Origin of the sequence: Pseudomonas sp. SWRI92 (genome assembly GCF_014268685.1) — a bacterium.
GTDB lineage: Bacteria > Pseudomonadota > Gammaproteobacteria > Pseudomonadales > Pseudomonadaceae > Aquipseudomonas > Aquipseudomonas marvdashtae.
The window spans coordinates 1-56,293 of the sequence record NZ_JABWQY010000002.1 but is presented as its reverse complement, the minus strand read 5'-3'; the positions used below and the strand labels follow the sequence as shown (position 1 = coordinate 56,293).

Here is a 56,293-nt window from a genome sequence, read left to right as displayed (position 1 = left end):
CGTAATCCAGCACAATCCCGACGAAAATCGCCAATCCGGCCCAATGGTTGTGCAAAAAAGCCTTGAAGCAGCGCATCCGGTCCTTGCCACGGGTGTACCAGAACTCCCAGGCAAAGCAGGCGGCAGCGGCCACCAGGCCCAGATGGAACCAGCCGCCCAGCTTGAATTGAGACCCAGCCAGCAACAGACAGCCGAGCGCCAGGCCTTGCAGCGTCAGAATGATCGCCCGGTCGGCATCGCCAAACAGGATGGCCGTGGACTTCACGCCGATCTTCAGGTCATCGTCCCGGTCGGTCATTGCGTAGTACGTGTCGTAGCCCACCGTCCACAGCAGGTTGGCGATGTACAGCAACCACGCGGCGGCCGGCAGATGGCCGGTTTCGGCGGTGAACGCCATCGGCATGCCCCAGGAAAACGCCGCGCCCAAAACCACTTGCGGGTAATAGGTGTAGCGCTTCATGAACGGATAACTGAACGCCAGCGCCAAGCCGCCCAAGGACAGCAGAATCGTCGGCGCATTGGTGCACAGCACCAGCAGGAAGCTCACGCCCATCAGCACCGCGAAGAACACCAGCGCTTCTTTGGAACTGATCTTGCCGCTCACCAGCGGACGCTGTTCGGTGCGTTTGACGTGGCCGTCCACCTTGCGGTCGGCCCAGTCGTTGATCACGCAACCGCCGGCGCGGGTCAGCACCACGCCGAGCACGAAAATCACGATGTTGGCCAGGGAAGGGGAGCCTTCGCCGGCAATCCACAACGCCCACAACGTTGGCCACAGCAGCAGATAGATGCCGATGGGCTTGTCCATGCGGGTCAGTTGCACGAAGTCCCAGGCCCGCGGGTTCAGGCGGTTCAAGGATTTGAGCAATTGCACGTACATCAGCAGTTCTCCGAATAGGCGCGCGCAACGGTCCACAGGCGCGGCAGGAAAATTTCCGCCACCAGCACGCTCAGCGTACCGCGATCGAAACGCGAGCGACGGCCCCACAGCGCGCTGGCGCGAACCTCGGGCGGCAACCATTCGCTGGGGTAGTGACACACCTCGATAGCCCGGCGCTGAAACGCCTGGTCGCAAAACAGCAGCTCGCCGAGGGAGCGGCTACCGAGTTCGTCCATTTGCAAACCGTCGCCCTGCAAGGCGCTGCGCGCCGCCACGCTACGGGCGAATACCCAAGGCTCGCCGTGGCCGCGCAGGTACACCTCGCGCACCCAACCCTCGCTGCCCTCGGCCAGATCCAGCGCGGCACATTCGTCGGCGCGCAACGGCTGCCAGCCCTCGAACAACGGCGTCACGCTGAAATGCTCGTCCGACAGGCCGGTCAGGCGTCGGGTCAGGGATCCGTCGTCGAACAGCCAGTCCAGCACGCAGGCATCTGGACGGGGCGACAGCAGGTGCTGGGGCAGCCATTGGAGTGTAGGAAATATAGAATTCGTCGGCGGCACAGAGGTCTTGATTGGCAGCAAATGAGGCCGCGAGCTTACCATGTCGGTCGGTGATTTTGCCTGAGCGAACCCGCCGCCGCGCGGATCCTGCTTGCATCTGTTGCGAACGATCAGTACAAAACCGCCCTGAGCCGGAAAATACCGGCCAAGGCCTGACATCTTGAGGAAGTATTGGAATGAAGAAGTGGCAATGTATCGTCTGCGGCCTGATCTATAACGAAGCTGACGGCTGGCCGGACGATGGCATCGCGCCCGGCACTCTGTGGCAAGACGTACCAGAAGATTGGCTGTGCCCGGACTGCGGCGTCGGCAAAATGGATTTCGAAATGATCGAAATCAACTGATCGTTTCTCAAGTGGAGAGCAACATGAGCGCACCTGTCGTCATCGTCGGTACCGGCCTGGCTGGCTACAACCTGGCCCGTGAGTTTCGCAAGCTCGACAGCGAAACCCCGTTGCTGCTGATTACCGCGGACGATGGTCGTTCCTACTCCAAGCCGATGCTCTCCACGGGCTTTGGCAAGAACAAAGACGCCGACGGCCTGAGCATGGCCGAGCCAGGCGCCATGGCCGAGCAGCTCAAGGCTGAGGTTCGCACCCACACGCGCATCAGCGGCATCGACCCGGGCCACAAGCGCCTGTGGATCGGCGAAGAAGCGGTGAGTTATCGCGACCTGGTCCTGGCCTGGGGCGCCGAAACCGTGCGCGTGCCCGTACAGGGCGACGCGGCGGACTTGATCTTCCCCATCAACGACCTCGAAGACTACGCCCGCTTTCGGGCCGCCGCCGCTGGCAAGCGCCGGGTGCTACTGCTCGGCGCCGGCCTGATCGGCTGCGAATTCGCCAACGACCTGATCCTGGGCGGCTACGAAGTGCAGCTGGTAGCGCCATGCGAGCAAGTCATGCCGACGCTGTTGCACCCAGCCGCCGCCGCAGCGGTACAGGCCGGACTGGAAAGCCTTGGCGCGCGTTTCTACCTGGGGCCGGTGCTCAATCGCCTGCAACGGGTGGCCGACGGATTGGAGGCGCACCTGTCGGACGGCCAAGTGATCGCCTGCGATCTCGTGGTCTCGGCCATCGGCCTGCGCCCACGCATCGACCTGGCGGCGGCCGCCGGGCTGGTGATCAATCGCGGCGTGGTGGTTGATCGTCACCTGAAAACGTCTCACGCCAATATCTACGCCCTGGGCGACTGCGCCGAAGTCGATGGCCTGAACCTGCTCTACGTCATGCCCCTGATGAGCTGCGCTCGCGCCCTGGCCCAAACCCTGACCGGCAACCCGACGGCCGTCAGCTACGGCGCCATGCCGATTACCGTGAAGACGCCGGTGTGCCCGCTGGTGGTTTCTCCGCCGCCACGGGGCAGCGAAGGCGTGTGGAGCGTCGAAGGGCAGGGCGCCGACATCAAGGTCTTGTGCCGCGACGCCCAAGGCAACCTGCTGGGTTATGCCCTGACGGGCGCGGCAGTAATGGAGAAACTGGCGCTGAACAAGCAGCTTCCGGCCCTGCTGGCGTAAATGCCGGTCGTTCTGTCGGGTATACCCTGCTTTTGACGCGACAAAGGCCCGCCGGACACTGGCGCCGGTTGCGGCCCCGTGCCATCCTCACTCCCGTCTGCCGCAGAGTAGAGCCTGCGGCGCCTTAGGGGCTGTTCCGAAGAGAACAGCACGGACATAACAACAAAAAAACCGTCAAAGGGGCTTCATTCATGCGTAAACCAGAACTCGCTGCCGCTATCGCGGAAAAAGCGGACCTCACCAAAGAACAAGCCAACCGCGTCCTCAACGCCGTCCTCGAAGAAATCACCGGCGCCCTGCACCGCAAAGACAGCGTCACGCTCGTCGGCTTCGGCACCTTCCTGCAACGCCACCGCGGCGCCCGCACCGGCAAGAACCCACAAACCGGCGAGCCAGTGAAGATCAAGGCCAGCAACACCGTTGCGTTCAAGCCAGGCAAGTCGTTGAAGGACAGCGTTAACCCGTAATTGCGGCGAGTACCTCGGTCGAGGGAAGAAAGCGGCGACAAAAAAGAGCACATCGACGAGTCGGGGTGCTCTTTTTTTATGGCCAATGTCACGGTTCCGGCCAGTCATATTATTGCCCGATAGACTTTGAGGGTTTCGGCTGTTGATTTCCGAGCCCCCCGCACGAACTGTGCTGGTCTGCTAGGGCTGCTGCTCGTCAAGCAGTGATCGCGCTACTTCCTCGATGTAATCAAACACTTCTGTCGGAACCGAATACTGATACTGCTTGCGACGATTGTTTGAAACAGTGCCGTTATTAGTCAGACACATCATTATGAGGTTCGCGAGATCGCTTCCACGAACGTCATAAGCCGCGTTAACCGCATGAACGATTCGGTCGTAGTTTTCAAGGAAAACTGTCTCCTCGCGAAGCTCGACTTCGATGGCTCGCTTCGCCATCTCTAAGGTGAAACGGACACCGGGCGTGGCATCCCAGAAGCGGTAGATGGTCGAATCCCCGGTAAATTCGAATGTGAATCGACCATGGTCGATCCACCGAACATCCCAAAACTCTCGAGCCGGTCGGGAGAATTGCTCCAGCGTTTGCAGATACTGTCTTTCTTCACGTTTCATTGCCACAGAAACGGGTAGGAGTAGTCCGTTTTCCAGGGCGTCGGCGCGGCACAGCGTATGGTGAATCAGGAATCGAGAAAGGCGGCCGTTCCCGTCCATAAACGGATGGATGAAGACGAAGCCGAATGAAATGATGCCTGCGGCTACCAAGGGATCAATACGCGCGGGGGCGTCGTTACCCAACTCCATCAACTGTTCCATCAATTCCCTACAGAGATCGGGCCCAGGTGGGATGTAAGTGACTCCCGCCGCTCCTTGGAGTGGACCCGCCAGATGGTTCTGCGAGTGGCGAAATGCTGCTGCCATGTCGAACGGGTTCGAAATCGTCGCGTTTTGAAGGTGAACCAGATATTCCTCGCTCAGTGGAATACCTTCGTGGGCCTGTCGCAGCAGTTGAATGAACTTGCGCGCCTTGTCCTCGCTTGGCGACTCTTTCTCTATGGCAAAGGAATCCTTGGTTTCGTGTAGATACGCCCAGTTGATGGTTCGATCCATCATCTCAGACGGCAAGCTTTGGATGAACTTCTGAGCGCGAGCCAGGATGTCATGCTCCAAGAGGGCAACAATCTCTGGGGTACGCTCAACTGTAGCGCAATAGGCTAGCGTCCCAATACCGTTGAACTCCACCCGCCAGCGAGAGTTACGCTCCCCGGGCATCGTCACGTAAAGCTGCGGATCGAACAATGGAACGAATGTCCCGCGGACCGGCATATGTTGCCTCAGATCTTCACCCGTGAAGGCTTCACGCAGGAAGCAGGCTTTGCGGATGTAAATGCCATTTGGGGCTTTTTGGAGCTCAGCCTCCAGGGCCGCAGCGGGAATCTGGGGAAGAGTTTGGGCCAATATGGCGAGATTGATCCCCTCGTGCTTAAGCGCGAAAAGCAAATGGCCAAGGAGGTCATCTGGTAAGGGGGCTGTATTGGGTGGTATAGCCAATGTCTCTCCGATCCGTTTTATCCTGGTGACTGGCTGTACCTTTGCCGGTCGGCGCAGCGGGAAGACTGATAGCTTTAAAGATTCCCGAAGCCAGGCGTATCCAACAAAGTTCATGGCGCAAATCCTTTATTTGTAACCCCTGGGTTCAGAATTATTTGAGCAGGCTTAGAAAATCTTGATTTAGCGTAAGTATGCGGTTTTTTTCTTAACTCATCAGCATCCCGGATGGAAGGAATGTTGCGAGCCTTGAGAGACGGCATGAAAACAGCCATGGAGGCCTGTTTCCATGCCTCCAAGCCTCCAATCACTAGCGCGGATCGACGTTGTTCAACACTCGGTTCGCCAGTAACGAACTCAGCTCGATCAGTTGCTGGATGCCTAGGAGGAAGTGGCGGTGCGCGCCATCCAGGTCGAAGGCCAGGGTGCTGACCATCGCGTCAGCGGAGGCCAGGGTTTCGCTGAGGTTAGCCAGCAGGCATTCGTTGTCCATGTCTTTTACGACGGTGAACAGCTGGCCGGGTTGAGGGGGTCCTTCGGGCTTTTCCGGTTTGGGCGCCAGGTAATAATCCAGCGCGCGCTTGGCGGCTTCGTCGAGTTTCTTGGCGTTGAGGCCGTCGAGGTACGGAGAGTTGGGATCTGCTTCTGGAGGATTCGGAGTTATTTTGAACATCGTTACGCTACCTCTGATTTAGTAGGCCGCAACCGTCTCGCTACTAAACGAAAGGAGGCAGCTGTGCGCAAGTTAGTAGACCGGTAGAGGCAACGGAACCCGGCGCGCCCGAAGGCGCCTTGCGCACAACCACCATCGAGTGCAGGCAATGCCTGACTGATGAGACTCATGCAGCCGTTGCTATTACCGGGCTACTAAACCCGACCACTGATGGGCAGTGGCAGGAAGACGATAGGCCCCGGGGGCAAGGCGCACAAGCCGGCGGATTCTGGCGTAGTTGTAGGCAAAGGCGCAAGGATGCGTAGCTTGGCGGAATAGGGAGACTCAGGATGAATTTTGTTCTGACGGATGTCCCCGATTCGTGGCGAGGGAGCTTGCTCCCGCTCGGCGGCGCAGCCGTCGTAGGCCGGTTGATGCGGTTTGTCTGTAGGAACGCGCCGGGCCTTTTTGGGGCGGCTTTGCCACCCAGCGGGAGCAAGCTCCCTCGCCACGGATCGGGGGCGGCTGGTGGAACTCGGGCGGCAAAATTGAGACCGGCGTCATGGCCTCGAAAACGGCCTCTTCAGGCACCTTGATTGTTACCATCCATTGCTTGAAGATCTGCCGCTCGTTCAAGCCTCCCTCTTGCCTGGAAAACGACCCGGATCATGACGCTCTATCGCCTCCACGAAGCCGATCTCGACATCCCTGACACCTGGCAGGACCAGAGCATCAACATCTTCAAGTTGCCAGCCGTCGGCGGCGCCAAGGAAGCCAGTTTCGTCATCAGTCGCGACCCGAGCCGAGGCGATACGCCGTTCAACGATTATGTCGATCAACAACTGGCGAGTGCCGAGCAGCAACTGCCTGGGTTCAAGCTGATCAAGCGTTGGGATTTTTTCCTCCACGAACATGCCGCCGTGCTGCTCGATTACACCTGGCAGCGCGAAGGGCGCGAGTTGATGCTGCGCCAAGTGTTCATCGATCGCCAACCCATAGGGCTGATCACCACGTTGACCACGACGCCGGGTGATCTGGTGCACCACGAACCCGCCTGGAAAGCCGCCATGCATTCCTTCAAGGTTTTGTCCGCGACCGCCTGATCAATCTCCGGAAGACCCTAACGCAATGGATATGCTGGCCGCTGCGCGCCTCGGCGACGAAATAGCCCACGGTTTCGGTGTCGCCGCGATGGTGGCGGGCGCCGTTGCCGGTGCGTTGATCGGCGCGGCGGTGGTAGCGGCCACGGTCGCGACCGGGGGCGTGGCGCTGGCGATCATGGCGGGCTCGATTGCCGCCGGCGGCTTGTCGATGTTCCAGATACTCAAAGGCCTGAACACCATATTCAACTTGCCCGAGCCCACGACGGGCGCGTTGATAATGGGCAGCCTCAACGTCCACATCAACCGGCGCAACGCCATGCGCGCCGGTGTCGACGTGTCGGCGGGGTGTACGGGCCTGCCGATGAACCATCCGATCTGGCCGTTCCCGGTGCTGATCGCCGAGGGCAGCGCCACCGTCTATATCAACGGCAAGCCAGCGGCGCGCTTGCAGAGCAAAATGGTCTGCGGCGCTCACATCAAGACCGGCAGCCCCAATACGTTTATTGGCGGGCCGACGATCTCGGTTGCGTTTGTCCTCGACATCGAAGGGTGGCTGCACACCGGCCTCGAAGCCTTGGGGCTGGTGGCCATGGGCGCGGCGGCCGTACTGGCGGCGATGGCCGGCGCGGCGGCGTTTGCAGGCTTCGTGGTGATTGGCGGCGCCATGATGGGCGGCATGGCCTTGCTGGGCGATTTGGGTGATCGCCTCGGGCCGGGTTATCGCGACTTGCTCCAAGGCATCGCGGGTATGGCCCTGCTGGGGCTGGGGCCGAAGATGGCCCGCCTCGGCGCAGCGCCCAAACCTCGCGTCGCGGCGTACAAGCCGGGCACCACCGACGCCGATATCATGGCGATTCCCAAGGGCAGTCGGCCGCCGCCGAGCGACTACCTTGAAGGCCCGTATATCGACAAGCACCTCAAGACCTTCGAGGACGAGGGCGGCAGTTTCCTCTTCACCGCCGACGACATCGCCAACCCGAAATATGGTTCGTTCAACCCGAACAAATTCGTCATGGCAAAATCCGACCTCAGCGCCGTGGTGACCGAATACAAGAAAACCGGTGACGTTTCGGTGCTGGAGTCAGCCCTGGGGTACGATCCGGGGTCGCTGGTCGGCAAGGACATCTACATGATGAGCCTGGACAAACCCAAGGTGCTGATGCCTACCGGTAACGAAGGCGGCGTGAACTCGCTCTGGCGCCCCGGTGGCCTGACCCATCCGGGCGGCATGCGCGAAGCGGTGCTGGACAACGTACCGATCTTCCACGGCAATGACATCAACGCACTGATGAAGGCCCAAGACGTTGTGAGAATCCCATGAGTAATCCGCAAGACAACGTGCTGCTGTTGGCGCTGGCCAATGACGAGTTGGACAAATTCCTGGTGGGCGAGCCGTTCTACTTTCTCGAAGCCAAGACTGACAACGACGAGCCACAAAACGTCGTGGCCGCGTTCGACCAACTGATCATGCCGCACTGGCGCCAGACCCACGACGCGACGTTTCCCCCGCGTTTCGTGGCAGCCCTGCTGACGATGCTGGCGACGTACCCAGACCGCACGCGGGCGATCTACATCGCCGCCGACTGGGTCTGGTATTACCGTTTCTGCCAGGACAAACAGCGCCAGCAGCCGCTCGGCCCGTATGGCGATCTGTTCGACGTGGACATGGGCAGCGTCGCCGTAGCGCTCAAGCGACTGCTGGAAAACCACAAGGCTGAACTGGTCGCCGACACCCGCTGGGCCGGCGCGGCGTGGAACAGCCCGGACGGCATGTGGACGCCGCTGATGCGTTCGGCGGTGATGGTGCGGGACAAGTTGGGTGGGCCGGATTTTGTGCCGGGGAATATTTGACTCGTTGCGTTGCTGTGGTTTGGTTCGCGGTCAAATAATCGAATCAAGATCCAGCGTGTAGGGCTTGCCGATGACATACCCGTGGGCGCCGTTGATCAATTCAGTCTCGGCGTCCGCGGTGGGTGCGATGGCCAGTTGTTCGGCCACGCGGTTCTCAGGATGCGCTTGCCAGCGGGCCAGGTTCTGCGCCAACGGGTCGGGGTTTTCCGACAGGCTTCCGTAAACATCTTTTGGGTTGACCGGCAAGGTACTCAGTGCCGTCAGGCGCGCGTGCGTGGCTTGTACCTTGTCGACTTCGCGACTGAGCGCTTCGATGATCGGTTGGTGGGCGCGCACGTAGGCATCGGGGCGTGCCAATATATGGCGGCGTTCGTTGCGCAACTGCTGGGTCACCTGCGCCAGGGATTGTTCTATGCGCTCATACTCACGCGGTGTCACCAGAGAGCCGCCGGATTCTTGCGCTTCTTGCCAACGGCGCAAGGTCGCCCAGCATGCCGGGACATAGCTGGAAGTCATGAGGTGGTTGCCGGCCTGGAAAAGTTGGGCCAGGACACCCGGACGGTCCGGCAAGCCATGCCTGTGCTGCAAGGCAATCTCACAGGCGGCATGCTGCGTGAGGGTGTCGCATCCTGGCGTCCAAAGGATCGACGACCGCTCCCGACGACTGAACTCCACGGGCAGAAAATGCCGCAAGGTGCCGTGGTGTCCGTAGGGCTCGCCCGTCCAGTTGTAGATGCCCGCCACGAACACCGAGAAGCCGGCCGGTACGTTGACGAACGTCAGTGCCAGGCCTGTGCCATAGACGCTCGTCTTGGTGTCCATCCAACTGCCCGGTACGCTGGGTATCGGGTCGTTGTGATTGACCATGCGGTAGTGCACCAGGGGCTCGGCGTTCTTGACGAAGGAGGCATCGGCGGCGCGAGGGGCGCCGTAGGTGTAGAGCTGGATGTTGAAGCGTTCCGGTCTCAGCCGTAGCATTTCCGCGAGCAGCAAGGCCACTGCGCCGCCCAGGCTATGGCCGCAGATCAATAGCTTCTGGCCGGCATAGAACCGGTCCAGATAATCGGTTACAAAAGCCGTCGATTTTTTGGCTGCCCCATAAAACCCTCGGTGGACCTTACCGAGACCTTCTTCAAATGGGACCTGGAGCGCATCGGCGTCACGCAGGCCATCGGCGAGCATTTGTGCAGTGCCGCGCACCGCAATCAGGATCACTTCATCGTTGTGAGTGATGAAGGCCTGGGTGTCGGTGCTTTCTTCAGTTGCAGTGTCATCGAGAAAATGGATCTTGGCGGGGTGCTCCTGCTTCGTTCCCAATTCCGGATTGTTCACCGGGTAAAGAGCGGGATCGAACGGTACGATTTCCAACCGCTTGGAGTAGGGCACGTCTTCATACAGGGGGTAATAGGGTTTTGTTTGCCCCGGGTCGACCCTCCAGAGTTCCTCGCACTTGGCCAGCGCATCACCGAACCAGTTCCCCACGCTCGGTTGTTCAGGGAAGCTCACCGGCGTGTTTATCGGCGCCGCACCCGGCTGCTGGCCGAAGGGACAATAACTCAAGGTCGCCATGAGCGCCAACTGGTACAGGTTGAGCGCACAGAACTCCGGGTCGCTGGACAGCATGGGCCGCAAGGCCCGCAGCGGGCGTACTTCCAGCACGGTATGTCCTTGAGGCATCAACGCCACGCCAACCGTGCCAAACTCACCCATGAGCTGTGTCGGGCCTTGGTTGGGCGGGTAATGCCGGTAGACCTGCGGCGGCAGGTGGGTGACATGCTTGACCAGGTCGCGTACCTCCACCTGAAAGAACTGACCGGCGCAGGCTTGGGCGGGGCTTTCTCGGGTGCGGGTGGCGTTATCGTTCAGGTAGCGGGTTTTCTCGGCGCGGACTTGGAGTTCGGTGATTTTGAGTGGATAGCTGTCTCTGCCCTGGAGCCCTATGTATAACTGCTCCTGGCCTTGGTATTCATCATCCAAGGTCAAGGCGATCGGTCCGGCGAAGTGATTGTCAACTTTGCCCACGCCCGAGGCATCAAGATTGCCGCGGTACGTTTGCCCTTCCGAATCGGTGACGACATAGGCCAGCCATGCGTAAGGCTCGCCCGCGCCGGATTCATCTACCAATTGAAAGCTGGTCCATTTGCCTGCAACGGGGCAAGCGAAAATACGACTGCTCAGGCGGGACTCCAATTCCGTTTTAGACAGTGTCATGCAATAACTTCCTTATTCGGTACAGCCTGGGTAAATGGTGCATTGCCGTCCATCCGGCATTTGAAAACCGCTGAAGTCCTTGTGATTGCCGAAACAGAAGGCGTACTGATCCTCAAAGTTGTCGCCCATGCAGCGTTTCCAGCCGTTGGGAAACTTGACCCAGGTATCCTTCATGTAGGGTCTTTCATCGTCTGCCAACCTGATCTTCATCCGCACCGTTTTTCCCGGCAGTTGGTCAAGGGTGTACGCCGAAAAAGGCCGATCGTTTCCAACGTCGCCCTGTGGGTTGGTTTTTTTGCAGTCGAGGATCTTTCTGAGGACGCGGGGCCTGCCCGAAGTGCGAAACAGCCACTGGCATTGGCCGCGGAAAGTGCTCTCACCCGCTTCGTTGAAAGAGCCCTTGTATTGCTCTTCCAACTGATCCCGGATCACCACGTTGGCGGAATCTCGACTGGAGTCGAGCCAATGCGGACCATAGATGGAGCTGAGTTCGAGCTCGATACGGCTGACCACCAACGGACAGCCTTTGCGAGTTCTGCGGATAAGGATTTCGGCAGCGGGCGAGTCTTTGCTCTTGAACACCGGTGCTAAGTTGTCCTTCTTCCCGACGGTGCAGGTTTCCCCCGGAGCGGGTACGTAACGCACCGCTGCCTCATAGGCAAAGCCAGGCGGAAGGTCAGCTGTAAACGTAAAAGTATCGGGCGTTCTCTCCGCGCATCCACCCGCCATCGCCAGGCAAAAGCCCAGGCTTGCCATCCGTAAGGTCAGTTTCATAACGGCGCGTTTCCTTGCCAGAAATCCGCCATCAGCCGCACCCGTTCAAAATGCTCCTCGGGGCTTTCTCCGGCGCATACTTGCCATTGCGGCGTCAGGGTTTGAGCTGGCACCTGCAGGCTCTTGACCAATAGAAATGCCAGTTGCTCAGGCGCCAGCCAGTTCCAGGCTTCTGCCTGGTCGAGTGTGGCGCGCAGCCAGGCGTCCGGATCCTGGTGCTCAGCCAGTTTGACGTAGGCGTCCAGGTGCTCTGCCAGCAGGAAACGTCGAGCGTTGACCCGGCGGATTTCACGGGCTTGCTGTTCGGGTGCTGGCACCTGCAACCAAAGCGGCGCCGCCGGCACCGGGTGTATTCCGGGACCCGGGTTATCGACGCGCTCCCAACGAGCACCTTGCCAGTAGCACACGCTGGCCGCCGGCCCGAGATAGGCGGCATGCATCTCGACGGGCAAGTGTTTGAGCGCCCGGGCCAACACGCGAGCGTCCTGGAATCGATACACCGCCTGATCAGGGCGTTGACCAATGATCAACCGCTCACGCCAGTGCTCGACCAGCTTCGGTAGGTGGCCTTTGGGAAGGCTGGCCAGCCACCCCCAATGAGTGGCCGGCCGGCCAAACAGTTCGTTGATGTTTTTATCGTGGGGGTTATCGAAGGTGAAGACGAAGGGCCCGACCTCGCTGAGGTCGGCAAGCGGGGTTTGGCTATAAACGCTCAGGTAACAGTCGAACTGGCTGTTTTTGAGCAGCGCTTGGCGCATCGGCTGTTCGTTCTCTGAATCCAGGACCACACACAAGGCGTGCCCGAGGCGTTGTTGTTCGAACAACCATTGCTGCGGCAGTGAGTCGCTCATACGGTAGTGGTCTCCGTTGTGCAGACGCCCTCGCGACAGGCTTCACACAGGGGGCAAAAATCTGATCCTGCAGCCTTGCTGGCTGTCATGAGGGCGCGTTGAGTGGGGGCGAAGGTGGGTGGCAGGTTCAGCAACGTGGACAAGGGGGCGATCCCCTCCGGGTTGAGCGACGCGGCACGTGCACCCGACAACGGGGCGCCGCCCAACTGGATTTCGCTGCTGCTAAAGATGCCGCCATGACCAATGACGATATGCTCACCCCCGGCACTCAAACTGAGGGTTGCGCCTGCTTCGAGGACCACATGGGCACCCGCCTTGATATGCACTTGCTGGCCGGCCTCAATGGCCAGCGTCTGGTCGGAGTAACTGCGGCGGTTAGTGGTGTGCAGCTGGTCGTTGCCCTTGATCTGGATGATGCGATCAGCAGCGATGGTTCGATGTTCGCTGGCGTGCAGCTCGGAGATGCTGTTTCCCTTGATCGTTTCCCGACGTTCGTTGCCGATCTCCAGTCGGCTGTCATGCTCGATTCTTTGCTCCATGTCGCGCTGGGCTCGGAGGTAAATAAGCTCTTGTCCGGCCCGGTCCTCCAGGTGCAGCTCATTGAAGCCCTTGCCACCAGGGGAACTGCGCGAACGAAACACTGTTCGAGTCTTGTGGGCGGGCAGCGGGTAAGGCGCAGGATTGGCGCTGTTGGTCAGGCATCCGCTGATCAAGGGTTTGTCTGGGTCGCCTTCCATGAACGTCACCAGGACTTCCATGCCCACCCTCGGGATCGTGACCGCGCCGTAGCTGTTACCGGCCCAGTTGGAAGCAACCCGCAGCCAGCAACTGCTGCGGTCATTAACCTGTCCTGCGCGATCCCAAAAGAACCTGACCTTCACGCGACCATACGGGTCGCAATGAATCTCTTCGCCTTCCGGGCCGGTGACGATCGCCGTCTGGCTGCCGGATATCCGTGGCTTTTCATGAAGTCGACGTGGACGAAAAATCGCATCCCATGGCGTGGCGACGAAGCGGTTCCGGTAGCCTTGGTTGCGCGCCCCTGGAGGTTCGGCATCGCCGCCCATGCCTTCCTCAAGCATTTGTGGCTGCCTGCCTTGATGGTGCACTGCAGTCAGCAACCACAGGTCATTCCATTCCTGGCGTGGGTGTTCACTCAGCGTCAGGAAGTGACCGGTCACCAATTCCGGCTGGTCACTCGTGCCCTCGACTTGGCAATAATCGGAGCGATGGCGTTCCAGCGCTCGCCGACTCAGCAACTTGCCGCGCTCTTCCTGGTTAAAGCCGCCGGGGTAATCGTAGGCCTCCAGGTCCGGAAGGATTTTTTCAATGGCTGGCTGGTATTTCTGTTCGAGGGCAATTGTCGCTTTCTGAAAATCGTAATCGCGGCGAGTGACCCGACTGGTTCGGGTTTCCAGCCGTACATTGAAGTGCTGGATCACTGGCTCTTCGCCGACCAAACCGCTGCCTTGCTTATAGGGGGTAGGGCGGCCGAGCCTTGGAAACACGGTCTGGTCATCGCCAAACACCAACTGATGGCCAGACTCACTGTGCTGGAAATGGTAGTGAAGGCCTTCTTCTTCACATAGCCGCGCGATGAAACCCAAGTCTGACTCGTTGTACTGTGCGCAGTACTCGCGTGGTGGATAACTGGAGTTCAACAGGAAGCGGTGTGCATCGCCAAGGATGCCGTGCTCTTTGAGAATCGACGCAATGATCTGCGGAACGCTGGTTTGCTGGAAGATGCGTTGATTGGTGCGGTATTGCAGATAAGCCAACCTGGGAACCAACTGCACGCTGTAGTGGGACAGGCGCTTGCCAGAGTCGCATTGAACTACCCGATGGATCTGCCCATGTATGCCGTGACCCTGATGATCAAAAACAAGGAAGGCTTGTTTATGTAACAGGTGCTCAAGCGTGATGTTTTTTTGTTCACTGACGAGGTCCACATCGAATTGATAAGGGGCGCTGATCGCTTCGTTGCCTTCAAACTTCAATACCTGAAGATCATGCCCAAGGTCCGGTATCTTCAGATGTAAACGCGGTAAATCATTCAGAGGGGGCATGTTTTGTACCTTGCTTCTGCTGGGCTCCTGATCTATTGAAGCAAGCCGCGGGAGGCTTGATGCGCCTCCAGGTGAAAAAAAGAAGGGTATGTAAGAGCGTTCTTTATCGTTGATAGGAAGAAACGATTTGAATCAATTCTATGTTGTGAAGGTATATGCAGGGTTGGCAAAAAATAGTAGCGGTTCTGTGTAAGTTAAAAATTTTTATGACTTTGGCTGTTTTCCAAGTTGGCTTCGTATTTAGAGAAAAGTCCTACATTTTTATTTTCTCAAACGCGGCATGCTTTCCGTCGGACGAAAAGCTGTGGGTAGACGCCTCGTCTGAAAGCGTTGTGGGTGTATTGAGCGAAACTTCCTACAAGTCACAGCGAATTCTACTTCTGGTTCTCGCAATCAACTGAGTCATAACACCCAAGCACCTATTGAAGGCTGTAAATGTCGTACTCCGAAAAACTCTCCGCACGTTATCTGGCGCTCGCCAGGTCTCCGGTCTCTGGCAAGAACTTTGCGGGTGCGGACGTGCGTTTTTCGGATGAATACGAAGCCTTGGAGAGCGAGCTCGGCAAAGCCCAATCGATACATGAAAACAGCCAAGTCGATTGGTTGAAGGTCCTTGAGCAAAGTGAAGCCTTGTTGCGCACCCAGTCGAAAGATTTGCGAGTGGCGGCATGGCTGACGTGGGCGTTATATCAGCGTGAGTCCTTTCTTGGGCTGCTCGCTGGGCTGGGTCTCTTGCGGTATCTCTGTAAGAGCCACTGGCTCGAGCTCCACCCGGTCAAGGTTCGTACCCGCGCAGCCAGCCTCCATTGGCTCGTGCCGCGACTGGAGGCGGCGTTGGGCAATGATGTCGCGATACCAAAGCAGTTGACTTTGTTCCGGGATCTGGCGGAACACCTCGAAGAACTGGACGCTGCCTGCACCGCTCATCTGGGCGATGACGCACCTCTGTTACTGCCACTGTGCCGGCGCCTCAGGAAACAGGTGCAGCTCGCCAACGACAATCAGCCGCAGTCCGGCGCTGTCGGAACGGTAGTCGCTCAGGTCAGACAAGCCGCGACCCAGCTGCTCAATCCGGGCGCCCCGATCGAAAATGAAAAGGATGCCCACAAGGCGCTACGGGCCCAGCAGGAAAATGCTCGTCCGTTGTGCGCGTGGTGGCTCAAGCAAAAAGCAACCGACCCCCGAGCGCTGCGCCTGAGCCGGACCTTGCTATGGCTGGGGGTCGACGCTGTGCCCGAGCGCAACGCCGAGCAGGTCACCCTGTTGCGTGGGCTTCCTGGGGACAGGCTCAAGGCTTATCAGGAAGGCCTCCAGCGAGGCAACTACGCGGATCTGCTGGTAGAAATCGAGGCCAGCCTGGCAAAGGCACCTTTCTGGTTCGACGGTCAAAGGCTTGCCTGGGAGTGCCTGCAAGGGCTGGGTGCAGAACTGGCCATGCGCGAAGTGGAAACGCACTTTGCATTGTTCATCCAACGCCTACCGAGTGTGATCGAACTGCGTTGGCATGACGGCGAGCCGTTCGCCGATCCGTCCACCCGGGCGTGGATCGCTGCCCAGGTCATGCCTCGTCTGGGAGCCCCCGACCCTGCGCCCCGTGCCGACGTCATCGATAGCCATGCGCCATGGGAGCGGGCTTTGGAAGAAGCTCAATTGAGCGTGCGCAGGGACGGCCTCAAGCCTGCGGTCCGGTTTCTCAAGCAAGAAATGCGCAACACCGACGGTGGGCGCGATCGCTTCCTTTGGCGGTTCGCGATGGCACGTTTGTGCTTCTCAGCCAAGAAATACGAAGTCGCCAAAGTTCAGCTCGAAGTGCTCGATCAAACGCTACAGGACGCGGGCTTGAATGCATGGGAACCCGACCTCGCATTGCAGGTGCTGCATCTGTTGTATCGCTGTTGCGAATTATTGCCCCAGAACCACGTCGTGCGCGAGTGCAAGGATGAAACCTACCGCAGGTTGTGTCATCTCGATCTCGAACGGGTAATCGAATAGGCCTGTAGGCCACCATTGTAAGGAAGGAAAATCATGGCCAAAGAAGGCTCTGTTGCCCCAAAAGAACGCATTAACGTCACCTTCAAACCCGCTACAGGCGGTGTTCAGGAAGAGATTGAGCTGCCGCTCAAACTGATGGCGATCGGGGACTACCTACACCGTCAGGACGAACGCAAGTTCGAAGATCGCAAACCTATCAGCATCGACAAGATGACCTTCGACGAGGTGCTGGCCAAGCAAGAACTTAGCTTGGTCCTCAGTGTCCCGAACCGTCTTCAGGAAGGAGGCGACACCGAGGAGCTCTCCGTGCAATTGCGGTTGAACTCGATGAAAGATTTCAACCCCGCAAGCCTGGTCGAGCAAGTGCCTGAACTTAGAAAACTGATGGAGCTGCGCGACGCGTTAGTCGCTCTCAAAGGGCCGTTGGGCAATGCACCGGCGTTTCGTAAAGCTATCGAAAGCGTGCTTGCCAACGATGAATCCCGCAGTCGCGTACTGGAAGAGCTGGGCCTGACGGCTCCAACCCCGGCCGTTTGACTCTCTAAGCCAAGGAAGACAGTGCATGAATACCCTAGCAGCGCATCAACAGAGCCGGGAGAACGGCGAGCATGGCATTCTGGAAAGCATCATCGCTCAAACGCGCCTGACGCCTGAGGACGACGCTTACGACATTGCCAGGCGTGGCGTGTCAGCCTTTATCGAAGAGCTTCTCAAGCCGCAAAACAGCGGCGAGCCAGTAAAAAAGGCCATGGTCGATCGCATGATCGCCGAGATCGACGTCAAGCTCAGTCGTCAGGTTGACGAGATCCTTCACCATTCAGACTTCCAGGCGTTGGAATCAGCGTGGCGCGGTCTGCAGTTGCTGGTCGATCGCACCGATTTTCGCGAGAACATCAAGGTTGAGATGCTCAACATTTCCAAAGGCGATTTGCTGGATGACTTCGAAGATTCGCCAGAAATCATGCAGTCCGGCCTATACAAACATATCTATTCCGCCGAATACGGTCAGTTCGGCGGGCAGCCGGTGGGTGCGATTGTCGCGAACTACTTCATGTCCCCAAGCTCGCCTGACGTGAAGCTGATGCGGTACGTATCCAGCGTGGCCTGCATGTCTCACGCGCCATTCATTGCCGCAGCCGGCCCGGAATTCTTTGGTCTGGAAAGTTTCGCGGGCTTGCCGGATCTCAAGGACCTGAAGGACCACTTCGAAGGCCCGCACTTCGCCAAATGGCAGAGCTTCCGGCAATCGGAAGACGCTCGTTATATCGGTCTGACCGTGCCGCGATTCCTCTTGCGAAGTCCTTATGATCCGCAAGAGAACCCGGTCAAGTCGTTCGTCTATAAAGAGACCGTCGCCAACAGTCACGAACATTACCTATGGGGCAACACCGCGTATGCGTTCGGTACCCGCCTTACCGATAGCTTTGCCAAGTTTCGCTGGTGTCCGAACATCGTCGGCCCCCAGAGCGGAGGCGCAGTTGAAGATTTGCCGCTGCACCACTTCGAGAGCATGGGTGAAATCGAAACCAAGATTCCAACCGAAGTATTGATTTCCGACCGGCGTGAGTACGAGTTGGCCGAAGAAGGCTTCATCTCGTTGACCATGCGCAAAGGCAGCGATAACGCGGCGTTTTTTTCCGCCAGTTCTGTGCAGAAGCCGAAGTTCTTCGGCATCAGTGCTGAAGGCAAGATGAACGAGCTGAACTACAAGCTCGGAACCCAACTGCCGTACATGATGATCGTTAACCGCTTGGCCCATTACGTGAAGGTGCTACAGCGCGAACAGCTCGGTTCGTGGAAAGAACGTACGGATCTGGAACTGCAACTTAACAAGTGGATTCGCCAGTACGTTGCCGACCAGGAGAATCCAAGTGCCGAGGTCCGCGGCCGCCGGCCCCTGCGTGCTGCCCAAATCGTTGTCACTGATGTGGAGGGGGAGCCTGGCTGGTACCGCGTCAGCCTGAACGTGCGCCCGCACTTCAAATACATGGGTGCCGATTTCACTTTATCGCTGGTTGGCAAGCTGGACAAGGTGTGAGCGGAGCCTGACCCATGACTGGCTATGGCAGCCTTTTCGAGCGTTTGAATGGCGCTATCGAAACACGTGCGGGCATGAGTCGAGAGGCCTGTGGGATGGCTTCCGTGGCTGCCCATCTGGCGAAGATGCTTAGCACCCGTGCAGGTAGCGTGCAGACGGCGTCCGATTACGGATTGCCAGACCTGAACGATATGCGCCTGAGTTTGCACGACGCCCGTAGCCAGGCCCGTTATGCAATCCAGATGTTTATCGAGGCTTACGAGCCGCGTTTGAGCAATGTGTGCGTCACCGTAATGCCGAATCGTGCCGATCCGCTTCGTCTGTCCTTCAGCGTCGACGCCTTGCTGAAGATAGAAGGTTTCAAGCGGCAGGTAAGTTTTTCCGCATGCCTGGATGGCAGCGGGCAAGTCAAGGTCAGTCAGGGATAGCCGTCATGTCGTTCAATCATTACTACCAGAGCGAACTCACCGCGCTTCGCCAGTTGGGCCAGCGTTTTGCCGAGCGCAATCCCGCCCTGGCACCGTATCTTGGGCAGGCAGGGCGTGATCCCGATGTGGAGCGCTTGTTGGAAGGGGTGGCTTTCCTGACGGGGCGTTTACGCCAGAAGCTAGATGACGAATTGCCGGAGCTTAGCCATTCCTTGATGCAACTGCTGTGGCCGAACTATATGCGGCCGTTACCGGCTTTCAGCATCCTCCAGTTCGAACCGCTGCAGCGAACGGGGCCCGCACTGCGGGTAGAGCGTGATACGCCGGTCGAGAGTAAGCCGATCCAGGAGGTGCGCTGCAAATTCCGTACGTGTTATCCGACCGAGGTGATGTCACTGGTTCTGACCGGGCTCAGTCATTCGGTAAAGGGCGACGGTTCTCTGCTAAGCCTGCGTTTGCAGATGCAATGCGACGGCCATCTTGGTGAACTCCAGCTGAGCCGTTTGCGGCTGCACTTCGCCGGAGAGCGTTACATCAGCCAGATGTTGTATCTGAATTTGATACGCAATCTGGACAGTATCGAGCTAGTACCACTGGATGGCGACGGTCGGCCCGTGAGTACCTCGGACGGTAGTCCCATGACGTTCAGGATCGCAGCCAAGCAAGTCGAGCCGGTTGGGTTTGCCGAAGAGGAGGCTTTGGTTCCGTATCCGCTGAATACCTTTCGTGGCTATCGCTATCTGCAAGAGTACTTTGCTTTTCAGGACAAGTTCCTCTTCGTCGACGTCAACGGCCTGGACGTGCTCAATGTTGTGCCACAAGACACCCTGAAACAAATGCGCGGGTTTGAGCTGCGCTTTGATATTCGCAAGGGCGGCGCCCAGCGGCTGCGTCCCACGTTGGATAACGTGAAGCTCTACTGCACGCCTATAGTCAATCTGTTCAAGCATGACGCCCAGCCGATTCGCCTGGATGGAAAGCAGGATGAATATCTGCTGCTGCCCGCTCAATACGAACCGGCGCACTGCGGCGTGTTTTCGGTTGAAAGTGTCACCGGCTGGAACCCCGGTGGCCTGGGGTACCGAGCCTATGTGCCATTCGAGTCTTTCGAACACGACTCCAGTTTCGACGTGCCGGGTAATCAAGCCTATTACAGCGTTCGACAGCGCCCATCGCTTCTTCACGGAGGGCTGGATACTTGCCTGGGCTTTGGCGTCCGGAACAACCCGGCGCACGAAACTCTGTCGATCGAACTGGTGTGCACCAACCGAAACTTGCCGAGCCTGCTTAAGCCGGGTGATATCAACCAGCAAGGCGAAAAAAGCGCGGAATCGCTCGGCTTTCGCAACATCGGGGTAGTCACCCCAAGCTTTGCGCCTCCATTGGATCGAGATTTCCTCTGGAAGCTCGTCAGCAACATGTCGCTCAACTACCTGTCCCTGGCTGACGTCAACGCGCTGAAGGTGATACTCGAAACCTACGATTTTCCGCGCTACTACGACGAACAGACCGAGAAGGTCAGCAAGCGTCTGCTGGATAGCCTCAAGTCGATCAGACATCGCCATGTCGATCGGCTCTATCGTGGCCTGCCGGTTCGGGGTTTATGTACGGAGCTGACAATCGACCCGCAGGGATATATCGGCGAAGGCGACCTGTTCGTCTTCGCTTCCGTTCTCAACGAGTTTTTTTCGCTCTATGCCAGTCTCAATTCGTACCACGAGTTGCGGGTGAACAGCACACAGGGAGAGGTGTACCTATGGTTACCCCGCATGGGACAGCAGCCGCTTCTTTAAGCGCGCTGACGAAGGGTATCCGCGAATACTCGTTATTTCAGGCGGTGCTGCTGATTATAGATCGGCTGCGCGAGGCCCACCCCCAGCTGGACGACGAAGCACTCTACGACCTGTTGGAGTTCCAGGCTAACCCGGGTCTTGGATTTCCTGCCAGCGATATCGAGCGGGTGGTTTTTTTTGAGGAACATGGGCAGACGCGAGCTCGTCTGAGCCTGAATCTGATCAGCCTGGTAGGCACGGGATCACCATTACCGGCGTTCTACGGTGAGCAAGCGTTGAGCGAGGGGGATGATAATCCGACTCGCCAATTCCTTGATCTTCTTCATGACCGGCTGCAACGGCTGATGCTACCGATCTGGCGCAAATATCGTTATTGCGCCAGTTTTCAAAATGGCGCCCAGGACCCGTTTTCCGAGCAACTGTTCGCCCTGATAGGCCTGCGGGGCGAAGAGATACGCAAGGCCACTCAACTGAACTGGAAGCGCCTGCTGCCCTACCTCGGCCTGTTGAGCCTGCGGGCTCACTCGGCGGCCTTGATAGAAGCGGTACTGCGTTATTACTTCAAGCACCCGGAGCTCAACCTCGAACAGTGCGTCGAGCGCCGGGTGAACATTCTGGGCGAGCAGCGCAGTTGTTTGGGACGCGCCAACAGTTTGTTGAGCGAAGACTTGGTGCTGGGCGAGCGGGTTCGTGACCGCAGCGGCAAATTCAGGATTCACATCGGTGCGCTGGATTGGCAGCGTTTTCACGAGTTTCTGCCGATCGGCGTGGGTTACCAGCCATTGTGCGCATTAGTGCGATTTATCCTGCGCGACCCCCTCGAATATGACATTCGCCTGGTCTTGCGACAGGAGGAAATACGGGAGCTAAGCATCGGGGAACGAAACTCCTGCCGCTTGGGATGGACCAGTTGGCTGGGGCATGAACACGCCGATGGCGTGGTGATCCTTGGCAGTAACATCATCAGGAACGAATGACATGATCAACATAGACCTCCAGCAGCTTATCCAGACGCTTGATGCCGATACCCGAAGCGACTTGGAGCGCTCGGCCGAGCGATGCGTGGATCGTGGTGCAAACAAGATCCTGATTGAAGACCTGTTGCTGAGCCTACTCGAGCGTGACCAGGGCCTGCTTGGACGCGCCTTGCAAGATGCAGGAGTAAGCGCAAGTGAGCTGATCGCCACGCTGCAGCCACGGACGGAACATGAAACTTCACGTAATCCGGTATTTGCCCCTGAGCTGATCCAATGGCTGCAGGATGCGCTTTTGTCGGCCAACCTCGAACTGGCCCAGAGCATAGTCACTGAGGCTGCTTTGATTCTGGCGCTGCTGAGTAACCCGGTGCGCCATGCAGGCACTCGTTACCAGTCCGTGCTTGCCCGTTTGAACATAGAACGATTGAAAGAATTCGCCTTGTCACGACAGGTTCAGCCGGGGGCAGGACATCTCGCTGTCCCGGCCGAGTCGCTTTTGGAACGCTTCACCCACAACCTTACCCAGCAGGCCCGTGACGGCAAGCTGGACCCGGTGCTTTGTCGGGACGGGGAAATCAGGCAGATGATCGATATCCTCTCTCGACGCCGCAAAAACAATCCGATAGTGGTCGGTGAAGCGGGGGTCGGCAAGACGGCCATCGTAGAGGGGCTGGCCTTGCGCATCGCCTCCGGAGAAGTCCCGTCCGGGCTCGAGGGGGTGGAGATCCTGTCGTTGGACATGGGCCTCCTGCAGGCCGGCGCCAGTATCAAAGGGGAATTCGAACGTCGTCTCAAAGGAGTAATCGATGGGGTCGGGACGGCGCCCAATAGCACTATTCTATTCATCGACGAAGCCCACACGTTGATCGGTGCGGGTGGCGCCGCCGGCGGTTCTGATGCGGCTAACCTGCTCAAGCCAGCTTTGGCGAGGGGCGAACTGCGCACTATCGCAGCTACCACTTGGACCGAGTACAAGAAATATTTCGAGAAGGACCCTGCTCTTGCCCGCCGTTTCCAGCCGGTGCAATTGCACGAACCGACTGTCAGTGAAGCGGTGACCATCCTGCGTGGTCTGGCCCAGACCTATGAGGCGAGCCACGGTATCTATCTGCGTGACGATGCCGTGGTCGCGGCGGCGCAGCTATCGGCTCGCTATTTGGCCGGTCGCCAGCTGCCAGACAAGGCTATCGATGTGCTTGATACCGCCTGTGCTCGCGTGCGTATCAGCCTCACCGTCGCTCCGCAACGCCTTGAGCGCATGCGCGCAGAGCTGGTCGAAGGTGAGCGGCAGTGTCAGGCGTTGCGTCGTGATGCGACAGCGGGCTTGTCGATTGATCTCCAGGCTTTGCAGGCGCTGCAGGTGCAATTGGCAACCACTGAGGAGGAGCGCCTCGCGCTGGAAGCTCAATGGACTGAACAACGAATTCTGGTCGAGCGCCTGCTATCGCTGCGTCGGCAAGTGGCTGCGGCGCGGGAAAACAGGACGGAGTTCCCTCAGGAGGTCGAAACGCTGGACGCGGCGTTGCACGAAACCTACGACGCATTAGTGATTGCACAGGCCAAGGAGCGCCTGGTCAGCTTTGAGGTGTGCCCGCGTCTGGTGGCCGAAGTGATCAATGCCTGGACGGGCATACCATTGGCTCAGCTGGCTTGCGAGCACAACATTAACATCACGCGTTTCGCGGCTGATTTGCGCACTCGCATCAGGGGCCAGGAACCGGCCGTGCAGGCGCTTGATCGAGCGATGCGTGCGGCTGCAGCTGGCTTGAACAAACCCGAGGCTCCCGCGGGCGTGTTTCTGCTGGTAGGGCCTAGCGGCGTCGGCAAGACCGAAACGGCGTTGGCCCTGGCTGACCTGCTTTATGGGGGTGACCGCTTCATCACAACGCTCAACATGGCCGAGTTTCAGGAGAAACATACCGTTTCGCGGCTGATAGGCGCGCCGCCAGGCTATGTTGGCTTTGGCGAGGGCGGCATGCTCACCGAAGCTGTTCGACAGCGACCCTATTCAGTCATCTTGCTCGATGAGGTCGAAAAGGCCGACCCGGATGTGCTGAATCTGTTCTACCAGATTTTTGATAAGGGCCTGGCCAATGACGGCGAAGGGCGGGAGATCAATTTTCGCAACACGCTGATTCTGATGACGTCGAATCTGGGCAGCGAATGCATCAGCAAATTGTGCCAGAACGACGCACGACCGAGTGCCGAGCGCCTTGAAGAGGCTATTCGGCCCCTGCTCTCCAGGCATTTCAAGCCTGCACTCCTGGCGCGTATGTGTGTGGTGCCGTACTACCCCGTAAGCGGCGCGGTATTGCGCGAGCTGGTGGAGCTGAAGTTGGGTCGTTTGGGCGAACGGTTGAAGCGTCGGCAGTTGGGCTTCAGTTTCTGCGTGCGACTTGTGGACCACTTGGTCGAGCGCTGCACTCGAAGTGAAAGTGGCGCGCGGTTCATTGACCACTTGCTCGATTTGCATTTGATGCCTTGGCTGGCTGATGGCTTGCTCGCCGCCATGGAGGCCGGCGAAAAACCGCGGCATGTACACGCCACTCTGGATGACCAGGCTCGCGTAGCCTGTGAGTTCGCTTGATGAGCATGCTTTTGGCTCATGTGTCGCAACCGCTGGCGTATGCCGAAGCCTTGTTGGGACAGCTTTCCAATCTTTCGAGATCAGTTGACGATGCGACGTTGCTCGGAGACTTCGTCCAGGGTGCGGCGCGGCTAAGCGGTTGTGAACTGGCTCAGTTGTATTTGCTGGACGCCACGGGGCCTAGCCTCGAAATCAACAGTGAGTGCCTTGACGGTCGGTTGCAATTTCGTGAGAGCCTGCCTTGCAATTATTACGATGAACAGTTGCTGCAGTTTTCGCTATGCCAGAATCGTGTGGTATGCCTTGATGCGTTGAGCGGTAGCGTGCACAACACGCGTTTCCTACCGGTCCGCGCCGCGCCGTGGCAGTCGCTGCTGTGCGTGCCGCTTGTCACGGCACCGGGCGTTATCAAAGGTCTGTTGCTCTGTGCCAGCGTCAAGCACATCGACCTCTGCGGATTTGCTGAATCCTTGGGGCTACTAGGGGCGTTTGCGCTCAGTCAGGTTCATCTGTTGCAACGTCAGTATCGCCCTGCCAGCGAAACCCTGCCCATTGCAAACAACGTCCCGAGTGCTTCCGGTTACGGACTGATTGGTAGGAGCGCGGCGATGCGCCAGACCTGCCTGTTGATCAGTAAGGTCATCAACAGTCCTTACACCGTCCTGCTGTGTGGCGAGACGGGCACTGGCAAGGAAGTGGTGGCCCGTGCTGTCCATGATTACGGTCCACGTCGCTCCGAGGCATTTATCGTCCAGAACTGCGCGGCGCTCCCGGAGCATCTGCTCGAAAGCGAACTGTTCGGTTATCGCAAAGGGGCATTCACTGGTGCGGATCGAGACCGCATCGGATTATTCGATGCGGCGGACAAGGGCACGTTGTTGCTCGATGAAATCGGCGACATGCCCTTATCTCTCCAGGCAAAGCTGCTACGAGTTTTGCAGGAAGGTGAAGTCCGTCCGTTGGGATCCAACCACACGCATAAAATTGACGTTCGCATCATTGCCGCCACCCATCGGGACCTGAAGCTCTTGATGAGTGAGGGTAAGTTCCGCGAAGACCTTTACTACCGCCTTGCACAGTTTCCGATCCAGTTGCCGGCGCTACGCCAGCGCGGCCCCGACATCACTGAATTGGCACGACACTTTGCCGAAAAGGCTTGTGCACTCTTGCAACGAGATCGTTTGCGTTGGTCCGACGCGGCACTGGCTCATCTGACTGATTACGGTTTTCCAGGAAACATACGTGAACTCAAAGGCATCGTGGAACGAGCCGTGCTTTTGTGCGAGGGCGGCGAGCTGCAGGTAGAGCATTTTGCACTGCACAACAAAAACCCACCCGACCAGGGATCTTTAAGCCTTCGCGAACAGATGGAGCAAATCGAACGCAACCTGGTGATTGATTGCCTGCGCAAGAACGACGGCAACCAGACCATTGCTGCCCGCCAACTTGGTCTGCCGCGCCGCACGCTGCAGTACCGAATGAGCCGTCTGAAAATACGCCGAAAGGATGCCAAGGATTGATCCTGTTCATCGCCATCCGTACCGATTTCATCATCCATCTTCCGAGGGCCTTCGAATGCCTGCTCGTTCATGTCCAACCGTCCTGCTGGCCTTCGTCGTGTTGTTCGGCCTCGGAGGTTGTAGCAGCAACTTCAAATTTTCCGACAGCGATTATCGCCCCCTGGGTGATCCGCAAGCGGTCAATCGCGGCAAGTGACCGCAAGGAGCGCCATCGATGGAAATAGTTTTTGAACTGCTGAAGGCCAAGCAATTCATTCCCCCTGATTTATGCCGTCAGACTTTCGGACCGGCTGGTGGCGTCATTGGACGGGGTGAGGATTGCGATTGGGTCATTCCAGACAGTGAGCGCCTCCTGTCCAAGCGTCATGCACAGGTGAGTTTCCGGGAAGGCATGTTTTTCCTGACCGACACCAGCGGTAATGGCATCTCCAACCGTGAAAGTGGGGTGCGCCTTTCCAGAGGGGAGTCGATACGGATCAAGGACGGTGATGTCTACATCATGGGCCGATTTGAGCTACGAGCACGGCTGGTCGTAGATATGACGATCGGTGCCGGGACCAGCAGTCCGGAACCGGCAGGTCACCACATTCCGGACGATGCATTCCTCGATCTCGACCCGCTGAGGGCGCTGGACCAGCAGGAGAGTGTTTTCTGTGAAATAGATGAGTTGATTGATCCCTTTGCGATGCCCTTGCATGCCTTGGGACGTTCTGACCGGGCGCGGGTCGACATGGAAAATCTGCTATTGCCGGAACTGGTCGAAGCTGTGGCCGAGCCAGCCCCATTCCCGCTGTCGGACACAGCCAAGCCAATAGACGAAGAGTTCTGGCAGCGCTTCGGTATGTCATTGGATATGGATCTCAGTGGCCTGGATGAGCAGGACCGTAAAGCATTGGCAATCAACGTCGCGCTGTTGTTCAAGCAAAGCGTCAAAGGCCTGCAGCAAAGTCTGCGTACCCGCTCGGACCTGAAGTGCGAACTACACCTCGCCCAGACCCCCATTCAAGGTAATCAGAGAAATCCGTTGAAGTACCGCGACGACGCTTTGGAGGCGTTGTTGCAGCCGAGTGCGGCTGGCCAGTTGACGGCCAGCGAGGCCATTAGCTGTGCATTTCGTGACCTCCAGGCCCATCAGTTGGCCCTGCTTAGCGCCAGCCGCGTCACGTTGCGCGCAACGTTGGAGCATTTTTCCCCCCGGCAAGTAGTTCTGCGCATGGAGCGAGAGAGGCGGTGGTTACTCAACACTTCTGGTCGGTACTGGCGAGCCTATAGCCGTCATCATCAGGCGTTGTGTCAAGACGATGACTGGACCGAGCGCCTGCTGGCCCGGGATTTCGCTAAGGCTTATGAAGAACAGGTTCGCCTGATTTCCGCCCTGCAACATGACCCTCATGGATGACGTATATGTATCGCATCACCGTGCTTTTACTCAAGATTCTGGCGCTTGTTTCAATGACTCCAATGGTTGGTTGCGTCACGTTGTCGCCATTCTCGACGATGACCAAGCTCGACCTCACGCTGATTGCCAGCGATCAACTCAATCTGGATTTGAATGGGCGGCCATCTCCCGTAGTGGTGCGTTTGTTTGAGCTAAAGCATCCGGTGGCCTTTGAAAACGCGAACTTCTTCAGCCTTTATGAACGTGCTGGCGAATCCCTGTCACTGGATTTGCTCGCCAGCGAAGAGTTGGAGTTGCGTCCAGGAGAAACCGTCAGGCTCAGGCTCGACATTGCAGGCGGCGGTCGTTACGTGGGTGTACTCGCAGCGTATCGTGACCTGCCGCAGACACAGTGGCGCTACACGCTGCCAGTCGCCGCGGCTCGAGTGACTGAAGTGAGTCTGATCCTTGATCAGGACGGCATCGGAAACTTTCCCGTAAGCCTCGCCAGGGCAGCCGATCTATGAGTCACGATAAAGTCATCTGGCAGGAAGGGATGTTACTGCGACCCCAGCATCTGCAGCACAACGATCGATATTTCGATCACCAACTGAAGGTTCGCACCCAACTGCTGAGCGCTTACGTCTGGGGCTTCCTGGCGCTGGAGATAGATGTGCAGTTCCTCAACATGAGCCGGCTGGTAATCAGCAAAGCTTCGGGCGTCCTGCCAGACGGCAGCTTGTTCGAACTGGACGGTAATACCGAACCGCTAGTTTTGGAGGTGCCTCCCAATACCTGCAACACGCCGGTCTATCTAGCGCTGCCACTGATGACCGGCAATCACATCGAGTCCCGGCGTCCAGAGCAGACAGAAGTGTTGGCGCGCTATACCAGCTATGAAATGCAGGTGACTGACTCCAATGCCGAAGATGCTTTTAGCAGCCAGGTCAGCTGCGGCCGTCTGAACTTTTGTCTTCTACTGGGTGAACAGAAGAGTGACCAGGTTTTCGTGAAGCTCAAGCTCTGCGAGGTGCTTGATACGACACCCGATGGCGTGATCAGGCTCAATACGGATTTTGTTCCTACGTTTATCCAGATCAAATCCTCCAGCTATCTGTCGTCGTGTCTCAAGGAAGTCATAGCCATGCTCGGCCACCGGGGCGAGAGCCTCGCTGAGCGGATTCGCTCCAACGGGAAAATGGGCGGTGCGCAAGTCGGTGATTTCATGATGCTGCAGATGATCAACCGCACTGAATTGTTGCTGCGCCATTATCAGGACCTGGAGCAAGTTCACCCCGAAACGCTATATCGGACGCTGTTGGCTGTGTTGGGCGACTTGGCGGCTTTTTCCACGGATAGCAAGCGCCCGTCGTTTGACAACCGCTACCAGCACAGTGACCAAGGCGTATGCTTTCGGGGCCTGATGCAGTCAATTCGCCAAGTCTTGTCGATGGTGCTCGAACAGCATGCCATCGAATTGCAATTGCAGGTTCGCCAGTACGGCATCAGCGTTGCGCCGATGCATGATTTTTCTCTACTGGACTCGGCGTCGTTCGTACTGGCAGCGAGCGCCAGTTGTGACAGTGAGGAGTTGCGCCGTCGCTTGCCATCGCATCTGAAGATTGGTCCGGTGGAACGCATTCGCGAACTGGTGAACTTGCATTTGCCGGGTATTAAGATCAGACCTTTGCCGGTGGCGCCGCGGCAGATCGCGTTCCATGCCAACAAAACCTACTTCATCCTCGAACCCACTGCCGAAGACCTTGTTCAGGTAAAGCGCTCAGCAGGCTTTGCATTTCATCTTTCCGGCGAGTTCGGTGAGCTTGAGCTGAATTTTTGGGCCATCAGGAATTGACCGAAATGGATAAGGAAAATCCTCAGGACGAAACAACCGTTCTGCTCGATCATCACGGGCGCCTTCCTGCTTCGGGGCCACTGACCGATGCTGTTGCGCCGCCGCTCATTAAACAGCTGGAAGAGCGGATGATTTATGCCGCGTGCCAGCCTCGATCTCGAATTTTCATCGCCAGCCTCAATCCGTTGGTCGCGGCCGCCTCCGGGTTGTTGGCCCAAGTAGTATTGCTCAAGCAGGGGCGCGATCGCGCCGAGCTGAACACGCTCAAGCAAGAGCTTTCCCTGGAATTGAAGCAGTTCGAAGCCCTGGCGTTGAGGGGAGGCGTTGAGGAAAGTCAGTTGGTTGCCGCCCGCTATGTGCTGTGCACCGTGCTTGATGAAACGGTGGTGGCCTCGTCGTGGGGGCATGGAAGTGGCTGGTCGCAGATTAGCTTGCTGAGCAGTTTTCACAACGAAACTTTTGGTGGCGAGAAGGTCTTCCAACTGATTGATCGCCTGTCAAAAGATCCCGTCAAGCATTTGCACATGCTGGAGTTGTTATATCTGTGCCTGTCCCTTGGCTTTGAAGGCATGTACCGGATCAAGTCCCGCGGAGCACTTGAGCTCGAAGGGATCCGTGATGCCCTTTACCGTTCCATTCGGCAGGTACGTGGCGACATCTCTCAACAATTTTCGCCTCGTTTGGAGAGCTTTGTTGGCGTGCGGCATAGGCCCGTGCGCATTGTTCCTGCCTGGGCAGTGACGATTTTCACGTTGGTCTTTCTCGGAGCGATGTACTCGGGTTTCGCCTGGGTATTGGAAGAACAACGCGCAAACATACTGCAACTCTATCAATTGCCAGAGCCGGTTATTGTTCAACCGCTGCCTTAAGACAGGGACGTGTCATGAAAATGTTTTTCAGGGAAATCGAGGCCTGGTTGCGTCGGACTTGGGTCTGGACACTGTCATGCGTACTTTGCGTGGGGTTGTTGGTGTGGTTCTTCGGACCGCTGCTGGCAGTAGACGATTACAAATTCTGGGCGAGCCCGACGGCACGTCTCTTGACGATCTGCGTATTGTTCCTGGGGTGGGGCCTGGGCATGGTTTTGTTCAATGAGCGTACTGATTCGAATAAGAAACCCCAACAAACCGACGCGCAATCTCCTCGCATTTTCGACCAGACCCGATCTGACGATGAGCGACGCGAACTGCGCTCGCGCTTCAAGCAAGCCCTGAGAGTATTAAAGACCTCGAGTCTTTACCACGACGAACGCGAGCGCAATGACTTGCCGTGGTATTTGCTAGTGGGACCACTCGCCAGCGGCAAGACCAGTTTGCTGCGAAGCGCCGGTCTGGATTTTCCACTTAACAGGCTTGATAAAAAAACGTTGGCCGATGTGTCGGGCACGCGCAATTGCGACTGGTATTTCGCCCAACAGGCGGTACTGATCGATACCGCCGGACGTTATTTGAATCAGGCAGATACGGACGTCGACGCTAGCGCATGGAATGTACTGCTTCAACTGTTGCGCAAGTACCGTCGTGGTCGGCCGTTGAGCGGCGTATTGGTAACGGTGCCTGTCGAATTTCTATGGACGGGAAGTGAAGACGAAGTTGCCACGCTGGCCTGTCAGATACGTGGCCGTTTGCAGGAAGTTCAACGGCAACTGCGTGTCGATGTACCTATTTATCTGGTGCTGAGCAAGGCGGACAGTTTGCCTGGCTTCAGCGAGTTCTTCGATACTTTGTCACGGGAAGAGAGCGACCAAGTGCTGGGAATGAGTTTTAGCCGGGACCAGCGCGGTAGCGACTTGGATGTGTTGCGAGCCGAGTTCGAGGCGCTGCTGCATAGACTCAACAGCCAGTTACTCATGCGATTGCACCTGGAGCGCGATATCAGACGTCGCGGGCTGATTCTGGATTTTCCACAACGGCTGGCACAGGTAGGTCCTAATCTGTGCTTGCTGGTCGATCTGGCTTTTAATGGCGACGTCTGTCCGCTCCGCGGTGTTTACCTGACCTGCGCGTCGCCGACGCCCCGTCATGTGGCATCGACTGGTCCTGACCATGCAAGACCTCGAGTTTCCAGCGATGCGCTGCCGTCGCGTGAAGGCCACAACGGCCGATTTATTCACCACCTCTTCACCAGGATCATTTTTCCGGAGGCCGGGCTGGCGAGCCCTGATCGGCGCGATAGAAGGCGTCTTTATTGGGGTCAACGCGCACTGTATATCGGAGCGCTGACAACCCTAGGCCTTTTTGGGCTGTTATGGGCGAACGGTTTCTCAGCCAACCACCAACGTCTGGAGTCCCTGCGTACGATGGCACAACGCTGGGATCAGCAGCGTTCGGCCCAAACCGCCATTGATGATTCGATGGCGATGCTCGAGGCGCTTGATATCCGTTTCGAGGCCACAAAGGTTTTCCCTCCTGCGAAAGCGGTGCCTTTGTACGAGCGCATCGGTCTCTATCAAGGTGAGGCGAGCAGGTCGACGGTGCTCGGCGCATATGAGCATGAATTGCTGTCACAGCTATTGCCACGCGTTGCCAAGATGCTGGAGGGGCATATTCATGACAACCTGAATGAACGCGAGCAACTGCTCAACAGCCTGCGCGCATATCTGATGCTTGCCCAGCCCGAGCGCCGCGACAATGCATGGCTCAAGACACGGGTGGCCCGTGAATGGTCACAGAGATACCCCGGTAATACGGGATTACAGAGCGGATTGCTTGCCCATTTCGAGCGTCTATTGGAGCAACCGTTCATTCATAGCCTCAACGATTCGTTGGTGGTCCAGTCTCGGGAGATGCTGCGCAGTGAGTCGTTGGCGACTGTCGTCTATCGAATGCTTCGCGAGCAGGCCAGCCATCTACCGCAATATAGACTCAGCCAGCACCTGGGTCCGCAAGGATCGTTGCTGGTTGGTGCTGATCATCTCATTCCCGGGTTCTACACCCGTCAAGGGTACGAGCAATACTTCTCCGTTCAGGGCATGACGCTGGTCACCGGACTGCTGCGTGACAACTGGGTCCTGGGTGGGGACGGAAGCCTTAGCGGCATGGATTTGCGTCGTCTGCGGATCGAGTTGGAGCAGTTGTATTTTCATGACTACGCCGACGTCTGGGGCGAAGCGATCGGTCAGGTAGGGTTGCAACCGGTCCGAGGCGCAGGCGATGCTGCCGAGCAACTGGTGGGGTTGACCTCAGCTCATTCACCCATCCTGCAACTGCTGGTACAGGTGCGTGAAAACACTCGGATTCCGAGCGTTTCCGAGCGCATCGAGGATGCTGCGCAAGTGGCTGGGAACACTATTCAACTTGCAACAATCGCCAGTAAGGTCTCCGATTCGGTGGTGAGAGATGTGCCGGATACTGGCCAGAAAGCCTTGCAGCGGCGCTTTGAGCCGTTGCACCGTCTGTTGGACGCTGATAACGGTCCTGCAGCTGACCTGACCCTGGCCCTGCGTGCCCTGGAGGATACCCAATTGCAGATGGCAAGCCTGGCACGTGCTAGCGCACCGGAGCAGGCCGCATTTGAACTGGCTAAACATCGAATGGGTGGCCAGCGCGATGCCTTGAGCAATCTGCGTAGCGCGTCGGCACGTTTGCCACGCCCGATCAGTGGTTGGTTTAACGGGTTGGCCGAGGATAGCTGGCGCTTGGTGCTCAGCGATTCATACCGCTACCTGAACCAGCGTTATCAAAACGAGCTGTACAGTTTTTACGGTAAGGCAATCAATAAGCGATATCCCTTCAGCGCCCTCAGTGTCAGCGATGTAGCGATTAGCGATTTCCGGGAGTTTTTCAAGGATCAAGGCGTTGTCGACCGATTCTTCGAGAGCTATATGCGTCCTTTCGTAAGCGGCCAGGCGGGGCACTACCGACTGCTTAGCGTTGACGGCCAGAGCTTGCCCATGTCCAAGGCTTATTTAGATCAGATGGCGACTGTGCATACCATTCGCCAGAGCTTTTTTGTGGATAATCCTGCTGAGCCACAAGTTCAGTTCAAATTGGAACCCTACACACTTGACCCGGCAGTGAGCCGATCCGAATTTCGCTTTGGCGACAAAATACTGGAGTACCGCCACGGTCCTATACAGCCCATGACCTTCACATGGCCGATCGAGGCGCAGGATGGTCGGGCATCTCTTTTGCTGGAGAGAATGGCCGGAGGGCGCGGTATCGGCATCGAGAAAAACACCGGGCCGTGGTCGCTGTTTCGTTTGCTCGACATTATGCAAACCGAATACCTGACGGGTCGCGACGTACGCGTGCTCAAGGCCGACCTCGGTGGCCTGCGAGCCAACTACTTATTGATGAGCCAGCGCACGCCGAACCCTTTTGACATGGCCGTGTTACGGACATTCAGAATGCCGGTACAGCTCTGATGCATGACGCCAGCCGCTGGCGTAGCGCCGCGCGTACGGACCCTGGAAAGGTCCGCCCAAGGAACGAGGATACTTTCCTGGACTGCCCGGAGCGGGGATTATGGGCGGTTGCCGACGGGATGGGCGGTTATCCGGGCGGCGATATTGCCAGTCAGTTGATTGTAGCCAACCTGGCCGAGCTACCTCTTTGCCCAGATATCGGGCAGCGCTCGAGAGCCGTGCGCCAATGTCTGCACTGGACCAATCGGCGCTTGAGCCAGGAACTGACCGTCACGGCTGAAAATCCACTCGGTACCACAGGGAGCACAGCCGTGGTGCTGCTGTTGGAAGGCAATCGTGCCGTTTGTATCTGGGCAGGCGATAGTCGTTGTTACCTATGGCGCGGACAACGGCTCTATCAATTATCCAGAGACCACTCACTGCGCCAACGACTGATCGATGAACAACACATCAGCCTCGACGAGGCAGATGCCCATCCTGCGGCCAAGGCGTTGACCCGTGCGGTGGGCGCCTCTCCAGAGTTGAAGTTGGAAGTGCTGGAACTGGAAGTCCAGCGCGGCGATACGTTCTTGCTTTGCAGCGACGGCTTGTATCAGGAAGTCAGCAGCGCAGCGCTCGGTGACGCAATGGGTTTGAGTTCGCCGTACAAGATAGTGGAGCGTCTCTTTGAAGGCGCTCTGATTGGTTTGGCACGGGATAATCTGACGGCAGTGGTGATCTGCAGTTGAATAATCCTACCGTGACTCCAGATATCCCAAGTGTTGGCCAGGACCGTCCCATTTGTTTTGCCCTTGCATCATCCGCTACGGCCCCTGGCCAGCAACGTATCGGCGACGTACCGAAAATATTATCGGGACGTTATTGTCTTGAGCGCATGCTCGGGGCGGGCGGTATGGGAGTCGTGTATCGCACCCGAGATTTGCTGTACGAACAATTCGGAGACCCAGATCCGTACATTGCGCTGAAAATGCTCAGGGAGGACTTTGACGAGTCGCCCGACGCAAGCGCGCTGCTCTATAGCGAGTTTGCCCTGACCCGTCGCCTGTTTCACCCCAACGTATTGCGTCCATACACTTTCGAAGTGGACGCCGTTCACAAGCAGGCGTTTATCACCATGGAGTTGATGCGCGGCTTGACCCTGGACAAATTGCTTTGTGAACGTCCACTCGGTTTGCCTTGGCCTGAGCTGAAAGCGATTGCGCTGCCACTGCTCGATGCCATGGCGTATGCGCACCACCGAGGCGTACGGCACGGCGACGTCAAGCCTAGCAACATCATGTTGGGCGAAGAAGGGGTGCGACTTTTTGATTTTGGCCTGGGCCTGGCCGAAGAAGGCCCTCTGAAAGACTTGCCCTCCTTGAACCGGCAATGTCTCAATGCCTGGACCCCAGGCTACGCCGCCCCCGAGTTGCTTGAAGGATCTCCCCTGTCCGCCCGCGCCGATCTCTATAGCCTGGCTTGCGTACTTTATGAACTGGCATGCGGCAAACATCCCTACCGGCGTTTACCTTCAAACCAGGCGCGCGATACCGGGCTGGAGCGCCAGCTCAAGGCACCGCGCAACCTGCCCAGGCGCTGTTGGCCGTCGTTGCGTACGACGTTGGCCTTCGATCCCGAACGGCGCAGCCTCAATGCGGCGCAACTGCGTGAGGTTTGGGCGGGTGGTTCATTATGGTGGTAGGGGCTTGCTTGCACTGAGCGCTTTCAAGGCTGCCTTGCGCTCATCCACCGGCAACCGGCCAAGGTTTTCCACCGCCGCATAAAACGCAACCCAATCTCCACCCTCACGCTCGAACAACGCCGCAAACGCCGGCACCCATTGGTCATACAGGCCGAAGGGCAGTAGCCGTGCGTTGTTCAGTGGCGTGTAGACCCAGGCGTCGTAGCGCTTGTCACCTGCCCATTGGGTATCACGCATTTGCGCGTAGTCGGCGCGCAGTCGTTCAAATTCCGCAGCCTTGCGCTGGCGCATTTGTTCGTCCGGCAGCGGTTGGGCGTAGAGGGTTTCCAGCCGCTGGCGGGTGTCGAGGATCAGTTGGATGAATTGGTCACGTTGGCGCACCTTGTTGCCGTTGTCCGGCGCCAGTCCGCGATCGGCGCGCCATTGCCGGGTGCCTTCCTGCTCGACGAAGGTGGCAAAGGATTCGTTGAACTCCGTGTCGTCCTTTACATAGACCCGCTGGTGCGCCAGTTCATGAAAGATCAGCGTCGCCAGGCGCTCGTCGCCCCAGTGCAGCATCGAACTGAGGATCGGGTCGTTGAACCAGCCCAGGGTCGAATAAGCCTCCACGCCGCCAATCGATACATCCATACCCCGCAAGCGCTGCAACGCGGCCTCGCCTCGGGCGGCGCTTTGGCTGTAGTAGCCGCGATACGCGACGCAACCGGCGATGGGGAAGCAATGGTTTTGCGGTGCCAGGGAGAATTCCGGCGTGGCGAAGACATTCCAGACGACGAAGGGGCGATCAATGTCCGCGTACAGGCGATAGCTTTTGTTGTCGGGCAGGTGCAGGCGGGCGCTGGCGAACGCCCGGGCCTCGCGCGCCTGGGCCAGATGGGCGCGCAACGTTGGGTCGCGGGCGGGGTCGGCGATGACCCGGTCGATCGGCTCCCGGGCTTGCAGCAGTCGCAGTTGTCCGCTGGCGAGCTGGCTGTAGTAGCTGACGCTGGAGCAACCGTTGAGTAACAAAAGCACGAGGGCGGGAAACAAAATCCGGAAAACACGGTCGAGTAACCGATGGCGTGAACGCTGCCTGATCAATTGGAATCACCCTGGGAAAGTCTGCCCCAAGACTATCCCGCTTGCCCGGAGCTTCGCTATGCGCGTGTTGATGTTGACGAGTGGCCTGTTGCTGCTGACCGGTTGTGCCGGTTTGCCCGATCCTGATCCGTCCCAAGCGTGGATCGATCTTGCAGACCATCAGAACACGGCGTTGCAAGCGTTGGAGGTCGACGACAAGGAATCCATCGACCGGCGTTATTTCGAAGTGCAACCCGGCAGCCATGAGCTGACGGTGCGTTATCAATTTGCCGTGGAGCCGGGCAACATCGGCCCGGATGCCGAGCCGCTGTGGCGTGATTGCCGGTTGAATGTGAAATTCAAGGACTTCAACGCGGGCCAGCGTTATCAACTGCAGGCCGGCAGTATCGGTTTCCGTCCGTGGGCCAAGCTGTATGACCAGCAGCGCAAAGTGGTGGGCCAAGGCACGCCAGCGGGCTGCCAACAAACGTGATTGGCGCTATGCTCAGTGCCTGATCCTCGGGAAACTCACCATGCGCTTACCCCTGCTGTTACTGGCCCTGGTCTCCATGAGCGGTTGCGCAACGAGCCCGCTGCCCCAGATCGACCCGAACATGGCGTGGATCGATTTCGCCACACCCATGCCGGGCGGCAAAATGTTGATGGCTGAAAGCCTGGATGGACAGCGGTTGCGAGACGGAAGGTTCTTTCAGGTTTCGCCGGGCAGCCACGAACTGAGAGTTCGCTTCGACTTCGAGGTGTTCAGCGGTGGCGGGTTGGGCATGCAAGCCGAACCGCAAGAGCGGCTGTGCTACATGCTCGTGCGTTACGACCATTTCGAGGCTGGCCAGCGCTATCGACTGGAGGGACGCAACCTGGCGTTCACCCCCAGCGCCCGGCTCTATGACGCCAAGCGTCAAATCGTGGCCGAAGAGCGACAAGTCAATTGCGTTCCGTAGGGCGCTCTAGCGGTCGTTCTTCTGGTAGATGATCTTCTTCGTGCCGTTTTCGCAACTGCCCACCACCATGTTCTGATCGTGTGCTTCGTCATTGCTGACGATTTCCAAGGTGTACGACGACACGTTATTAGCCTGGATCTTCGCTTCGATTTCCGCTTTTAGTTCGTCGCAGGATTTAGGTGCCGCGAGGGTCGAAGTGGCCAAGGTGCAACCGATGACTGCCAGGGCAAAACGTTTCATGCTGGAATTCCTCAATACAGCGCGCACTGCCTGTGCGCTGAAACTGCAGGCCTGCATTCGATCATAATTGTCTTCGGGTAAATAGATGCCCATAAAGAAGACCGCAGCCTGGAGGCTGCGATCTTTTCATTTCATCAACTCACCAGCGTGGCATCCAGGGTGATCTTGGCATTGAGGACCTTGGAAACCGGGCAACCTTCCTTGGCTTTATTGCTCAGCTCTTCGAATTGCTGCTGGCTGGCGCCGGGGATTTTAGCCTTGAGAATCAGCTTCACCGCCGTAATCGCAAAGCCGCCGTCAACCTGGTCCAGCGTGACTTCGGCATTGGTGTCGATGCTGTCGGCCTTGAGCCCGGCGTCGCCGAGGATCATCGAAAATGCCATGGAGAAGCAGCCCGCGTGGGCCGCGCCGATCAATTCCTCGGGGTTGGTGCCCTTGCCGCCTTCAAAACGGGCCTTGAAGCCATAGGGCGCTTCACGCAACACGCCGGTTTCCGTGGAGATCGAGCCGATTCCGGTCTTCAGGTCACCTTCCCAGTGAGCCGATGCTTTCTTGACGATAGCCATGTGTGCCTCCTCATGATCCGGCGCGAGGGTTCGCGCCTGGGTATTTTTCAGTGCCAGGATTGTGAGGATAGACCGACCGATAAAGTTCATCCGGTCGATTAGCCGACTAATTTGGTAGGAAAATTCTTCACTACTATTGAAACTCGGGTATATGCCCACATTGCATGTAGCACACCTATAGAAACGGCAGGCTTTCGTCCGTAAGAAAGCTCATACGCCGTTGGAGATGCCGGCCCATGAAACAGCTGTCCGAAGTTAAATTTTCTACCCTTGACCTTGTGCCCGTTCGTGCTGACGGCAACGCCGCCCAGTCCTTGCGAAACTCGCTGGACCTGGCGCAGCACGTGGAAAAATTCGGCTATACCCGATTCTGGGTGGCGGAACACCACAACATGGACGGCATCGCCAGCTCCGCGACCGCTGTTCTGCTGGGCTATCTGGCAGGGGGCACTTCGACCATTCGCGTTGGCTCCGGCGGGGTAATGCTGCCGAATCACGCGCCGTTGGTGATCGCCGAGCAGTTCGGCACGCTTGAGAGCCTCTTTCCTGGCCGGATCGACCTTGGGCTGGGACGCGCGCCCGGTTCCGACCAGATGACCGCCCGGGCCCTGCGCCGTGAACGTTCCGGCAGCGCCGATGATTTCCCGGAAGACGTGACCGAATTGATGCGCTACCTCGGCCCGCGGACGCCGGACCAACGCATCATCGCCATGCCCGGCACCGGGACCAACGTGCCGGTGTGGTTGTTGGGTTCAAGTTTGTTCAGCGCGCAGCTGGCCGGTGAGCGCGGCTTGCCCTACGCCTTCGCCTCGCATTTCGCACCGCGTTTCATGCACGAGGCGATCCGCATCTACCGCAGCCACTTCAAACCGTCGGCGGTGCTCGACAAGCCCTATGTCATGCTCGGCGTGCCGCTGGTGGCGGCGGACACCGACGAACAGGCCGATTACCTGGCAACGTCGGTGTACCAGCGGATCCTCGCACTGATGCGCGGCCAGAGCTTGGTGCAACGTCCACCTGTTGAAACCATGAACGGCCTCTGGCTGCCCCATGAGAAAGAAGCGGTGGGCGACTTCCTCGGCCTGGCCATGATCGGCGGTCCGCAGAAGATCCGCGCCAAGTTGGAAGTGCTGATCGAGCAAACCCAGGCCGATGAGCTGATTTTCACCAGTGATCTCTATGAGCACGCTGACCGCCTGCATTCGTACGAACTGCTGGCGCAGGTGATGAAGGGCTGAGTCACACGCATAAAAAAGCCGACGCACGCGTCGGCTTTGGGCGTTCGAAAGGATCAACCCCTCTTGTAGACGATTTCCTTCGCACCGCCCTCACAGGTGCCGACGACTTTTGCGTCAGCCGCTGCGCCTTTATCGACGATTTCCAGCGAATAACCTGACACGCCCTTGGCGTCCAGCTTCGCTGCGATTTCGCCTTTCAACTCTTCACAGGGCTTACCAGCCGCAAACGCACCGCTCGCAAGGCTCAGCAAACCCAGGGCCACCATCAACTTTTTCATCGCTCGCACTCCTTGGTCGGATCATAGGACAGCTATGAGACAGGACGACGCGCTCGTTCGATAGCGCATCGCCATTCCCTATGGCACTCCGCCAGTGTGCAAAGTTCACCGAGCATCAGCTATTGGCGATCCGGAATCCGACTTTGATGGTCACCTGGAAATGCGCGGCCCGGCCGTTTTCGATGTGGCCGCGGGTTTCCGTGACTTCAAACCACTCCAGATGCTTGAGGCTTTTGCTGGCCTCGGCCAAGGCATTGTTGATGGCGTCTTCAATGCTGGTGGGAGACGAGCCGACCAGCTCGACTTTTTTGTACGTGTGATGATCACTCATGACGTTCTCCTTGGTTGTTTTCTACAGCCTAGCAGCGATTTTTCGCCTTACTTGTGTCGCCGTTTACGCTGTGAAAGTTCAGATTTACTGCACTTTCCCAAACGGTCGGAGTCCCAACTCTCACACGCTACTCAACCACTGCAGGAGAGAGCCACTATGGCCAGCACTTCGTTACGCAAAGCCTCGTTGCAAAGCATGGAAGCGGAGATCGAGAGTCTGCTCAAGTCGTTGGAAAGCCTGAAGGACGACGCCTCGGACGAGTCGCGTAAGACCCTCAAGTCGCTGAAGGCAAATGCCGAAAGCGCGCTGAAACATTCTCGGCATCTGCTGAGCGATGCCTATGAAGAGGTCAAGGTGAAAACCCGCGAAACCGGGATCGCCACGCGCGACTACGCTCAAGAACACCCTTGGACCACCGCCGGTGTCGCGGTTGGAGCACTGGGTTTGTTGGCCGCCTACTTGCTGTGCAAACGCGGCGACTGAATCGATGGGTTCAGCTCTTGCCTGAGCCATTGCGCCAATTGCCGGGCGCGCCCATCGGCGGCGCGCTTGGGCAGCCATAACGCCAACCGCGCCGAAGTTTCACTGAAACCCCACGGCGCGGCCAGGCGACCGGCACGCAGGTCTTCGGCGACCAGCGGTTCGGGGGCGATTGCCACTCCGAGCCCGGCGACGGCAGCCTCCAGCAAATAATACAAATGCTCAAAACCTTGCCCGAACTTCAACGCCTGGGGTTCAAGGGCATTTTGGCGTGCCCAGGTCGGCCAGGCCTGGGGACGCGAAGTGGTGTGCAACAGCGGTTCGCCCAGCAGCGCGCTGGCCGGTGCATCTTGCAAGTGAACGAATCCGGCGTAACGAGGGCTGATGACCGGGCCGATTCGCTCGCTGACCAGTTCATACACCTGCATGTCGGCCGGCCAGGGCGGTTCGGCGAACACCAGCAATGCGTCTAGCCCCGGCCGCCTGGGGTCCAGGTCGCCCTCGCCAGCTGACAAGTGCAAGCGCAAGTCCGGCAGGTCGGCATTGAGCCTGCCCAGGCGAGGGATGAACCAGCGCGCCAGCAAGCTTCCCGAGCAGCCCAACACGAACGGAGCGTCCGCCGTGCTTTGCGTCAGCTCTGCGCAAATGGTGCGCAGGCGCTCGAACGCGTCGGCACTGGCGTCACGTAGGCGCAACCCTGCATCTGTGAGTTTAAGGCCACGTCCATCCTTGACGAACAGGCTGACGCCCAAGTGCTCTTCGAGCACCTTCAGTTGCCGGCTGACGGCGCCATGGGTCACATGCAGCTGTTCTGCCGCTTGGCTTACGCTGTTCAGGCGGGCGGTAGCCTCGAAGGCACGCAGGGCGTTAAGCGGCGGTAAGTCGTGGCTCATGATATCTGTGAGTTTTCCTGACAGGTTGCGGCGATCTTATCGGTTTTCAGCACGAGATGTCAGGGGTAGAGTGAGCCTCATTGTCTTTCTACGCCTTCGCCTGGAGCGCCCGATGACCCAGTCTACGACCCCTTTCAACCTCAGTAGCGGCCCTGATGCGAACGGTATGTTCGGCGCCTTCGGTGGCCGCTATGTGGCCGAAACCTTGATGCCGCTGATTCTTGATCTGGCCCGTGAATACGAAGTGGCGAAGGAAGATCCTGCGTTCATCGAGGAATTGGCCTACTTCCAGCGCGACTACGTCGGTCGTCCGAGCCCGCTGTATTTCGCCGAACGCCTGACCGAGTATTGCGGCGGCGCGAAAATCTATCTCAAGCGTGAAGAGCTGAACCATACCGGCGCGCACAAGATCAACAACTGCATCGGCCAGATCCTGCTGGCGCGGCGCATGGGTAAAAAACGCATCATTGCCGAGACCGGCGCTGGCATGCACGGCGTGGCCACTGCCACCGTCGCCGCGCGTTTCGGCCTGGACTGCGTTATCTACATGGGCACCACTGACATTGAGCGCCAGCAGGCCAACGTGTTCCGCATGAAGCTGCTCGGTGCCGAAGTCATCCCGGTGGTCGCTGGTACTGGCACCTTGAAGGATGCGATGAACGAGGCACTGCGCGACTGGGTGACCAACGTTGACAGCACGTTCTATTTGATCGGCACTGTGGCAGGTCCGCATCCGTACCCGGCAATGGTCCGCGACTTCCAGGCCGTGATCGGCAAAGAGACCCGCGATCAACTGCAAGCCCAGGAAGGCCGCTTGCCGGACAGCTTGGTGGCGTGCATCGGCGGTGGCTCCAATGCCATGGGCCTGTTCCATCCGTTCCTGGATGACAAAAGTGTCGAGATCATTGGTGTCGAAGCTGCCGGCTACGGCATCGAGACCGGTAAGCACGCGGCGAGCCTGAACGGCGGCGTGCCGGGCGTACTGCACGGCAACCGTACCTTCCTGTTGCAGGATGACGACGGGCAGATCATCGACGCCCATTCGATTTCCGCTGGTCTCGACTATCCCGGTATCGGCCCGGAACACGCCTGGTTGCACGACATTGGTCGCGTCCAATACACCTCGGTCACTGACGCCGAAGCCCTGGAAGCTTTCCACAAATGCTGCCGCCTGGAAGGGATTATCCCTGCGCTGGAAAGCGCCCATGCCCTGGCTGAAGTGTTCAAGCGCGCACCGAACTTGCCGAAGGACCACCTGATGGTGGTCAACCTGTCCGGTCGTGGCGATAAAGACATGCAAACCGTGATGCACCACATGGAACAGTCCCAGCAGGAGAAACACTGATGAGCCGCCTGCAAACCCGTTTTGCCGAACTCAAGGAACAGAACCGCGCGGCCCTGGTGACGTTTGTCACGGGCGGCGACCCGGACTACGACACCTCGCTGGCGATTCTCAAGGGACTTCCTGCCGCTGGCGCCGATGTGATCGAGTTGGGCATGCCATTCACCGATCCGATGGCCGACGGCCCGGCGATCCAGTTGGCTAACATCCGGGCCTTGGGCGCCCAGCAAAACCTGGCGAAAACCCTGCAGATGGTTCGCGAGTTCCGCAAGGACAACGCTGATACGCCGTTGGTGCTGATGGGTTATTACAACCCGATCCATCGTTATGGCGTGCAGCGTTTCATTGGCGAGGCGCTGGACTCCGGAGTCGACGGCCTGATCGTCGTGGACATGCCGCCCGAGCACAACAGTGAACTGTGCGAACCGGCCCAGGCGGCAGGGCTGGACTTCATCCGCCTGACCACGCCGACCACCGATGACGTGCGCTTGCCGACTGTGCTCAACGGCAGTTCGGGTTTCGTGTACTACGTGTCGGTGGCGGGCGTAACCGGCGCCGGTGCTGCGACGCTGGAGCATGTCGAAGAGGCCGTCGCACGCCTGCGCCGCCATACCGATTTGCCGATCAGCATCGGTTTCGGCATCCGCACGCCAGAGCAGGCGGCGGCCATCGCACGACTGGCTGACGGGGTGGTGGTTGGTTCGGCGCTGATCGACCATATCGCCAGCGCCGATACGCCGGAGCAAGCGATTGATGGGGTGTTGAGCCTATGTGCTGCCTTGGCTGATGGCGTGCGCAAAGCGCGTATCGACTGATTCGGACCAGGCATCAAAAAGGGGTTCAGAACTTGGTTCTGAACCCCTTTTTGTTACTGCTTCAGGAGTGTTTCGTCAGGGTAGCTCCAATCCGCCTCCGGCCTTGTGCAGCTTGCGCAAATGCTCGCCGATCACTTTTACATTGGCCTCGCTTGCAGCAATTTCAGCGGCGCGGCTCGGTTCCAGGAGCGCCCGGACTTCCTTGTCCAGATCACCGGTCAGTGTTTGCAGCTGTTTCTGACGCAAGCTGCTTTCTGATTCCAGGCGCTGCCACTCGCTGGGTTGCGGTAATCCGTAGCCGCTGGTGCCTAGCAGTTCAGCCGGACGGCTCAGGAAGCCGCTGTTGGCTAGAATCTGTTGCAACGTCGCGTTAGCCCGTTCCATGCCGCCGTTCTGCAGCTCACGGGCTCCGAGGTAACGTTGTTTGACTTCATCCTGCGCCAACAACAATTGTCGACGATAGCTGGCCTGTTCCAGCAGCAACAATGCTGCGCTGGTGCGTAGGTCGGCCTGTTCGAACCAGACGCGGCGTTCGGCGGCATCCAAGGCCAGCCAGTCCTCCACCGTTTGTTGCTTGACGGGCAGATGCTTCTTCAGCACATCGAACATCGCCTGGTACCGCTCACGGAATGAGTCGAAGCGGTAGCCCAGGCGCAAGGCTTCCTTGGGATCATCCAACACGCTGGTATCCGCCAGGCCCCGGCCCTTTAGCACTTCCAGCAGGCCGTTGGGCATGATGCTGTCCAGGCCCTTGAGCTGTTCGTTGTTGGTGCCGCTGCGCAGTAGCTTCAAGCTTTCCACGGCGCAGTTATTGGACAGGAAGTAATAGCTGCCGTCGTAGCTCCAGTGCATTTCGGCGGCGTGTTCGACCGTTTCCTCTATCTCAGTGCGCGACAGGTTCAGTGGTACAGACGCCAGGCTGCGCAATTCGGTCTTGGTGTATTCATCGATCACTTGGGCGAGCGGTAGCACGAACAGGCGCGACGGGTATTTGCCCACCAGCCCGTCCCAACTCGACAACTGCACGTCGCCCACAAAGGCGCGGTATGACAGCACCAGGTGTTGGTCCAGGTCCAGGCGGCAGTCCGGGCCACGCGGCCGGTCCGGTGCGCAAATCACCAGGCGGAGCATGCTGTGGCCCCAGCGGCTGACCCAGTTCTGGTTGGCTTCGGCCAACAGGTAGTCAATGGCATAGACCCGTTCCGGATCGACCTTGCCCAGTGGCGTCTTGGCGAAGTCGTTACCGGCGTTGAGGAAGGCGAACGATTTTGCACAGGTGTCCTTGGCGGCGGGGGCCCAACCAAAGTGTTCCTGATAATAGCGATACAGCGCGGGACGTCGGCAGGCATAGCTGGAGTCCAGGAGAAAGTACTCCATGTTGACCGCGACGAACTCCTTGGGGCTGCTGGTCTCGTAAAGGTCCGGGCTGCGGACGACTTGACGATTGTGCTGCTCCCGTTCACCGCGACGGCCGACGTATTGCGGCCAGCCCGCCAGGTCGAGCAAGCGAGGATCGTCGCTCAGTGTAAAGCGGCGATCGTTCTGGCCTCGGCATTCATCGGGCAGGCCAATCAACCCGGCGCTGCTGTTGCGTCGAGTGCAACGCTGGATCAGCGCACGCTCGGCATCCGGCCATAGACGCGAGCGGTCATAAATGTGAGTCAGTTCGTGGAGGACTGTGGCGAGCATTTCCCGCCGTACCGTGCCGTGGGGGCGCAGGGTCTTCTGTGTGGCGGCGCTGCCGTCGGTGAGGCTATCCAGCAGGTTTCGGTTCAGGTCCAGCTGTGACACCAGCGAGGCCTGGCCGTAGGCGTTGGCGGGCATTTGGTCGGTCCAGCCAACATCGATGCGGCGGTCCAGTCGCTCGATGACGCGTGGCGGCAATGCCTGCATGGCTTCATTGAGCAGTGCCTGGCTGGCCTGCTGCTGTGCCGGCGTCAAGCCGTCGGCATTAAGGTGTAGCTGCAGGCCGGCCTGGGCGGTGCTGCCGATAAGCAGCACGACCCCGGCCGTCAGCCAGGCGGCGGGCCGCCTCACAATGCGAGGATGGCTTCGGCGAGAACCTGGTCACTGGCGTCGCGCGCTTCCGGCACGCGTGTACGCAAGGTATCGAAGGCGGCCTCGAGATGAGCGCCACGAATTTCGCCATTGCTGGCGACGAAGCTGGCCGCGTCGTCGTGGGCTTCGCGAACGATCTTCGAATCGCGGATGGATGTGGTGGTGTCGGAGGTGAAATCGATCGTGCGCTGTGAAGCGCGAACGATGATGTTACTGGTGGCTACCAGGGTATGTGCCTGGGCCACATCGGCCAACACCAGCAGGCCTAGGGCGGCAGCAATCAGCGGGCTACGCATGGAACGACTCCGGAAAATGAAGATAACTATTGGACGAGAATTGCCTGTGCCAGTTCAAGGTCGCTGGCGTGAAGTTTTGGCTGGGTCCGGCGCATGTAGTCCAGGGCCGATTCCAACCGTGCACCTCTCAGCTGTCCGTCGCTGGCAATGAATACCGCAGCGTCATCACGGGCGGCGACGATAAGTTTATTGTCGAAGGGCGCAGAGGTCACCAAGGATGTGGCGTAGCCGCTAGCCACCACTTGCTGGGTGGTCACATCGAAGGCGTGGGCCGGAACAGACCAGCAAAAAACAACTAGGCAAGACGCGATAGACGGATTTGGATAAAAACGCATGGGACTCGACGGTTGATGGCGAGCCTGAAGGCTAGCGCAAACCTGCGGGCCAGAGCCAGTGCTGAAACATCGGAACACCATTGCGCGCCCGATGTTTCATGTTGCCTCAGATCGCCAGAATGGCCTGGGCCAGTTGGGCGTCGGTGGCATTGATCTGGGGTGCCTGCTGGCGAATATAGTCCAGCGCACTTTCCAGCTTCACACCACGGATGGCGCCTTCGCTGGCCACGAAGCTGGCGGCGTCATCTCGGGCGGCCTGGACGATCTTGTTGTCCCGCAGTGATGAGGTTGCATCGGAGGTGACGTCGGATGTGGCCTTGAGCGCGCCGACGATGGAGTCTGTGGTAACGATGACGCTGCTGGCGTTGGAGTGGGCGGCCACGGCCAGCAGGGCAACGGCGCTGAGCAGGCGAAGACGGATCATGGTGAACTCCTTGGGAATTGAGGTTATGCGGTGCAGGTAGCTGGAAGAAGAGACGCAGGATCGACTCGCTTCGCCACGTTCGTATCGATATTAGGACAGAACGCGTTGGCCTGGCAGTCCAGATTAACCCCTTATACCGCATGCGACTCGCATCGGCTGCGGGGTAAACAAACTGTACCTAACAATTAATAAAACTATCTAACTGTAATGGTTTAGTGGATTTACCCGAAATTTGCCCCATAAACGACAAGACCCGTCGCGGTTTCCCGCGACGGGTCTTGTTTGTTCAATTCGGTGCTGGCGGTGGACCCGGTGGGTCAGGGCCAGCGACGCTGAGTTAGCGCCAGAACGGCTTGCTCAGCTCTTCGTAACGTTGGGCTTCGCTGATACCGGCGTCAGCCAGCAGGCGCGAATCCAGGCGAGCCAGTTGATGGCGGCTGGCAATGCGGCGCTGCCACAACATCAGGTTGGCGATAACGCGAAGAGGCAGGGAAGCCTGGTTTTTTTCAGCTTTGTCTTCGAAAAACAGCTCGGAACTGAGTGTACGTTCCATGGTTGACATCCTTCCGCTTGTGGCGGGATTAGGTAGTGGTTTAACTGGTGCCCATGATCTGCTCGTTTGGCCAGCGACTGTAGATACAGTTCATTTGTATTGTGAGAGACCAGTTAACTGTTAAAGAGTGGTGTACTGGTCGATAACGAGGCAACTGTACTTGTCTGCACTGCTATGGTGCATTTATGCAGTTCATCCGGAGTTTTTTGGGAAGAGACTGTAGGAAAGCACCGGTACAGCAGTACAGTTTTTGTCGAGTTGCGCGCGAGCGGTGGGCTCCAGTCAAAACTGTATTTGCGCTAGCTGTGTTCCAGCTGTATCAGACCGCCAACATGCGCCCAGTTTCTTCGAGGTTCAGGTGCCAACTCAGTGCATCGCGCAGGATATGCGGCGTATGCCCACCCAATGCGCACGCGGCGTCGAAATAGTCGTTCAAGGCCTGGCGGTAGGAAGGGTGCACGCAATTGTCGATGATCACGCGTGCCCGCTCCCGTGGCGCCAGGCCCCGCAGGTCGGCCAGGCCGATCTCGGTCACCAGGATGTCGACGTCGTGTTCGGTATGGTCCACATGGCTGACCATCGGCACGACACTGGAAATGGAACCGCCCTTGGCGATCGACTTGGTAACGAAAATCGCCAGGTGAGCATTGCGAGCGAAGTCCCCCGAGCCGCCGATGCCGTTCATCATCCGCGTGCCGCATACATGGGTTGAGTTCACATTGCCGTATAGGTCGAATTCCAGCGCGGTGTTGATGCCGATAATGCCCAGGCGGCGCACAACCTCGGGATGATTGGAGATTTCCTGCGGACGCAGCACCAGTTTGTCCCTGTACCTTTCCAGGTTTCCGAACACATCGGCATTGCGTCGACCCGACAGCGTGATCGAGCTGCCGGAGGCGAAACTCAGCTTGCCGGCGTCAATCAAGTCAAACGTCGAGTCCTGCAGAACCTCGGAATACATGGTCAAGTCCTCGAACGGCGAATCGATCAGGCCGCACATCACGGCGTTGGCGATGTTGCCAATCCCGGCCTGCAGCGGCCCGAGCTTGTTGGTCATGCGCCCGGCCGAAACCTCCTGTTTGAAGAAGTCGATCAGGTGATCGGCGATGGCCTGGGTGTCGCTGTCTGGCGGGGCGACGGTAGAAGGCGAGTCCCCTTGGTTGGTTATGACAATGGCGGCAATTTTTTCCGGCGGGATCGGGATCGCGGTGCTGCCAATACGGTCGTCAACTTTCACCAAGGGGATCGGCGTGCGAGTGGGGCGATAAGTCGGGATATAAATGTCGTGCAACCCCTCAAGATTCGGGTTGTGAGCCAGGTTGATCTCGATGATCACTTGCCGGGCGAAGATGGCGAAGCTGGCTGAGTTACCCACCGATGTGGTCGGTACGATATGCCCTTGCTCGGTGATGGCCACTGCTTCGATCACGGCAATATCGGGCAGTTTGAGCTGGCCGTTGCGCAGTTGCTCGACGGTTTCCGAGAGATGCTGGTCGATGAACATCACCTCGCCTGCGTTGATTGCCTTACGCAACGTGCTGTCGACCTGGAACGGCATGCGTCGCGCCAGCACACCGGCTTCGGTGAGCTCCTTGTCGAGGTCGTTGCCCAGGCTCGCACCGGTCATCAAACTGATTTTAAGCGGGGTGACCTTGGCACGCTCAGCCAGGGCGTGGGGCACTGCCTTGGCTTCTCCGGCGCGGGTAAAGCCACTCATGCCGACGGTCATGCCGTCCTCGATCAACAAGGCGGCTTCGGCAGCGCTCATCACTTTATTCAACAACGAAGGCAGGCGGATGCGATCACGGTACATGGAGGGTCGTCTCGGGCTGGAAGCTGGATGCGCAGTCTAGAGAATTCGCGCTTTGCCCGACCCGCTACAAAAGTCGCATTTGAGGCGTCTATTACGGGGGTTTCAGGCAAAACATTGTTACCGAATCGGTAATGCTTTGCCTTGATACAAATCAAAACGCCCCGAAAAGGCGGGGCGTTTTTGACGAAACGGGAAAGTTATTCCACCGCTTTGACCATGTCTTCGATCACCTTCTTGGCGTCACCGAACACCATCATGGTCTTGTCCAGATAGAACAGCTCGTTGTCCAGGCCGGCATAGCCGCTGGCCATCGAGCGCTTGTTGACGATGATGGTCTTGGCCTTGAAGGCTTCGAGGATCGGCATGCCGGCAATCGGCGACTTCGGATCGTTCTTCGCCGCCGGGTTGACCACGTCGTTAGCGCCCAGCACCAACACCACATCGGCTTGGCCGAACTCGGAGTTGATGTCCTCCATCTCGAACACCTGGTCGTAAGGCACCTCGGCCTCGGCCAGCAGGACATTCATATGCCCGGGCATACGACCGGCCACTGGGTGAATCGCGTATTTGACGGTCACGCCGCGATGGGTCAGCTTCTCGGTCAGCTCTTTCAGCGCATGTTGCGCCCGCGCTACCGCCAAGCCATAGCCCGGCACGATGATCACAGTGTCGGCGTTGGTCAGTAGGAAGGTGGCGTCGTCAGCCGAGCCGGATTTCACCGGACGGGCTTCTTTCGAGCCTGCTGGGCCAGCCGCATCTGCGGTGTTGCCGAAACCGCCGAGCAATACGTTGAAGAACGAACGGTTCATCGCCTTGCACATGATGTACGACAGGATCGCGCCGCTCGAACCCACCAACGAACCGGCGATGATCAGCATCGAGTTGTTCAGCGAGAAGCCGATACCCGCCGCGGCCCAGCCGGAGTAGCTGTTGAGCATCGAGACCACCACCGGCATGTCCGCCCCGCCAATCGGGATGATGATCAGCACACCCAGGACAAAGGCCAGGGCCAGCATCAAGGCGAACGCGCCGAGGTTGCCGGTGAACATGAAGGTCAGGCCCAGGCCCAGCGTTGCCAGGCCCAGGATCAGGTTGAGCTTGTGCTGGCCGCCGAACTGTACCGGTGCGCCCTGGAACAGGCGGAACTTGTACTTGCCCGAGAGCTTGCCGAACGCGATCACCGAACCGGAGAAGGTGATTGCACCGATGGCAGCGCCGAGGAACAGCTCCAGGCGGTTACCGGCCGGAATCGAATCGCCCAGTTGCTTGACGATGCCCAGGGACTGCGGCTCGACGACCGCCGCGATGGCAATGAACACTGCCGCTAGGCCGATCATGCTGTGCATGAACGCCACCAGCTCCGGCATCTTGGTCATCTCGACGCGCTTGGCCATGATCGAGCCAGCAGTACCGCCAACCAGCAGGCCGACGATGACATAGCCGATGCCGGCGGTCGCTAGCTCAGTGCCTAGCTTATAGATGAGACCCACGGTAGTGAGCACCGCCAACGCCATGCCGAGCATGCCGAACAGGTTGCCACGGCGGGAGGTGGTGGGGTGAGACAGGCCTTTAAGGGCCTGGATGAAGCAGATGGACGCGATCAGGTAGAGCGTCGTTACCAGGTTCATGCTCATTACTTGGGCGCCTCTTCTTTTACGGCTTTCGGGGCTTTTTTCTTGAACATCTCAAGCATGCGGCGCGTCACCAGGAAGCCACCGAATACGTTCACCGCGGCCAGGGCCACGGCGAGGGTGCCCATGGTCTTGCCCAGAGGTGTTACGGTCAGCGCGGCGGCGAGCATGGCGCCGACGATCACGATCGCCGAAATGGCGTTGGTCACCGCCATCAACGGCGTGTGCAAAGCAGGTGTAACGTTCCAGACCACGTGGTAACCGACGTAAATCGCCAGCACGAAGATGATCAGGTTGTAGATACCGGGGGAGATAAGCTCTTCCATTGTCTGAATCCCTGCTTAGGCGTTTTTGCGGATGACTTGGCCGTCGCGGCACATCAGGCACGCGGCGACGATGTCGTCTTCCAGGTTCACGTCGAACTGACCTTCCTTGGTGAAGACCAGCTTCAGGAAGTCCAGCAGGTTACGGGCGTACAACGCCGAAGCATCGGCCGCGACTTCACCGGCCAGGTTGGTCGGACCGCAAATGGTCACGCCATTCTCGATCACGACCTGATCGGCCACGGTCAGCGGGCAGTTACCGCCCTGGGCTGCCGCGAGGTCGATGACCACCGAGCCGGGCTTCATCTGCGCGACGGTTTCGGCGCTCAGCAACGTCGGTGCCTTGCGGCCCGGAATCAGCGCGGTGGTGATGACGATATCGGCCTGTTTGGCGCGCTCGTGCACAGCCTGGGCCTGGCGCTGCATCCAGCTGGCAGGCATGGGTCGGGCGTAACCGCCGACACCGACTGCGCATTCACGCTCTTCGTCGGTCTCGTAAGGCACGTCGACGAACTTGGCGCCAAGGGATTCGATTTGTTCCTTGACCGCCGGCCGCACATCCGAAGCCTCGATCACAGCGCCCAGACGCTTGGCCGTGGCAATCGCCTGCAGCCCCGCCACACCCGCGCCGAGAATTAGCACGCGCGCCGCTTTCACGGTACCAGCGGCGGTCATCAGCATCGGCATGAAGCGCGGATAGTGGTGAGCGGCCAGCAGCACCGCTTTGTAGCCGGCAATGTTCGCTTGAGACGACAGCACGTCCAGGCTTTGGGCTCGAGAAGTCCGTGGCGCGGCCTCAAGGGCAAAAGCGGTAATGCCGCGTTCGGCCAGCTTGGCAATGGTTTCGTTGTTGAATGGATTGAGCATGCCCACCAGAACGGTGCCGCTCTTGATCAGCGTCAGTTCGCTGTCGCTAGGGGCAACCACTTTGAGAATCAGCTCGGCGCCAAACGCATCACCGGCGCTGCCAATGGTTGCACCCGCCGCCTCATAGGCACTGTCGATAACGCTGGTCTTGATGCCGGCGCCGCTTTGGACAGTGACCTTATGGCCTTGGCCGATCAACTTCTTGATGGTTTCCGGGGTAGCAGCAACCCGTGTTTCACCCGTTTGGGTTTCGAGGGGAACACCAATGTGCACGTCAAATCTCCTGCGTGATCTTATTGAGTAAACCCAGGCACTTCGGATGGTGCGGCTGGGGCGGCCGATCAGCACGATCCCGCTGGAAGGCGGGGCGCGGCATTTTGCAGGCGAAAATACAGCCCTTCAAGGGATTATGACGGGTGACGGAAAATTAACTACAAGTCACCCTGTGACCGAATGTCGCAACCCCTAGGGTTTATCCCTTGAAGGGCCTGTGGATATTGGGTTTTCTGCAAAAAAGTCATACTTTTCCATTGGCAAGCTGAATAAGCGGTCATGAGGTGCGCAATATGGCTCAAAGCCACGTATCTAAACGCTTGTGGGACGATTGTTCCTATTTGATAACAGTTTGGCTTTTTGCGACATAAACGTATATCTGTAGCGCCTTGATTTTGCTGACTACGAGGTCAGCATCTAAGTTTATCTTTAATTTTCAGTTAGATAGTTGTTCGCTTGTTGGACTAGCCAGTCGCGGAAAGCCTGGAGAGATGCGGATTCCACTTTTCGTTCCGGGATCATCAGGTAATAAGCCTTGATGCTCGACAATCCGTTGCGGTTGGCGATGACCAGACGTCCTTCGGCCAATTCTCGCTGAATCAAAAACGGTGGGATCAGCGCAATCCCCATGTCGTGCATCGCCGCTTGGGCCAGCATGGAGAATAGTTCATAACGCGGGCCTGTCAGGTCGCGTGGGATGTTTAGCTCCTGGGAATTGAACCACTGCCGCCAGGCATAGGGTCGCGTGGTTTGCTGGAGCAGTGGCATTTCGGCAATGGTGGCCGGCGTCAGCGTCTTCTGATTGCCCAGTAAGGTGGGGCTGCATACCGGCATCGGGTTCTCACCCATTAGCTTGTGGGATTCGGTGCCGGACCAATCGGCATCGCCGAAGTAGATGGCCGCGTCAAACTCGGTGTCAGCAAAGAGAAAGGGGCGCGTGCGATTGGTCAGGTTGACCGTGACTTCAGGGTGCTGCTTCTGAAAGTCCTTCAGGCGCGGCAATAGCCACTGGGTGCCGAACGTTGGAACGACCGCTAGCTCGATAACGTTCGCGCCGGTATGGCCCATGACTGAAAGGGTGTCGCGTTCGACCGCGTCCAATTGCGTCGCTACCCGACGACTATAGGAAAGGCCTGCCTCGGTCAGTTTGACGCCACGCCTCGAACGGCGGAACAACTCAACGCCGAGGAAATCCTCCAGGCTGGCGACCTGTCGGCAGATGGCCCCTTGGGTGAGTGACAGTTCTTGGGCAGCCTTGGTAAAGCTCTCGTGTCGGGCGGCGGCCTCGAAACTGATCAAGGCGGCGGTGCTGGGGATTTTGCGACGCATGTACGACAACCTCACTCATGGTGGGCTTGAGCGGCTTCAAAAGCCCTTTCGGAGTGAGAAATTAGCACAACCGCATGCGGAATCCTCGTTTGCTCTTGTGGGAAACCGCGCCTAGGATCAGTCCACGACTTATTTCATTGGCGAGGACTTTTTCATGGCTGGTAAAGCGAGTTTCAACTGGATCGATCCACTCTTGCTGGACCAACAGCTCACTGAAGAAGAACGCATGATTCGCGACACGGCCGAACAATTCGCCCAGCAGAAGCTTGCGCCGCGAGTCCTGGAAGCGTTCCGCCATGAAAAAACCGATCCGGCGATCTTTCGTGAAATGGGTGAGGTAGGCCTGCTGGGCGCAACCATCCCCGAGCAATACGGCGGCAGCGGCTTGAACTATGTCAGCTACGGCCTGATTGCCCGGGAAGTGGAGCGTGTCGATTCCGGCTACCGTTCGATGATGAGCGTGCAGTCCTCCTTGGTCATGGTGCCCATCAATGAGTTCGGCACCGAGGCACAGAAGCAGAAGTATCTGCCGAAGCTGGCCTCCGGGGAATGGATCGGCTGCTTTGGCCTGACAGAGCCGAATCATGGTTCCGACCCAGGCGCGATGATCACTCGTGCACGGAAGGTGGACGGTGGCTACAGCTTGACGGGTACCAAGATGTGGATCACTAACAGTCCAATCGCCGATGTCTTTGTAGTCTGGGGTAAGGATGACGCGGGTGATATCCGCGGCTTCGTCCTGGAAAAGGGCTGGAAGGGCCTGAGTGCTCCGGCCATTCATGGCAAGGTCGGTCTTCGGGCTTCGATCACTGGCGAGATCGTCATGGATAACGTATTCGTCCCGGAAGAGAACATATTTCCAGATGTGCGTGGTTTGAAAGGGCCGTTCACTTGCTTGAACTCGGCGCGTTATGGCATTTCCTGGGGCGCATTGGGTGCCGCCGAGTTCTGCTGGCACACCGCTCGCCAGTACACGCTTGATCGACAGCAGTTCGGCCGCCCGCTGGCGGCCAACCAGTTGATACAGAAGAAACTGGCCGATATGCAGACTGAAATCACTCTCGCTCTGCAAGGATGCCTGCGTCTGGGACGTATGAAAGATGAGGGCTCGGCTGCGGTTGAAATCACCTCGATCATGAAGCGCAACTCTTGCGGCAAGTCCCTGGATATTGCGCGTATGGCGCGGGATATGCTCGGCGGTAATGGCATCTCCGATGAGTTCGGCATTGCTCGTCATCTCGTGAATCTGGAAGTCGTGAACACCTACGAGGGCACACATGATGTCCATGCGCTGATCCTGGGGCGTGCGCAAACCGGTATTCAGGCGTTCTATTAATAGGAGAACGACCATGGGCGCGCTTTCGCATCTGCGGGTATTGGATTTATCCAGGGTGCTGGCCGGGCCTTGGGCTGGGCAGATCCTGGCGGACCTGGGGGCCGACGTCATCAAGGTCGAGCGTCCCGGTAATGGCGACGATACACGCGCATGGGGCCCGCCCTTCTTGAAGGACGTCCATGGCGAAAATACGACCGAGGCGGCCTATTACCTGTCGGCCAATCGCAACAAGCAATCCGTCACTATCGATTTCACGCGTCCCGAGGGGCAGAAGCTGATCCAGGAGTTGGCGGCCAAGTCCGACATCCTGATCGAAAACTTCAAGGTGGGCGGGCTTGCGGCCTATGGCCTGGATTACGACTCGCTGAAAGTGAACAATCCGCATTTGATCTATTGCTCGATTACCGGGTTTGGCCAGACGGGACCGTACGCCAAAAGGGCCGGGTATGACTTCATGATCCAGGGGCTGGGCGGCTTGATGAGCCTTACCGGCCGGCCGGAGGGGGATGAGGGCGCTGGGCCGGTGAAAGTTGGTGTTGCGCTGACCGACATTCTTACAGGCCTGTATTCGACCGTTGCTATCCTGGCAGCGTTGGCTCACCGCGATAATGTGGGTGGAGGGCAGCATATCGATATGGCATTGCTGGATGTTCAAGTGGCTTGCTTGGCTAACCAGGCGATGAACTACCTGACTACGGGCGTTGCGCCGAAGCGATTGGGGAATGCGCATCCGAACATTGTGCCTTATCAGGATTTTCCTACTGCCGACGGTGACTTCATTCTTACGGTGGGTAATGACGGCCAGTTTCGAAAATTCGCTGAAGTTGCCGGTCAGCCACAATGGGCCGATGACCCTCGGTTCGCGACGAACAAGATGCGGGTGGCGAATCGGGCACAATTGATTCCGTTGATTCGCCAGGCGACGGTATTCAAGACGACGGCTGAATGGGTTATTCAGCTTGAGCAGGCCGGAGTGCCGTGCGGGCCGATCAACGATCTGGCCCAAATGTTTGCTGACCCTCAGGTACAAGCTCGCGGATTGGCAATAGAGCTGCCTCACGCGCTGGCTGGCAAGGTGCCGCAAGTCGCCAGCCCGATTCGTCTATCCGAAACGCCTGTCGAATACAGAGGTGCGCCTCCATTATTAGGGGAGCACACGCTGGAAGTGCTCCAGCGAGTACTAGGGATGGACACGGCGACCGTCACGGCTTTCAAGGACGCGGGCATTCTATGATTTCCTTCTATATAGAGGGCGCTCCTTACTAGGTAGGTGGCCACGGCTTCAGGGGCTCAGGCAACTCATTGAAGGAAAAGCGAAATAAAGGGTTGACGGCAAATCCTGGGTGTCTATAATTCGCCCCACTTCCGGCGCAGTCGAAACGGAAAACTCCTTGAGTTTCAAAGAGTTAAGTAGGTTTCGATGTAGGCGGGCTTCAGTTCGTCGAAGCACGGAAGGAGTGGATAAGGGCGGTGTTGTCTGGCCCTGTCGACGATTCGATCCTCTCGGTCGAAAGCGGTGTAAAAGAGGTGTTGACAGCAGCGACTAACGCTGTAGAATTCGCCTCCCGCTAACGAGAGATCGAAAGCGCAAGTGGTTGAAGTTGATAAGGAAACTTTGAAAACTTCTAAAAATAACCGCTTGACAGATACACGGGGCGCTGTAGAATGCGCGCCTCGGTTGAGACGAAAGACTCAGCCAACCGCTCTTTAACAACTGAATCAAGCAATTCGTGTGGGTGCTTGTGGAGTCAGACTGCTAG

General features: G+C 58.3%; 55 protein-coding genes (1 of these 55 cut by a window edge). 30 read left to right on the top strand and 25 right to left on the bottom strand.

The window, feature by feature from the left end:
- Positions 1-880: the 5' portion of a 4-hydroxybenzoate octaprenyltransferase gene (gene ubiA / locus HU762_RS03635; RefSeq protein WP_186633111.1), read on the bottom strand. The gene continues 11 nt to the left of window position 1, outside the view; only the first 880 of its 891 coding nucleotides appear in the window; it begins with the start codon at positions 878-880; its stop codon lies off the left edge, out of view.
- Entirely contained in the window at positions 880-1,443 is a 564-nt protein-coding gene (locus tag HU762_RS03630) for a chorismate lyase (protein WP_186611381.1), read from the bottom strand. Before HU762_RS03630 ends, ubiA begins: the two co-directional genes overlap by 1 nt.
- Before the next feature lie 176 nt (positions 1,444-1,619).
- Between HU762_RS03630 and HU762_RS03625 the strand changes: the two genes are divergently transcribed.
- From HU762_RS03625 to HU762_RS03615, 3 genes are all read left to right on the top strand, one after another.
- Positions 1,620-1,787: a rubredoxin gene (locus tag HU762_RS03625; RefSeq protein WP_003437744.1), complete on the top strand. Its 168-nt coding sequence runs from the start codon at positions 1,620-1,622 to the stop codon at positions 1,785-1,787.
- A gap of 23 nt (positions 1,788-1,810) precedes the next feature.
- On the top strand, positions 1,811-2,959 hold the full coding sequence (locus HU762_RS03620) for an FAD-dependent oxidoreductase (protein WP_186633108.1): 1,149 nt from the start codon (positions 1,811-1,813) through the stop codon (positions 2,957-2,959).
- A gap of 191 nt (positions 2,960-3,150) precedes the next feature.
- Positions 3,151-3,426, top strand: coding sequence for an HU family DNA-binding protein (locus HU762_RS03615; protein WP_003213368.1), 276 nt, complete (start codon positions 3,151-3,153; stop codon positions 3,424-3,426).
- A 180-nt stretch (positions 3,427-3,606) separates the two neighbouring features.
- Here the strand turns inward: HU762_RS03615 and HU762_RS03610 are convergent, their stop codons facing one another.
- From HU762_RS03610 to HU762_RS03600, 3 genes are read right to left on the bottom strand one after another with little or no spacing between them, the layout of a single operon-like run.
- A complete protein-coding gene (locus tag HU762_RS03610; protein ID WP_186633105.1) occupies positions 3,607-5,088 on the bottom strand; it encodes a Fic family protein in 1,482 nt (493 codons plus the stop codon).
- Positions 5,085-5,246 carry a hypothetical protein gene (locus HU762_RS03605; protein ID WP_186633102.1) on the bottom strand — a complete coding sequence of 54 codons (162 nt, stop codon included), beginning with the start codon at positions 5,244-5,246 and terminating at the stop codon, positions 5,085-5,087. The genes HU762_RS03610 and HU762_RS03605 overlap by 4 nt, the downstream gene beginning before the upstream one ends.
- A 35-nt stretch (positions 5,247-5,281) precedes the next feature.
- Positions 5,282-5,644, bottom strand: coding sequence for a DUF6124 family protein (locus tag HU762_RS03600; protein WP_186633099.1), 363 nt, complete (start codon positions 5,642-5,644; stop codon positions 5,282-5,284).
- A gap of 647 nt (positions 5,645-6,291) precedes the next feature.
- Between HU762_RS03600 and HU762_RS03595 the strand changes: the two genes are divergently transcribed.
- Genes HU762_RS03595 through HU762_RS03585 form a run of 3 tightly spaced genes read left to right on the top strand, consistent with a single transcriptional unit; the run spans position 6,292 to position 8,577 of the window.
- A complete protein-coding gene (locus HU762_RS03595) occupies positions 6,292-6,726 on the top strand; it encodes a DcrB-related protein (RefSeq protein WP_186633096.1) in 435 nt (144 codons plus the stop codon).
- Between the two features lie 25 nt (positions 6,727-6,751).
- Positions 6,752-8,047, top strand: coding sequence for a PAAR domain-containing protein (locus HU762_RS03590; protein WP_186633094.1), 1,296 nt, complete (start codon positions 6,752-6,754; stop codon positions 8,045-8,047).
- On the top strand, positions 8,044-8,577 hold the full coding sequence (locus HU762_RS03585; RefSeq protein ID WP_186633092.1) for a hypothetical protein: 534 nt from the start codon (positions 8,044-8,046) through the stop codon (positions 8,575-8,577). Before HU762_RS03590 ends, HU762_RS03585 begins: the two co-directional genes overlap by 4 nt.
- A 30-nt stretch (positions 8,578-8,607) precedes the next feature.
- On the opposite strand, the gene HU762_RS03580 is transcribed toward HU762_RS03585, so the two are convergent.
- Genes HU762_RS03580 through HU762_RS03565 form a run of 4 tightly spaced genes read right to left on the bottom strand, consistent with a single transcriptional unit; the run spans position 8,608 to position 14,479 of the window.
- Positions 8,608-10,788 carry a lipase family protein gene (locus tag HU762_RS03580; protein ID WP_186633089.1) on the bottom strand — a complete coding sequence of 727 codons (2,181 nt, stop codon included), beginning with the start codon at positions 10,786-10,788 and terminating at the stop codon, positions 8,608-8,610.
- 12 nt (positions 10,789-10,800) lie between these two features.
- Positions 10,801-11,562 (bottom strand): hypothetical protein, encoded by a 762-nt coding sequence (locus HU762_RS03575; protein WP_186633086.1) that lies wholly within the window; start codon positions 11,560-11,562, stop codon positions 10,801-10,803.
- A complete protein-coding gene (locus HU762_RS03570; protein WP_186633083.1) occupies positions 11,559-12,413 on the bottom strand; it encodes a DUF4123 domain-containing protein in 855 nt (284 codons plus the stop codon). Before HU762_RS03570 ends, HU762_RS03575 begins: the two co-directional genes overlap by 4 nt.
- On the bottom strand, positions 12,410-14,479 hold the full coding sequence (locus HU762_RS03565) for a type VI secretion system tip protein VgrG (RefSeq protein ID WP_186633080.1): 2,070 nt from the start codon (positions 14,477-14,479) through the stop codon (positions 12,410-12,412). The genes HU762_RS03570 and HU762_RS03565 overlap by 4 nt, the downstream gene beginning before the upstream one ends.
- Before the next feature lie 435 nt (positions 14,480-14,914).
- Between HU762_RS03565 and tssA the strand changes: the two genes are divergently transcribed.
- The 16 genes from tssA to HU762_RS03485 are packed head-to-tail and all read left to right on the top strand — an operon-like array spanning position 14,915 to position 35,094.
- Positions 14,915-16,471 (top strand): type VI secretion system protein TssA, encoded by a 1,557-nt coding sequence (tssA, locus tag HU762_RS03560; protein ID WP_186633077.1) that lies wholly within the window; start codon positions 14,915-14,917, stop codon positions 16,469-16,471.
- Positions 16,472-16,504: 33 nt separating this feature from the next.
- A complete protein-coding gene (gene tssB / locus HU762_RS03555; RefSeq protein ID WP_186633074.1) occupies positions 16,505-17,008 on the top strand; it encodes a type VI secretion system contractile sheath small subunit in 504 nt (167 codons plus the stop codon).
- Positions 17,009-17,033: 25 nt separating this feature from the next.
- The gene (gene tssC / locus HU762_RS03550) at positions 17,034-18,509 is read left to right on the top strand and encodes a type VI secretion system contractile sheath large subunit (protein WP_186633071.1); all 1,476 of its coding nucleotides are present in this window, start codon (positions 17,034-17,036) and stop codon (positions 18,507-18,509) included.
- 14 nt (positions 18,510-18,523) lie between these two features.
- Complete coding sequence (gene tssE / locus HU762_RS03545; RefSeq protein WP_186633067.1) at positions 18,524-18,937, top strand: type VI secretion system baseplate subunit TssE; 414 nt, start codon at positions 18,524-18,526, stop codon at positions 18,935-18,937.
- A gap of 5 nt (positions 18,938-18,942) precedes the next feature.
- Positions 18,943-20,730: a type VI secretion system baseplate subunit TssF gene (tssF, locus tag HU762_RS03540; protein WP_186633064.1), complete on the top strand. Its 1,788-nt coding sequence runs from the start codon at positions 18,943-18,945 to the stop codon at positions 20,728-20,730.
- Positions 20,694-21,707, top strand: coding sequence for a type VI secretion system baseplate subunit TssG (tssG, locus tag HU762_RS03535; protein ID WP_186633061.1), 1,014 nt, complete (start codon positions 20,694-20,696; stop codon positions 21,705-21,707). The genes tssF and tssG overlap by 37 nt, the downstream gene beginning before the upstream one ends.
- 1 nt (position 21,708) lies before the next feature.
- A complete protein-coding gene (gene tssH / locus HU762_RS03530; RefSeq protein WP_186633058.1) occupies positions 21,709-24,294 on the top strand; it encodes a type VI secretion system ATPase TssH in 2,586 nt (861 codons plus the stop codon).
- A gap of 5 nt (positions 24,295-24,299) precedes the next feature.
- Positions 24,300-25,814 carry a sigma 54-interacting transcriptional regulator gene (locus HU762_RS03525; RefSeq protein WP_186634396.1) on the top strand — a complete coding sequence of 505 codons (1,515 nt, stop codon included), beginning with the start codon at positions 24,300-24,302 and terminating at the stop codon, positions 25,812-25,814.
- A gap of 55 nt (positions 25,815-25,869) precedes the next feature.
- Complete coding sequence (locus tag HU762_RS03520; RefSeq protein ID WP_186633056.1) at positions 25,870-26,010, top strand: type VI secretion protein; 141 nt, start codon at positions 25,870-25,872, stop codon at positions 26,008-26,010.
- Positions 26,011-26,028: 18 nt separating this feature from the next.
- Positions 26,029-27,213, top strand: a complete 1,185-nt coding sequence (gene tagH, locus HU762_RS03515; RefSeq protein ID WP_186633053.1) for a type VI secretion system-associated FHA domain protein TagH — start codon at positions 26,029-26,031, stop codon at positions 27,211-27,213.
- A gap of 5 nt (positions 27,214-27,218) precedes the next feature.
- A complete protein-coding gene (gene tssJ / locus HU762_RS03510) occupies positions 27,219-27,719 on the top strand; it encodes a type VI secretion system lipoprotein TssJ (protein ID WP_186633050.1) in 501 nt (166 codons plus the stop codon).
- Entirely contained in the window at positions 27,716-29,047 is a 1,332-nt protein-coding gene (tssK, locus tag HU762_RS03505; protein WP_186633047.1) for a type VI secretion system baseplate subunit TssK, read from the top strand. Before tssJ ends, tssK begins: the two co-directional genes overlap by 4 nt.
- Positions 29,048-29,052: 5 nt before the next feature.
- Complete coding sequence (gene icmH / locus HU762_RS03500) at positions 29,053-29,916, top strand: type IVB secretion system protein IcmH/DotU (protein ID WP_186633044.1); 864 nt, start codon at positions 29,053-29,055, stop codon at positions 29,914-29,916.
- A gap of 14 nt (positions 29,917-29,930) precedes the next feature.
- On the top strand, positions 29,931-33,413 hold the full coding sequence (gene tssM, locus HU762_RS03495; protein WP_186633041.1) for a type VI secretion system membrane subunit TssM: 3,483 nt from the start codon (positions 29,931-29,933) through the stop codon (positions 33,411-33,413).
- Positions 33,413-34,141: a PP2C family serine/threonine-protein phosphatase gene (locus HU762_RS03490; protein WP_186633038.1), complete on the top strand. Its 729-nt coding sequence runs from the start codon at positions 33,413-33,415 to the stop codon at positions 34,139-34,141. The genes tssM and HU762_RS03490 overlap by 1 nt, the downstream gene beginning before the upstream one ends.
- A gap of 50 nt (positions 34,142-34,191) precedes the next feature.
- Entirely contained in the window at positions 34,192-35,094 is a 903-nt protein-coding gene (locus tag HU762_RS03485) for a serine/threonine-protein kinase (protein ID WP_346656835.1), read from the top strand.
- On the opposite strand, the gene HU762_RS03480 is transcribed toward HU762_RS03485, so the two are convergent.
- On the bottom strand, positions 35,083-36,174 hold the full coding sequence (locus HU762_RS03480) for an aminopeptidase (protein WP_186633035.1): 1,092 nt from the start codon (positions 36,172-36,174) through the stop codon (positions 35,083-35,085). The genes HU762_RS03485 and HU762_RS03480 overlap by 12 nt on opposite strands.
- A 58-nt stretch (positions 36,175-36,232) precedes the next feature.
- Between HU762_RS03480 and HU762_RS03475 the strand changes: the two genes are divergently transcribed.
- Entirely contained in the window at positions 36,233-36,646 is a 414-nt protein-coding gene (locus HU762_RS03475; RefSeq protein WP_186633032.1) for a hypothetical protein, read from the top strand.
- 40 nt (positions 36,647-36,686) lie between these two features.
- Entirely contained in the window at positions 36,687-37,112 is a 426-nt protein-coding gene (locus tag HU762_RS03470) for a hypothetical protein (protein ID WP_186633028.1), read from the top strand.
- 6 nt (positions 37,113-37,118) lie between these two features.
- Here the strand turns inward: HU762_RS03470 and HU762_RS03465 are convergent, their stop codons facing one another.
- Entirely contained in the window at positions 37,119-37,352 is a 234-nt protein-coding gene (locus HU762_RS03465) for a DUF1161 domain-containing protein (protein WP_186633025.1), read from the bottom strand.
- 134 nt (positions 37,353-37,486) lie between these two features.
- Entirely contained in the window at positions 37,487-37,918 is a 432-nt protein-coding gene (locus HU762_RS03460) for an OsmC family protein (protein WP_186611408.1), read from the bottom strand.
- A 236-nt stretch (positions 37,919-38,154) separates the two neighbouring features.
- Between HU762_RS03460 and HU762_RS03455 the strand changes: the two genes are divergently transcribed.
- Positions 38,155-39,156 (top strand): LLM class flavin-dependent oxidoreductase, encoded by a 1,002-nt coding sequence (locus HU762_RS03455; RefSeq protein WP_186633022.1) that lies wholly within the window; start codon positions 38,155-38,157, stop codon positions 39,154-39,156.
- Between the two features lie 53 nt (positions 39,157-39,209).
- Here the strand turns inward: HU762_RS03455 and HU762_RS03450 are convergent, their stop codons facing one another.
- Positions 39,210-39,434 (bottom strand): DUF1161 domain-containing protein, encoded by a 225-nt coding sequence (locus HU762_RS03450; protein ID WP_186633019.1) that lies wholly within the window; start codon positions 39,432-39,434, stop codon positions 39,210-39,212.
- Positions 39,435-39,549: 115 nt separating this feature from the next.
- A complete protein-coding gene (locus HU762_RS03445; RefSeq protein ID WP_003177209.1) occupies positions 39,550-39,765 on the bottom strand; it encodes a dodecin in 216 nt (71 codons plus the stop codon).
- Between the two features lie 156 nt (positions 39,766-39,921).
- Here HU762_RS03445 and HU762_RS03440 point away from each other — a divergent pair, with 156 nt between their 5' ends.
- Positions 39,922-40,248 (top strand): DUF883 family protein, encoded by a 327-nt coding sequence (locus HU762_RS03440; RefSeq protein ID WP_186611411.1) that lies wholly within the window; start codon positions 39,922-39,924, stop codon positions 40,246-40,248.
- Here the strand turns inward: HU762_RS03440 and HU762_RS03435 are convergent.
- Positions 40,221-41,138: a LysR family transcriptional regulator gene (locus HU762_RS03435; RefSeq protein ID WP_186633016.1), complete on the bottom strand. Its 918-nt coding sequence runs from the start codon at positions 41,136-41,138 to the stop codon at positions 40,221-40,223. The two genes, HU762_RS03440 and HU762_RS03435, sit on opposite strands and share 28 nt — an antisense overlap.
- A 112-nt stretch (positions 41,139-41,250) precedes the next feature.
- Between HU762_RS03435 and trpB the strand changes: the two genes are divergently transcribed.
- On the top strand, positions 41,251-42,483 hold the full coding sequence (trpB, locus tag HU762_RS03430) for a tryptophan synthase subunit beta (RefSeq protein ID WP_186633014.1): 1,233 nt from the start codon (positions 41,251-41,253) through the stop codon (positions 42,481-42,483).
- On the top strand, positions 42,483-43,295 hold the full coding sequence (gene trpA, locus HU762_RS03425; protein ID WP_186633011.1) for a tryptophan synthase subunit alpha: 813 nt from the start codon (positions 42,483-42,485) through the stop codon (positions 43,293-43,295). Before trpB ends, trpA begins: the two co-directional genes overlap by 1 nt.
- Positions 43,296-43,370: 75 nt before the next feature.
- Here trpA and HU762_RS03420 read toward each other — a convergent pair whose 3' ends face one another.
- The 10 genes from HU762_RS03420 to HU762_RS03375 form a co-directional block, all read right to left on the bottom strand.
- Complete coding sequence (locus tag HU762_RS03420) at positions 43,371-45,332, bottom strand: DUF4105 domain-containing protein (RefSeq protein WP_186633008.1); 1,962 nt, start codon at positions 45,330-45,332, stop codon at positions 43,371-43,373.
- Positions 45,329-45,649: a DUF2388 domain-containing protein gene (locus tag HU762_RS03415; protein ID WP_003187020.1), complete on the bottom strand. Its 321-nt coding sequence runs from the start codon at positions 45,647-45,649 to the stop codon at positions 45,329-45,331. The genes HU762_RS03420 and HU762_RS03415 overlap by 4 nt, the downstream gene beginning before the upstream one ends.
- A gap of 26 nt (positions 45,650-45,675) precedes the next feature.
- Positions 45,676-45,984, bottom strand: a complete 309-nt coding sequence (locus HU762_RS03410; protein ID WP_186633005.1) for a DUF2388 domain-containing protein — start codon at positions 45,982-45,984, stop codon at positions 45,676-45,678.
- Positions 45,985-46,090: 106 nt separating this feature from the next.
- Entirely contained in the window at positions 46,091-46,408 is a 318-nt protein-coding gene (locus tag HU762_RS03405; RefSeq protein ID WP_186633002.1) for a DUF2388 domain-containing protein, read from the bottom strand.
- Between the two features lie 337 nt (positions 46,409-46,745).
- Positions 46,746-46,961, bottom strand: coding sequence for a DUF1127 domain-containing protein (locus tag HU762_RS03400; protein ID WP_003187014.1), 216 nt, complete (start codon positions 46,959-46,961; stop codon positions 46,746-46,748).
- A gap of 319 nt (positions 46,962-47,280) precedes the next feature.
- Positions 47,281-48,774, bottom strand: a complete 1,494-nt coding sequence (locus HU762_RS03395; RefSeq protein WP_186633000.1) for an acetyl-CoA hydrolase/transferase family protein — start codon at positions 48,772-48,774, stop codon at positions 47,281-47,283.
- Positions 48,775-48,971: 197 nt separating this feature from the next.
- Positions 48,972-50,408, bottom strand: coding sequence for an NAD(P)(+) transhydrogenase (Re/Si-specific) subunit beta (locus HU762_RS03390; protein ID WP_186632995.1), 1,437 nt, complete (start codon positions 50,406-50,408; stop codon positions 48,972-48,974).
- Positions 50,408-50,731 (bottom strand): NAD(P) transhydrogenase subunit alpha, encoded by a 324-nt coding sequence (locus tag HU762_RS03385; RefSeq protein ID WP_003187010.1) that lies wholly within the window; start codon positions 50,729-50,731, stop codon positions 50,408-50,410. Before HU762_RS03385 ends, HU762_RS03390 begins: the two co-directional genes overlap by 1 nt.
- Before the next feature lie 15 nt (positions 50,732-50,746).
- Positions 50,747-51,868 (bottom strand): Re/Si-specific NAD(P)(+) transhydrogenase subunit alpha, encoded by a 1,122-nt coding sequence (locus HU762_RS03380; RefSeq protein ID WP_186632992.1) that lies wholly within the window; start codon positions 51,866-51,868, stop codon positions 50,747-50,749.
- 429 nt (positions 51,869-52,297) lie between these two features.
- Positions 52,298-53,197, bottom strand: coding sequence for a LysR family transcriptional regulator (locus HU762_RS03375; RefSeq protein WP_186632989.1), 900 nt, complete (start codon positions 53,195-53,197; stop codon positions 52,298-52,300).
- Between the two features lie 154 nt (positions 53,198-53,351).
- On the opposite strand from HU762_RS03375, the gene HU762_RS03370 reads away from it, so the two are divergent.
- The gene (locus HU762_RS03370; RefSeq protein ID WP_186632986.1) at positions 53,352-54,533 is read left to right on the top strand and encodes an acyl-CoA dehydrogenase; all 1,182 of its coding nucleotides are present in this window, start codon (positions 53,352-53,354) and stop codon (positions 54,531-54,533) included.
- A gap of 13 nt (positions 54,534-54,546) precedes the next feature.
- Positions 54,547-55,767 carry a CaiB/BaiF CoA-transferase family protein gene (locus HU762_RS03365; protein ID WP_186632983.1) on the top strand — a complete coding sequence of 407 codons (1,221 nt, stop codon included), beginning with the start codon at positions 54,547-54,549 and terminating at the stop codon, positions 55,765-55,767.
- The last annotated feature ends 526 nt before the right edge of the window (positions 55,768-56,293 follow it).

Excerpts from the sequence above, each read along its gene's own strand:
- HU762_RS03625 (WP_003437744.1), top strand. The coding sequence starts at position 1,620 with ATGAAGAAGTGGCAATGTATCGTCTGCGGCCTGATCTATAACGAAGCT.
- HU762_RS03395 (WP_186633000.1), bottom strand. The coding sequence starts at position 48,774 with ATGTACCGTGATCGCATCCGCCTGCCTTCGTTGTTGAATAAAGTGATG.
- HU762_RS03570 (WP_186633083.1), bottom strand. The coding sequence starts at position 12,413 with ATGAGCGACTCACTGCCGCAGCAATGGTTGTTCGAACAACAACGCCTC.
- HU762_RS03585 (WP_186633092.1), top strand. The coding sequence starts at position 8,044 with ATGAGTAATCCGCAAGACAACGTGCTGCTGTTGGCGCTGGCCAATGAC.
- HU762_RS03385 (WP_003187010.1), bottom strand. The coding sequence starts at position 50,731 with ATGGAAGAGCTTATCTCCCCCGGTATCTACAACCTGATCATCTTCGTG.
- trpB (WP_186633014.1), top strand. The coding sequence starts at position 41,251 with ATGACCCAGTCTACGACCCCTTTCAACCTCAGTAGCGGCCCTGATGCG.
- HU762_RS03575 (WP_186633086.1), bottom strand. The coding sequence starts at position 11,562 with ATGAAACTGACCTTACGGATGGCAAGCCTGGGCTTTTGCCTGGCGATG.
- HU762_RS03620 (WP_186633108.1), top strand. The coding sequence starts at position 1,811 with ATGAGCGCACCTGTCGTCATCGTCGGTACCGGCCTGGCTGGCTACAAC.
- HU762_RS03615 (WP_003213368.1), top strand. The coding sequence starts at position 3,151 with ATGCGTAAACCAGAACTCGCTGCCGCTATCGCGGAAAAAGCGGACCTC.
- HU762_RS03435 (WP_186633016.1), bottom strand. The coding sequence starts at position 41,138 with ATGAGCCACGACTTACCGCCGCTTAACGCCCTGCGTGCCTTCGAGGCT.
- HU762_RS03600 (WP_186633099.1), bottom strand. The coding sequence starts at position 5,644 with ATGTTCAAAATAACTCCGAATCCTCCAGAAGCAGATCCCAACTCTCCG.
- HU762_RS03445 (WP_003177209.1), bottom strand. The coding sequence starts at position 39,765 with ATGAGTGATCATCACACGTACAAAAAAGTCGAGCTGGTCGGCTCGTCT.
- HU762_RS03365 (WP_186632983.1), top strand. The coding sequence starts at position 54,547 with ATGGGCGCGCTTTCGCATCTGCGGGTATTGGATTTATCCAGGGTGCTG.
- HU762_RS03580 (WP_186633089.1), bottom strand. The coding sequence starts at position 10,788 with ATGACACTGTCTAAAACGGAATTGGAGTCCCGCCTGAGCAGTCGTATT.
- HU762_RS03565 (WP_186633080.1), bottom strand. The coding sequence starts at position 14,479 with ATGCCCCCTCTGAATGATTTACCGCGTTTACATCTGAAGATACCGGAC.
- tssG (WP_186633061.1), top strand. The coding sequence starts at position 20,694 with ATGGTTACCCCGCATGGGACAGCAGCCGCTTCTTTAAGCGCGCTGACG.
- HU762_RS03595 (WP_186633096.1), top strand. The coding sequence starts at position 6,292 with ATGACGCTCTATCGCCTCCACGAAGCCGATCTCGACATCCCTGACACC.
- HU762_RS03450 (WP_186633019.1), bottom strand. The coding sequence starts at position 39,434 with ATGAAAAAGTTGATGGTGGCCCTGGGTTTGCTGAGCCTTGCGAGCGGT.
- HU762_RS03390 (WP_186632995.1), bottom strand. The coding sequence starts at position 50,408 with ATGAGCATGAACCTGGTAACGACGCTCTACCTGATCGCGTCCATCTGC.
- HU762_RS03440 (WP_186611411.1), top strand. The coding sequence starts at position 39,922 with ATGGCCAGCACTTCGTTACGCAAAGCCTCGTTGCAAAGCATGGAAGCG.
- HU762_RS03475 (WP_186633032.1), top strand. The coding sequence starts at position 36,233 with ATGCGCGTGTTGATGTTGACGAGTGGCCTGTTGCTGCTGACCGGTTGT.
- HU762_RS03415 (WP_003187020.1), bottom strand. The coding sequence starts at position 45,649 with ATGCGTAGCCCGCTGATTGCTGCCGCCCTAGGCCTGCTGGTGTTGGCC.
- HU762_RS03490 (WP_186633038.1), top strand. The coding sequence starts at position 33,413 with ATGCATGACGCCAGCCGCTGGCGTAGCGCCGCGCGTACGGACCCTGGA.
- HU762_RS03605 (WP_186633102.1), bottom strand. The coding sequence starts at position 5,246 with ATGGCTGTTTTCATGCCGTCTCTCAAGGCTCGCAACATTCCTTCCATC.
- HU762_RS03590 (WP_186633094.1), top strand. The coding sequence starts at position 6,752 with ATGGATATGCTGGCCGCTGCGCGCCTCGGCGACGAAATAGCCCACGGT.
- HU762_RS03375 (WP_186632989.1), bottom strand. The coding sequence starts at position 53,197 with ATGCGTCGCAAAATCCCCAGCACCGCCGCCTTGATCAGTTTCGAGGCC.
- trpA (WP_186633011.1), top strand. The coding sequence starts at position 42,483 with ATGAGCCGCCTGCAAACCCGTTTTGCCGAACTCAAGGAACAGAACCGC.
- tssE (WP_186633067.1), top strand. The coding sequence starts at position 18,524 with ATGACTGGCTATGGCAGCCTTTTCGAGCGTTTGAATGGCGCTATCGAA.
- tssC (WP_186633071.1), top strand. The coding sequence starts at position 17,034 with ATGAATACCCTAGCAGCGCATCAACAGAGCCGGGAGAACGGCGAGCAT.
- tssF (WP_186633064.1), top strand. The coding sequence starts at position 18,943 with ATGTCGTTCAATCATTACTACCAGAGCGAACTCACCGCGCTTCGCCAG.
- icmH (WP_186633044.1), top strand. The coding sequence starts at position 29,053 with ATGGATAAGGAAAATCCTCAGGACGAAACAACCGTTCTGCTCGATCAT.
- tagH (WP_186633053.1), top strand. The coding sequence starts at position 26,029 with ATGGAAATAGTTTTTGAACTGCTGAAGGCCAAGCAATTCATTCCCCCT.
- HU762_RS03410 (WP_186633005.1), bottom strand. The coding sequence starts at position 45,984 with ATGCGTTTTTATCCAAATCCGTCTATCGCGTCTTGCCTAGTTGTTTTT.
- HU762_RS03460 (WP_186611408.1), bottom strand. The coding sequence starts at position 37,918 with ATGGCTATCGTCAAGAAAGCATCGGCTCACTGGGAAGGTGACCTGAAG.
- tssB (WP_186633074.1), top strand. The coding sequence starts at position 16,505 with ATGGCCAAAGAAGGCTCTGTTGCCCCAAAAGAACGCATTAACGTCACC.
- HU762_RS03400 (WP_003187014.1), bottom strand. The coding sequence starts at position 46,961 with ATGGAACGTACACTCAGTTCCGAGCTGTTTTTCGAAGACAAAGCTGAA.
- tssK (WP_186633047.1), top strand. The coding sequence starts at position 27,716 with ATGAGTCACGATAAAGTCATCTGGCAGGAAGGGATGTTACTGCGACCC.
- tssA (WP_186633077.1), top strand. The coding sequence starts at position 14,915 with ATGTCGTACTCCGAAAAACTCTCCGCACGTTATCTGGCGCTCGCCAGG.
- HU762_RS03370 (WP_186632986.1), top strand. The coding sequence starts at position 53,352 with ATGGCTGGTAAAGCGAGTTTCAACTGGATCGATCCACTCTTGCTGGAC.
- HU762_RS03455 (WP_186633022.1), top strand. The coding sequence starts at position 38,155 with ATGAAACAGCTGTCCGAAGTTAAATTTTCTACCCTTGACCTTGTGCCC.
- HU762_RS03470 (WP_186633028.1), top strand. The coding sequence starts at position 36,687 with ATGCGCTTACCCCTGCTGTTACTGGCCCTGGTCTCCATGAGCGGTTGC.
- HU762_RS03525 (WP_186634396.1), top strand. The coding sequence starts at position 24,300 with ATGCTTTTGGCTCATGTGTCGCAACCGCTGGCGTATGCCGAAGCCTTG.
- tssJ (WP_186633050.1), top strand. The coding sequence starts at position 27,219 with ATGTATCGCATCACCGTGCTTTTACTCAAGATTCTGGCGCTTGTTTCA.
- HU762_RS03610 (WP_186633105.1), bottom strand. The coding sequence starts at position 5,088 with ATGAACTTTGTTGGATACGCCTGGCTTCGGGAATCTTTAAAGCTATCA.
- tssM (WP_186633041.1), top strand. The coding sequence starts at position 29,931 with ATGAAAATGTTTTTCAGGGAAATCGAGGCCTGGTTGCGTCGGACTTGG.
- tssH (WP_186633058.1), top strand. The coding sequence starts at position 21,709 with ATGATCAACATAGACCTCCAGCAGCTTATCCAGACGCTTGATGCCGAT.
- HU762_RS03520 (WP_186633056.1), top strand. The coding sequence starts at position 25,870 with ATGCCTGCTCGTTCATGTCCAACCGTCCTGCTGGCCTTCGTCGTGTTG.
- HU762_RS03465 (WP_186633025.1), bottom strand. The coding sequence starts at position 37,352 with ATGAAACGTTTTGCCCTGGCAGTCATCGGTTGCACCTTGGCCACTTCG.
- HU762_RS03405 (WP_186633002.1), bottom strand. The coding sequence starts at position 46,408 with ATGATCCGTCTTCGCCTGCTCAGCGCCGTTGCCCTGCTGGCCGTGGCC.